We start from the raw sequence: 57,671 nt of genomic DNA, 5'->3' as shown, positions 1-57,671 counted from the left end.
GCCTCCTCGATCTCGCCGGCGCCGAACAGCACCATCGCCAGGGTGTCGGTGATGCTGGGCACGGCCGGGGCGAGACCGTGGGCGCGTCGGGCGAGATCGATCGCACGCGCCGGATCACGTTCGCGCAGCAACCAGGCGAGGTTGTTGAGCGCGACCAGGTTCTCGGGCTGGATCTCGAGCACCTGCTCGAACTGCTCGATCGCCGCCTCGGGCTGATCGAGCTGATCGAGATAGAGCTGGGCGAGCGCGAAACGGGTCTCGACGTCCTCCGGGTTGGCGTCGAGCCATTGCGCCATCTCGGTCGCGGCCGTCTCGGGCTCGCCCGCGGCCAGCTGCGCCTGCGTCAGACGTCGCAGATTGAGCCCCGAGGGGGCCTGCTCGAGCAGCGCGCGAAAGCGCGATCGGGCCTCCTCGACCTCGCCCTGACGCAGCGCCAGGCGACCCTCGAGTGCGAGCACATCGGGATGCTCGGCACCGACGACCTCGCGCAACGCGGCGATGCGCGCGACGGCCTCGTCGACCTTGCCCTGGACGATCGCATACTGCGCCAGACCACTGAGCGCCGGTACCGACTCGGGGTCGAGCGCAAGCGCCGATTCGAGCGCCCGCGCCATCCGTTGCGGTCGCTCCAGTCCGGCCTCGGCGAAGGCAAGCGCGACGAAGGATTTGGCCGTCGGCACCAACTCGGTGAGACGCAGCAGGGTGTCACGCGCGGCCTGGTAGCGCTCGAGCGCAAGCTCGGCCTCGCCGCTCAGGGCGAGCAGGTTGAGGTCTTCGGGATGGTCCGCGCGCACCGGTTCGAGCACCGCGAGCACGCGGGCCGGGGCACCGGCGCGCAGATGGAAGGCGGCGAGATAGAGCCGCGGCTGCAGCGCGCTCTGATTGAGCGCCACCGCGGCCTCGAGATAGTCCTCGGTGGCCGCGCGATCGTCACGCTGCAGCGCCACCTGCGCCAACCCGACCAGCGGCGCGATCGCCTCGGGGTGGGCCTGGTGCGCGGTCTCGTAGAGCGTCTGCGCCGCTGCCGGATCACCGGCCTCGAGCGCCAGCTCGGCCAAGCCGCCGCTCGCCGCGACATTGGTCGGATCGAGTTCGAGCGCACGCCGCCAGGCGCTCGTCGCCTCATCGTCACGCTCCATGCGTCGCAGCACCTGACCGACCAGCACATGGGCACGTGCCGCCTCGGGACGCCGCGCACGCAGCGCCTCGGCCGCCTCCAGCGCGGCGTCGGGGTCGCCGGCGCGCAGCTGACCGAGCACCAGCTGCTCTGCCGCCTCCCACAGCGCGCCGCCCGGCACGAGCGCGGCATCGGCATTGTCGAGCAGACGGTCGAAGGCCGCAGCGGCGGCGCTACGATTGCCCTGCAGCTGCGCCAACCGGCCAGCGATCAACAGCACCTCCGGGTGATCGGCGCCGAGACGCGACGCCAGGACCCGCAGCCAACGCTGGACCGCCTCCTGATCGCGCTCGGCGAGCGCCAGACGCGCCAGCCCTCGCAACGCGGGGACGAAGCCCTCGTCGATCCGTTGCGCCCGCTCCAGCGCCTCGCCGGCGGCCTCGAGATCACCGAGACCGAGACGCGCCGAGGCCAGCGAGACCAACACCCTGGGGTCCTGCGGGGTCAGGCGCTCGAGCCGCTCGAGCGTCGAGGCGGCATCGCCATAGCGTTGCAGCACCAGCTCGGCGTCGGCCGCCAGACCGAGCAGCAGGACATTGTCCGGGAACGCGTCCAATGCTTCGGTGGCGGTACGCAACGCCTGCTCGGGGGCATCGGTGCGCAACTGATAGGCGGCGCGATAGAGCTGCGGCTCGAGCGCCTCGGGATCGGCCGCGCGCGCGCGGCGCAGATAATCGTCGGCACCGCTCAGGTCGTCCTGCGAGACGGCGACCCGGGCCAGCGCGATCAGCAGCGCCACGCTGTCGGGGTGATGCTCGAGCCCGCGTTCGAGTTCGGCGCGCGCGCCATCCACGTCACCACTGCCGAGCCGGATCACCGCCAGCCCGCTGAGCGCGGCGAGGCTGCCGGGATCACGCTCCAGCGCGGCGTTGAACACCTCGACGGCGGCCTCGGACTCCTGGCGACGTAGATGCACCGCGCCGAGCAGCGCCAGCGCGCGCACCGACTCGGGTGCTCGGTCACGGTAGGCGCGCGCGGCCTCGAGCGCGCCGTCGAGGTCGCCGCTACGCAGCTGACCGATGACCAACTGCTCGCTCGCGCCCTCGAAGTCGGGGGCCTGTTCGAGGGCATCCTGCAACGCGCGCAGCCCTTCCTCGGCATCGCCCTGATCGAGCAACGCCACGCCGAGCCGGGCGTTGACGGTCGCCGACTCGGGGATCTCGGCCTTGACCCGACGCAGATAACCGACGCCCTCGTCGCGCTTGCCCTGGCGCATCAGCGCCGAGGCCAGCAGATCCATGGTGGGCAGATCGTCGGGGGCCTGTTCGAGGATGTATCGCGCCTGTCTCTCGGCCTCGGCCACGTCGCCGGCCTGGAGCAACGCGGTCGCCAGCAGGCGACGCGCGGCAAGATCATCGGCACGCTCGGAGACGGCGCGCTGCAGATGGATCAGCGCCAGCTCGGGCTCGCCCAGGGCGAGCCGGGTGGCGCCTGCGAGATAGAGCGCGGGACCGAAATCGGGGCTGTCGCCGAGGGCGGCATCGAGCGACTCGATCGCCCCGGAGAAGTCCTGCCGGCTATAGCGCAACATGCCCTGGGCGTAGTCGACCAGGGCGCTGTCCTTGATCACCCGGCGCAGCCGATCGATATCCTGTTGCGCCTCGTCGAGCTTACCGACCTGGATACGCACATAGGTCCGACCGAGTTGCGCCCTGACCCGCTCGGTGGGTGAATCCATTGCCTTGCCATAGGCCGCCTCGGCAGCGGCAAGGTCGTCCTCGCCTCGCGCGATGTCGCCCAGCAGCGCCCAGGCGCCACCGACAACCGCCTGATCGTCGGCCGCGACCGCCCGCTCGGCCAAGGTACGGGCATCGGTCATCTCCGCGGAATTGAAATGGACTCTGGCCATCGCCAACTGAGCACGGAACGACGTATCATCGGCTTGCAGCGCGGCCACCGCCTCACGCTCGGCGCGCTCGCCGTCACCCTCTCGCAAGGCGGCTTCCGACTTGATGGCCAAGATTTCAGCACGCAGCGCATCGCTGGCTTGCTCAGGGACGGAAAGCGCATCGATACGCGTCATCTCGCCCTGGATCAACCAGGTTCGCGCCAGCCAGGGCTGCAGTGCCAACGGCTCGGCGCCGAGCCGCTGCGCGCGCTCGAACTCCTGCCCGGCGGCAACCGCATCTCCTAGTCTCAGGAAGGCGCGCCCCAGCAGCACCCGCGCCTCGGCGTTCTGCGGCTCGGCCTGCAACAGATTCTTGAAGGCGATGACGGCCGCGCGCCACTCCCCCTCGGCGAGTGCGCTCTGGCCCTGGCTCATCAGCTCGGCGGGATCGCCGGCCGAACGCCCGGCCTCGCAACCGCTCCCCAGCGGCACCAGAACCACTGCAACCAGCCACCACTTGCGCAACACCGTCAAGCTCGTCATCGTTCTCCCCTCAACGACCGATTCAATGGATGGACCGCAGCCGTCCGCCCCATCGTCCGTCATCGCCAAGCGCGTGGACGGACGCAAGAAGACGCGATGGATACCCCGCAAGGCCCGAGCGATCATGCCGGATCGTGGACGCAAACTCAACGCGCCCCCGCCTCCGCCGAGCAACGGGCACGACGACGGCCATCACCGCGCAGCCCCGGCCTCCCGGCACAGTCCGGATGCCAGGCGACGCGGTGGACCGTGGCGACCCCGGGTGATGGGAATGAACTCAGACGCCGCGCATTGCCAACATCGCGCGCATGTAACCTATTGCGCGCGCCCTGAGTCACCATATCCGAGATCGTCATGCCCTTACACAGATTCGAATTCGAGACCGCGTTCAGTCGCAACATCGGCTGGCTGACCCAGCAGGAACAGCAGGACCTGCGCCAGCGGCGCGTAGCCATCGCCGGACTCGGCGGCGTCGGCGGCAGTCATCTGATGACCCTCACCCGGCTCGGGCTGGGTGCCTTCAACATCTCCGACTTCGACACCTTCGGCCTGGTCAACTTCAATCGCCAGGCCGGTGCCTCGCTGCGCTCGATCGATCGCCCCAAGATCGAGGTGGTCTCGGAGATGGCGCGCGACGTCAACCCCGAACTGGAGATCCGGGCCTTTCCCGAGGGGATCAAGGCCGACAACGTCGATGCCTTCCTCGAGGGCGTCGACGTCTATGTCGACGGACTCGACTACTTCGCCGTCGAGGCACGGCGGCTGGTGTTCGCCGCCTGCGCGCGCAAGTCGATCCCGGCGGTCACCGCCGCACCGCTCGGCATGGGCGCGGCGGTGCTGGTGTTCGTGCCCGGCGGGATGGGCTTCGAGGACTATTTCCAGCTCGAGGGCTACAGCGAGGACGAGCAGCTGATCCGTTTCCTCCTCGGGCTGTCGCCGGCGATGCTTCAGCGCAGCTATCTGGTCGCGCCCGAGGCGGTCGACTTCGACCGCCATCTCGGTCCCTCGACACCGATGGCCTGCGAACTCTGCGCCGGGATCGCCGCGACCCAGGTGCTCAAGCTACTCACCGGGCGCGGCCGGGTGATCGCCGCACCGCGGGCATTGCACTTCGACGCCTATCGCAACAAGCTCAGCATCACCTGGCGTCCCGGCGGCAATCGCAACCCGCTGCAGCGCATCGGGCTGGCCATCGCCAGACACCAGCTCAAGCGCATGCGCGAGACGACCTGAACGCCGGACATCACCCTCGACCAAGGACAAGGACCCTGGCATGACAGCCCCACGCCTCCCCGGGGCGCTCGCACTCGCGCTGCTGCTGTTGCTCGGCGCGCTCTCGGGCGCCCTGTTACCCAGACTCCATCTCGACAACGCCCCCGAGGCCTACTTCCCGGGCGACGCCCCGGCGGTACGCTTCGAGTCGGCGCTGCGCGCGGACTTCCCCCCGGATCAGGTGCTGATCGCCCTGTTCGAGGGCGAGGACCTGTTCAGCGACGCCTTCCTCCAGCCCTTCTTCGGGCTGATCGAGGACATCGAGCGCAACCCCAGGGTCGAGCGGGTGCTGGCGGTGGCCGGTGTCGACCACATCAGCGGCACCACCGAGGGCTTCGTCGTCGAGCCACTGCTCGATGCCGAGATCGCCGCTGCACTCACCCCCGCCGAGCGCCGTCAGCGAGTGCTCGACGATCGCCTCGCCGCCTCCTACCTGGTCGCCGACGACGGCCAGGCCATGGCGTTGATCGTGCGCCCGCTCGAACTCAGCGACAGCCTGCAACGTCTCGCGCTCGAACAGGACACCCGAGCGGCCATCGCCGCGGCCGGACTGGACGGGCGGCTGACGGCCATCGCCGGGCAGGTGGCGCTCGACGTCGCGCAGCTGCGCGCGATGATCCACGACACCCTGATCTTCGTGCCGGCAACCATGGGGTTCGGCCTGCTGATCATCTGGCTGATGTTCAGGCGGGTGCTGGCGGTGGCGGTCAGCGCCCTGGTGATCGCGGTGGTGGTCAACCTCACCGTCGCCTTGCTGGTGCTCGCCGGCAAGCCCTACACCCTGGTCTCGGCACTCCTGCCGCCGCTGATGTCGGCGCTGACCATCGCCTCGCTGATCCATTGGCTCAACGCCCTGGCCCAGGCCACGCGTCACGGACTCGCCGGGAGCGCGCGCATCGACTGGGCGCGACACCGGGTCGCCCGCCCCATCCTGTTCACCGCTTTGACCACCGCCGCCGGGCTGGCCTCGCTCGGCTTCAGCCCGATCCAGCCGATCGCCGCCTTCGGCCTGGTCGCGGCGGCGGGGATGCTCGCACAGTGCGCGATCGTGATCGGGTTGGTGCCGCCGATCTTCGCGCGCTGGGACCGTGGCGCGTGGCAAACCCGCCGGACACTGCGACCGCTCGACCACGCGGTCGGACGGCTGCGCCATCTCGGCATGCGTCACGCCGGTTGGGTGCTCGCTGTCACCGCCCTGGTGCTGGCGCTGGGGATGCCGCAGATCTGGCGCATCCACACCGAGACCGACATGCTGCGCTTCTTCACCCCGGCGCACCCCATCACCCAGGCCAACACCCGCATCCAGGAGCGCCTGATCGGCACTACCACCCTGGAGCTGGTGTTCGACGCCGGCGCGCGCGACGCGCTCAAGCGCCCCGAACGCCTGGCGCTGATCGACACCGTGCAAGACTGGCTCGAGGACCAGCCCGAGGTCGGCCACAGCCTGTCGATGATCGATCTGATCGAGGAAATGCACTGGGGCTTCCACGACGAACGGGCCGACTACCGCGCCCTGCCCCGCGACCCCCGGCTGATCGCCCAGTATCTCTTCATCTACGACGGCACCGACCTCTACGAGCTGGTCGATCGCGAGTTCGCCCGCACCCGGCTGACGCTCAACCTCGACATCCGTGGCGCGCGCGCGATCAACGCCTTCATCGCGCGGGTCGAGACACGGCTCGCCGAACTCGACCTGCAGGGCATGGAGGTGCGGGTGGCCGGGTTCGGCCGGCTGTTCGCCGATCAGGAACGGCTGCTCATCGACGGCCAGATCCGCGGACTGGCCGCCGCCGTGGTGCTGATCTCGCTGTTCATGCTGGCGATGTGGCGCCGCCCCGGCGACGCCGCGCTGTGCATGGTGCCGAACCTCGCGCCGATCCTGCTGATCTTCATCGCCATGGGGGTGCTCGGGATCTGGCTCGACATGGCCACCGCGATGATCGCCAGCGTTACCGCCGGCATCGCCATCGACGACACCATCCATCTCTTCCACGCCTACCGTCGCAACCTCGCCGCCCACGGCTCGCGGGTCTGGGCGCTGGCCCGAGCCTATCAGCACAGCGGTCGTGCGGTGGTCGCCACCACGCTGATCCTGTGCGGCCAGTTCCTGCTGCTCGGCAGCTCCGAGTTCGTGCCGACGCGTGAGTTCGGCCTGCTCACCGCCGTCGGTCTGCTCACCGCGTTGATTTTCGATCTGCTGCTCTTCCCGGCCCTGCTGATGGCCGTCGGACGACTGCGCGATCGGCGCGCGCGGGCGGACTGGACAGCCCGGTGAAATCGCACCAGACTTTGCGCAGTGTCAGTGGGGCGCGAACCGGACGCGCGAGCGCCGCCAACGCGCCCCACTGAAAACCCCAAGCGCCGCGCCGGGCCTTGCCGACCGCCGCGCCACCGAGCCTGAAGCGAGGAAGCCCATGTCGAGTCCATCGCCCCGCCCCCAGCGGACGTCACGACGGCTCGTGCCGCCCCGGACCCATCACTGGACGGCGGCGCTCGCGCTGCTGCTCGCCTGCTGCATGCTCACCCCGGCGCAGGCCGACCCCAAGGGAGAGCGCCTCGCCCGGCAGGTCTACGACCGCCCCGACGGGCGCGATCTCACCACCCGCGGCACCATGGTGCTGCAGGAGCGCGGTCGCGCCCCGCGCACCCGCGAGATGTTCATCTATCGTCGCGATCAGGGCGGCGGCGAGGTCTCCACCCTGATCCGCTTCACCGCGCCGGGCGATATCGCCGACACCGGGCTGCTGACCATCGATCATGGCGCAGGCGAGAGCGATCAATGGGTCTATCTGCCCGCGCTCGGCAAGCCCAGGCGCATCCCCGCCGCCCGTCAGGGCGGGCGCTTCGTCGGCTCCGACCTGTTCTACGAGGATCTGCGCGATCGCCGCGTCGCCCTCGACGAACACCGCTGGCTGCGTCAGGAGACCTACGAGGGCGTACGCACCGAAGTGCTCGAAAGCACCCCGGTCGACCCGGGCAACTCGGTCTACGGCAAACGGCTGAGCTGGATCCACCCCGAAGCGCTGGTGGCGCTGCGCATCGACTTCTTCCGCCCCGGTCAGAGCCAGCCCTTCAAGCGCTTCACCGCCCGTCGACTGGAGCGCATCCAGGGCTACTGGACGGTGACCGACAGCCTCATGACCGATCTCGGCAGCGGCCACCAGACGCGGATGACCAGCACCCTCACCCGCTATGACCGAGGACTCGACCCGGTGCTGTTCTCGCGCCGCGCGCTCGAGGATCCGGTGTTCGAGTCCAGGTTCCGGCCATGAGCGCCCGCGTCCTCGCACCACTGCTGCTGGCGCTCGCCACCGTCGGTGTCGAGGCGCAGGAGGTGCTGATCATCGGCGCACCCGAGACGCCGACGGCACTGCCCGAGCCGACGACAACGGCCGGGCAACGGGCGTTGCAACTCGGCATCGATCGGCTGTGGACCGAGTTCGGCGCCTTCACCGAGGGCGAGGCGCGCGCGGCCACCAGCGCCCACTTCACCGGGGTGATCGCCGCTGCATGGCGCCCGACACCGGCCTGGGAGCTGCGCGCGGCGCTACGCCTCGATGCCGACGCCCAATCCGGCGCCGAGCGCTTGCGCGCGCTCGCGCTCGACTACGACGAGAGCTATCTGCGCTACAGCACCCCGCGGCGACGCCTCACCCTCGGCGCGCAGACCGTGCTCTGGGGGCGGGTCGACGAGATCCCGCCGACCGACCGGCTCTCGGTACAGGACATCAGCCGCTTCGCCATCGACGAACTCGACGACCGCCGCCGTGCCGTGCCGCTGCTGCGCTGGGAGGAGTTCGGCACCGACCACAAGCTCGACCTGGTGGTGATCCCAGAATTCCGCCCCGCCGAGCTGCCCGACGACGACAGCGTCTGGTACCCGGTCGACCGTGACCAGGGACGACTGCTGGGCATCCGCTCCGATCCACTGCTCGCGGCCCTGGTGCGCGGCGCCAGCACGGGCGACGATCGCCCCGGCGGCGCCGGCGCCGGTCTGCGCTTCAGCCAGAGTCTGAGCGGTCTCGACTACGCACTCACCGTGCAGCACACCCGTCACTCACTGCCCTACTACGAACTCGACCCGGCGGTGCGGCGTGCGCTCGCCGCCGGCGCCGATGTCGCCAGCGCGCTCGCCGCCGGCGGCGAGCGCCCGACCTTCCTCGGGCGTCACCCCTACACCACCATCCTCGGCGGTGACCTCGGAGTGGTGATCGGCGGCGCCACGCTGCGGCTCGAGGCCGCCTGGCTCAGCGATGTCCCGGTGACTACCCGCGACCTGCGTCTCGACACTGTTGCCGGGCTCGACTGGGTGGCCGGGATCGAGTTCTACCCGGGCGACGCCGACACTCGCATCAACCTGCAGCTGGCCGGGCGTCACCTGCTCGACGCACCACCGGTGATCGACTGGGTCGACACCCTCAGCCTCAACGGCCAGCTCGAGAGCGAGTGGGGACAGGGTCGCTGGCGTGGTCGGCTACGCTTCGCTGCGGGACTCAACCGCCACGACCTCTATCTCAACCCCGAGATCGCCTACATCGCCCGCGAGCCCCACGAGTTCTATCTCGGGGTGCACTACTTCGACGGTGAGGACGGCACCTTCGGCGACTTCTATGCCGACGACACCCTCATCGCCACCGGCTGGCGAGTGCGTTACTGAGCCACTGAGACATCCCGCACAGGAGTGTCGGCAGACTTTACAACCAGCCCCACACATGTCTGCAAGAACTCCAACAAAAAACGTAAGCGACTGAAGTAAAACAATAAAAAAATTTGGCCCGACATCTGCATATAGCTCCATCGAGGGCCGCGTGACTCCGGCAAAGGAAGCTGCCGACGGCGCCCCGACAGCGCGCATACAGCTCAACCTCGCAGGAGTGAAACCATGAAGACCTTGACGATCTCGCTGGCCGCAGCGACCGCCCTGACCGCCAATGTCGCCAGCGCCGGCCTGATGTACATCAACCTCCCGGACAACAGCTACGACGCTGGCCGCTTCATCGGCGCGCCGGACGCGAACACCATGACCGGGACCTTCGACGAGTTCGGCTACAGCCAGCTGCTCGCGACCTCGATCTACGACTTCACCGACGGCTCGGTGGCCGGGTCCTTCTTCGACACCAACGACCCCGCCACGCTCGCCAGCTACGGCATCCCGACCTCCGGGACCGCGCTCGACGGCGTCACCACCGTTGATCTGGTCATGCCGAACTGTCCGCTCGGCCAGTGCGACATCGACGCCCTGAGCCCGTTGGTGCCGCCGCTCGCGACCGACAACGAAGGCTTCCTGCAGACCTGGGATCTGCAGGTCGAGTACACCTTCTTCGGTGACCTCGGCGCCAGCGGTCCCACCTATACCGGCGGCACCTTCGATATCTACTTCAACGACTTCACCGACGACACCAACGACCGTCTGGTGCTGACCGGAGAACTCACCGGCTCGGCGCTCAGCGGCGCCAATCTCGACCTGTTCTTCGACATCACCTTCGCCGAGGACAACTTCCTGTTCATCCAGGACGACAACGGTGTCTTCATCGATGCCTTCGACAAGCTCGCCGCCGGCGGCACCCCGACGCTGGAACTCGACACCAACGTCGATCCGCCGATCCCGACGGCCAACCAGCTGCTGCTCGTCGCCGGTCCCAGTGGCCCGGCCGCCGTCCGCCAGACCAAGCTCGACGGCTCGGTCACCGGCAGCATCCCCGAGCCGGCCACCCTCGGTCTGCTCGGTGCCGGTCTGCTCGGCATCGGCTTCGCCGGCAGCCGCCGTCGCAAGCACGCCTGATCTGCTGACCTCGCGTCAGCCGGCATGATCCGACGGCGGCCTCCGGGCCGCCGTCGGCGTTTGGGGAAGGGCCGCCAGCCGCCAGCCGCCAGTGGGCGTCTATACTCGATGCCTGCGCCCAATGCCCCGCAACCGCAAGGCTGCCAGAGGCGCGAAGCACGCGACCCGTCTTCGGTGTCGGCCTGCCATCAGCTGCGCGACGACGAGACAAACCACCTCCTATCACTGGTGGCTGATCGCTGGTCGCTGATGGCTGATCCCCCCTACATCCCGAGCAGCGCCAAGCCGCGCGGCAGCAACGGCAGCAGCAACGCGGTGAGCACCGCCGAGAGTCCCATCGCCAGGCCAGCCATCGCGCCCTCACGATGACCGAGCTGGAAGGCCCGGGCGGTTCCGATACCGTGTGCAGCGGTCCCCAGCGCCACCCCGATCACCGCCGGATCGCGGATCCCCAACCGGCGCAACACCCCGACGCCGAACAGCACCCCGACCAAGCCGGTGAGTACTACCAGGGCGGCGGTCAGCGCCGGGATACCGCCAAGCTTCTCGGCGATCCCCATGGCCACCGGCGTGGTCACCGACTTGGGCGCCAGCGAGAGCAGCACCATGCGATCGGCACCGAGGGCCGCCGCCAAGCCGACCGCACTGACAACCGCCACCACCGCTCCCACCACCAGGGCCACCGCGATCGGCAGCGCCAGCACATGCAGCTCGGCGCGCAGCCGATAGAGCGGGATGGCCAGCGCTACGGTCGCCGGACCGAGCAGGAAGTGGATGAACTGGGCACCGTCGAAGTACTGCGCATAAGGCGTATCAGTGAGCACCAGCAGCCCGATCAGGATCGCGATGCTCAGCACCACCGGATTGAGCAGCGCCAGCCCCCCACACCAGGCCTGGAGCCTGCGTGCGCCGAGCCACACCAGCAGGGTGAGGGTCAGCCAGAACAACGGACGCGCGGCGAGATAGACCCACAGCGTCTGAAGCGGCATCTCGGTCACGACCGCGCCCTCGCGTCCTGTACTCGACGCACCACCCACAGCGTGCCCTGCATGGCCAGCGCCGTGGCCACCAGGGTGATCAGGGTACCGAGCAACAGCGCCGCGCCCAGCGCCTGCCAATGGCCATACAGCAATTCCCAGTGGACCATCACCCCGACTCCGGCGGGGATGAACAGCAGCGGCAGGTGTGCGAGCAGCCCGTCGGCGGTCTCGGCAACGCGCTCGGCGAGCCCTCCGCGCACCACCAGTAGCATAAACAGCAGCAGCATGCCCAGCACCGGTCCGGGAAGCGGCCATCCGAACAGCAGGACGATGCTCTCGCCCAGCAGCTGACAGGTCAGGATCAGGGTCAGGGCCTCAATCATCTCGATCAGGACTCGCGTTCATGGAGGGTTGATGACAGTCGACATCGAGCCAGTGGCGAAAGCCGCGCTGATGGCATGCCCAACGTCGACGATGGCGAAAAGAGCACGAATTGTTTACGTCGATATGATTGACACCCTGAAAATTAAGCTTTTTATGGCATACCAACCCAAGATCGCAGAAAATTCGCACACAAAAAGACGAAAAAGCACTGAGACAAGGAGCAACTCAACGACTCAGAAACCTCATTGAGGAGCACAGAGTCGAACACTTAAAGTTTACGTCAGATTAATTTACGCTCTTTTAAAACAGCGGCTTGAGACTAGATTGTTTCAAGATCACAAATCACTGAACACTTCCTGTTCTGGAAGGCGCGATTTCGGCAGTCCGGCGTTGAAGTCAGCCTCGGCGCGATAGCCGAGTGCGACCAGCACCACGGCACTCAGCCCACGCGCGCGCAGACCGAGTTCGACATCGAGCACCTCGCGATTGAAACCCTCGATTGGGCAGGCATCGATGCCCAGGGTCGCGGCCCCGAGCAGGAGCGAGCCGAGCGCCAGATAGACCTGCTTCTCGGCCCATTGATCGAGATCGCCGAGTTCATCACGATGCAAGCCGACATAGAACCCCCGGGTGGCCCGCTGACGCGCCTCGGCCTCCTCGGTCGGGAAACGACCATCGGCACGCTCCTGCGCCAACAGGTGCTCGAGATAATCGTCATCGACCGCGGTGCGCGCGCAGAGGACGACCACGTGCGAGGCATCGACAACCTTCGGCGTGTTGTAGGTGTGGCCGGCCTCGGTGGACACGCTCACCCGCGCCTTGCCGGACTCGGTGGCGGCGATGACGAAGTGCCACGGCTGGGCGTTGACCGACGAAGGGGCGTGGCGCAACAGCGTGCGCAGCATCTCGATCTCGGCCTCGGGGATGCGGCGCTCGGGATCGAAGGCCTTGGTGGCGTGACGGGTCTGGGCGTAATGGGCAATGTTCATCGGCATCGAGCACGCGATCAGGGCGTGCCTCCTCGGGAAGGTCAGTCACAGGCACAGCGCTACGGTGCGTACCGAGCGCGTGTGCCACTCAATGGGGTATCCCCGACCGGGGGTCGAGCGAGATCGGGCCGGGCGGTCGAGACAGGGCCGATTGGCAGGCTACCAGATCGAGCAAGCGCGAGGCGATAGGGCGCACTAGCGGCGACGGCGAGTGCCGCGTGCCGCCCAGGACCAGACGGCGGAAGAAGGGGGGACGAGGGCCAGTCGAAGAAAGCTTTTCGTGTACAAAGACTGCTGCATGCCTATGCTTTCAGTCGTCAGCGTCAGCAACACAACTGCAGATACACGAGGATCCACGCATGAAACGGCTCATCGTCTGCTGCGACGGCACCTGGCAACACCTCGAGTCCGACTACCCCACCAATGTCGTCCAGCTCGCCCAGGCAGTGCTCCCCCAGGGCCGCGACCCGGCGACCGAGCAGGTCGTCTATTACGACGAGGGCGTCGGCGCCGAGGGCGGCGTCGGCCTGATCACCCGCGAACTCACCGCCATCATCGGTGGAGTCATCGGGCGCGGCATCGACAAGAACATCATGGACGCCTACCGCTTCCTGGTGCTCAACCATCAACCCGACGACGAGATCTATCTGTTCGGCTTCAGCCGTGGCGCCTACACGGTACGCAGCCTCGCCGGGCTGATCGGCGCCGCCGGCCTGCTGCAGCACCACCAGCTGCGCTATATCCGCGAGGCCTACGAGTTCTATCGTGACCCCGACGCCGACAGCGACGAGGTCGCCCGTTACCGCGCGTTTCGTGATCGTCACGACCCGCAACCGGTAGCGATCCGCCTGCTCGGTTGCTGGGACACGGTCGGCAGCCTCGGCTTCCCCGACATGATCCCCGGACTGACCCTCGACCGCGCGCTCAACCGCCGCTACCGCTTCCACAACAACCGCATCGGCGCGCACGTCGAACAGGTCGCCCATGCCGTCGCGATCGACGAGGCCCGCGCTCCATTCATGGTCACTCTCGCCGATGCCGAGGACCCGATGCGCACCCAGGTGCGCGAGACCTGGTTTCCCGGCGACCACGGCTGTATCGGTGGCGGCAGCTTCGTCAAGCGCGGGCTCTCGAGCATTACCCTGCGCTGGATGCTCGAGCAGGCCGGCGACCTCGGTCTGGAGAGCGACACCCGACACATCGAGATCGATGTCAGCGGCCACTTCAAGCGCAAGGCACCGGTCCTCGAGGGCCTGGCCCCCGAGGATCCCTGCATCTTCGTCGACAACGAGATCCCCTTTCCCTACTCCCCGGGTGAGCGCGACCCGGCGCGCCTGCACCGCGAGACACGTCCCCGACTCCAGGCCCACGCCCCGCATCAGCAGGTGGACCTCCATACCAGCGTCGGCCAGCGCTGGCGCGACTGCCCGTGGTGGCGGCCGCAGCCGCTCGCCCCCTTCGCCGCCACCCTCGATCGCTGGGCCGAGGATCATCCCAACCCGCTCGTCGAACTGCCGGCCGACGGTCGCCTTGCCCCCGGTCAGGACGTCGAGGTCGAGGTCGCCGCCCGCACCCGCGATCTCGTCGAGCAGTCCTGGCGGCTCCACCTCGAGGCCGGCGCGACCTACGCCTTCGCACTCAGCCCGACCCAGGTCTGGCAGGACGGCGAACTGCCACCCTGCTCGGCCGATGGCTGGGACCGGCAGGATCTGCGCGGCCTGCGCCGCCTGCTCCGCCCGGTGATCCACCTGTTCGAGAATCAGCGCCAGAACCCGGAGGCCAACTGGTTCGAGCTGGTCGGCGAGATCCACGAGGCAGACGGCACCCGCCATCGCTTCCGCCTCGGCGCCCATCCAGCCGAGCGCTTCCAACCACCGGCAAGCGGCATGCTGCTGTGCTATGCCAACGATGCGCCGGATCATTACGACAACAACGCGGGACAGATCCGGCTGAGGATCAGTCGGCTGAGCTGAGTCCCGGCACGGGAGTCCTCGACATGGCACTGGACATCTCACCGCTGCTGATCGGTCATCCGGCGTCGCTGCTCGTCCTCGCCGGATTGCTCCTGCTGCTGCTCGCCCTGGTCGGCAGGATCGGTCGCATGCTCGAACTCTCCCGCGTCCGCCAACGATGGGCCTTGCTGATCGGCGCCGGGCTGACCCTGAGCGGATTGCTGCTGTATCCGCCAACGCCCCCGGAACAGCCATCCGACGGCACGCCACTCGGCTCGACCGCCGCACCGACGGTGCCACAGACACCCGAGTGCCGAGCGACGAGCGGCCCGGGCGACACGCCACCGGCCATCGCCATCGACGCGCTACTGGTCGAGGTCAACCGGAACGCCTGGCTGATCGAGGCCGGTCAACCACTGGAGGCCAAGCCAGGCGACTTGCTCGCTATCGAGTCGGTCATCCTCTGCGTCCCCACCACGACGGATGCCCGAGCCGGTAGCGCTCATGTCGAGTTCACCCCGGTCGACACCCAGGGTCGGACGATCACCCCGGCCGTCGCCGCAACCCGCGCTCGCCCCCTGATCCCGGGCCGCCAGACCCTGCCGGGTCCAGGCAAGGAATGGCGGATCGGCGCCGACTGGCGCCACCTCTCGGTCACGCTCGTGCACTACCCGGACGGCGGCGGCACCGCCAACCCGGACTGCGAACAAGGCGCCTGCGAGATCGACGACCGACTGATCCTGCCCTTCGATTGAAACAGCTCACGCTCCACGCAAAACCGACGGCGACCCACCCGAGTCGCCGTCAATCTCGATACACAGCCAACGCCGACAACGATACGTCCCGACAGGTCCAATCGCGCGCCGCGCTCAACTCGCACCGACCTCGACCCACCGGGGCACACCGAAGCGCCAATCGTTGCGGCAAAGACGCCTCCGCACATAGTGCTGCAGCGCCACGCGCACGCCAGGAACACGCAACAGCTCGCCGTTCACGGGAAGAAAGTCCAGCCTGAGCGCTTCCTGAGCGGCCTGCGGCAAATCGGGGTTGATCTCGAAGGTCAGCTCTTGCTGACAATGCCAATCATGATCCTCTTCGCTCGACATCCCCCGCTCATCGCTTGGAGTGGCCTCCATCACTCGGCTCAGGACGAAATCGAGAAACCTGGATGAGTCGTGGCAATACGCCCGGAAGTGATAACGACCGTCGGCGAACACCAGGTGATGCGGTGAGATCAGGCGGGAACGCGTCCTGCTTTTCGACCAGTAGCCGATCTCCACGGCCCTTTCCTGTCGGAGCGCCTCAAGCACGACACGCAGCGCGCCAGGGGCATAGAGAGGACGGACCAGCATGTCGGCATCCTGAAAGGGCAGATCACTCCAGTCCCGCTCCTCATAGAAATAACCGAGATGATTGACGGCACGCTGATAGTCGAGAAATCGCGCGACATCGTCGCGAATGTAGACCGCCTCGAAGCTCTCTGTCGCGACCTGACGACGCAGGCGTCGATCATGGCGCATCTGCCCCGGATGCTCTCGTTGATAGGCCTGGATCGTGCCTTGGGCATTCTGGCGAGCGATACCGAACTCCAGGGCAAGCTCTTTGGCGGTGAACCCTCCGCCCCATAAAAGGCGGGTCTCGATGAAAGCGAAGCGCCTAATGATGTCATGTTTCATGTCAGGCAATGCCTTGCTTATGGTTGATGCTTTTGCTTACACTCAAAGTGTAGCCTCCATCAAGGGATATCGCCATGGACATGCACAGGGTTCGCTTACAGCTTCGACCTGGAGAGCAGGCGGACTACCGTCATCAAGACCTCATCCACGACACCCTAATCAACGCCTGGATCGAGAGCGGCGCCCGGCCGGATCAGGTCATCGGCGCATCGGCCCAACCGTGGACCTTTGCCCCGCTCGGCTTCCACAACCAGCACCAAGGGCGGGCGCACACCCTTGTCGTCTCTACCCCGAGCGCGGAGCTGGCCGCGATCCTGGCCGCATTCGAGATCAGCGCACTGCGCCATGCGCGCACCACAACGGGCGAGTTGCTCGACTTCACCTCGGCAACCCTCGTGCACGAGTCACCACCGATGCTGTCCGAGCAAGCCACGCTAGGTGTTCTCACCCTCTCCCCCATCGTGATCCGGGACCGCTCGGCACCCGGCAAGCGTTGGCATACACGCCTCGACGCCTTCGACCTCTCCGCGGCGGTCAACACACGCCTGAGCCGTATCGCCGGCCGTGAGGTCGCCTTGGAGGTTCATCCCGACAGCCTCTACCTGCGCGCCAACCCTCGGCACTCGGTGCTGGTGAGTACCAAACGCATGCGTAATGGACACTCGGCCTTCGTCATCGGGATGAGCGCACCTCTGGTGCTCGCCGGCAGCCGCGAGGACCTGCTCCTGGCCTGGTATACGGGCCTTGGCGAAAAGACCCGCAACGGATTCGGCTGCATCGGTCTGGCCGAGGACGGGGTGGGACGATGAGCGATTCACTCACCCTGGCCAGCCAAGTGGCCGCAGACGTCTATCAGGCGTTGATGACCGAAGTCGTCGAGCCTTTCGTCTTGAAAGACCGCAAGGGTCACGTGCTCGATCAGAAGAAACAGAGGGATCTGAACGCGGGAAAGATCATCGACACGCGGGTCGTGCACCTCATGTCCATCAGCGGCAAGGGAGGATATGACCCCGACCCCGTCAAGAATGCGCGCTATGCCGAAAGCGCCAACATCACCCTGCTCGATCACTTGCTCTCGGTGACGCGTGGCGCCCTGATCTTCGCCGCACTCGACATCCTGGAGCGTACCCCGGACATCGACCTGGATGAACTGCGTGCAGAGCTGCGTATCCAGGCGGCCATCGCCTTCGTGCATGACATCGACAAGGATCTCTGTCTTCCACGTGGCACGCTGCTGTCACTGGAGGCAATCGCCGAGCGTTGGGCGCAATACGGGCTCGACCAGTTCACCGGCGATGCCCTGACAGCGGACCAGGTGCGATTTCTCATCGAGCATGTAGAAACCACCCAGGCGCATCGCAGCCCGCCGGCGGAGTATCCGCCCCGGCGTTTCTCGAGCTTGATGCGCTATGTCGCGCTGGCCGACAAGCTCGACGGACTCTGGCTCAAGGAAGGCATCGATGCGGTGCTGGAGCGTCTGCGCAAGGACGGCGCGCTCGACAGCGACCTGCTGCGTCACTGGACACTGATCGACCTGTTCGATCCGCACCACCCCTTTCTCGTCGATGAACTGCAGCGCGCCCTGTCCGCCTGCTGTAAACCCGTGCCGCCACTCATCGAGGGGCATCAGGACGGACGGCTGGTCATGCTGGTTCCCGCCGCGCAAGCAAATGAGATCCGCGACACCGCAATCCGCAAGGTGCGACGGTTTCTCGGACGCAAGCTTTTCGGACTCCGCATCAATGTCTCCAATCGCGGTCTGCCTGAAATCCTGGACTCACAGCCGGACCATGAGCAACTGACGGACTTTCTCTCGTCGAAACTGGAAGGGCGCGACCTCGCCGCACTCTTCCGGGTCAAGTCGACCCTCGCCAACGAGGCCATCACCCGAGCACTCGACGAACTCCTTGGCTGCATCGGCCTGGAACCCAACTGGCCGAAGGGACAGGGACAGACCATCACCCCCTACCCCAACCCAGAAGCCTTGTCGGGCAATGCCCAACACGCCCTGAGATCGGCCGCACACCTCGCCCTGCTCCTCAACTACAAGGCGGTGAAACAACTGCCGAGCTATGACGCACGCGAGCAGGCCGTGCTCGATGTCATCGCAGAGGAGCGACCCGCCTGGTTGAGCGCGATCGAGGACGCCGCATCACGACGCACCTTCACCAGCCTCTGGGCGACACAGCGCGCCACCACCAACCCGGATCTGTACGCCGACATTTGGGGGACTGGTGGGTTGCTGCACCACTGGCTGGAAGGCACGGACGACCAGCCCGGCCTGCGTGACAGCATCTTGGCTCAGGGAGAAAGCCGCCTCGATGCAGTGGTGTCGCATTTTGCCGAGCGACTCGACAACAAGCGCATGGCAGCCCCAGCGAACCTGGGTAAACGCTGCCTTATCACCGACATGCCGGTGCGCAAGGATGCGACGTTCAAAGACTCCGACAAGTTGTACGAGGTGAAGAAGTCCGCCTTCTCGGGGCGAGACGGACGGCTCGAGAACATCGACTCGGCCACCGGCGAAACGCACATTGCTCCAGTCTCCTATGCCGAGCATCGACTGCGCAGCGTCGTCCATGCCAATGCCGGTGGCAGGCCGGACGGCATTCCCACCCTGCTGTCCATGTCCTCGACGACCGGCCTGTTCGCCGGGCTCGTGCTCGACAACGAGCGTGACTTCCAGTCGCTGTCGGTCTTCGATCTGGCGCGCGAGCAAGTGGCAAAGGGCAAGGTCTACTCGGGGCTGGACGCCTATCGCCAGCGCTTCCGTGTCGCCCGCTTCGAACGCGTTCCAGTGAAGACAGAGGAGCAGACCGCACTGCTGCACCTCTTGCTGCGCAGTGCGCTGCGGATCGGCCGCCCCCTGCACCTGTTTCGCGGATTGCCAACGAACGAAAAGGCCTTCTTCGCCTATGACGCCATGCCACGCCGACTGGCCGATCTGATCGGCGGTCGTCGACTGCGCATCGAGCAGGTTCCAGCAGCCATCGAACGCCTGGAGACGGCCCAGCTCATTCTGGACACCAATGGGTTGGGATTCGAGGTCTTCGACCGTTACACGCGACCCGCGACACGGTTGGGCGCAATCTGCCTGACCTGGTCGTCTCTACACGAGGCGGCCAGGAGCGGGAAGCCGGATCGCACCCTGCGCTTCAAGCGCGAATTCGAGCAATGTATCGAGGAAAACAGCATGAGCGACACCGAAGCCCCATTGGTCAGGTTGGGACACGCGGCGGCCCGCATCCAGCAACGCCCGCACGGCAGTGCCTCCACGAACGAGGAGATGCTGACCTTCAACCTCTGCCTGAAAACGGCGATCGGTGCTTGGCGTCTGGGGCAACGCGACCCGGAATCACTCGCCATGTCAGTCGCCGGAGAGCTTGAAACCAACCTGGCGCGCAAGAACAAGATCGCCAGCGCCAAGAATCGCCCCGAGGAAACGCTGGCGGACGCCTTTCTGTCCTTCGCGCAACTCTTCGTCGACGACGTCTGGTTCGGGGTCATGCAAGGGCGCCCCCCCGCCCAGAGCAGCCGCCGCATCCTCGGCAGTATCTACCGCATGTCGTTTCTGACCGCGCCACGCCCCAAGTCCGAGGCCACTGACGCACCCGCCGCAGCCAATTCATAAGCAAGGAGCCACCCCATGGAACGCTTGAACGACTATCTCGCCCCCCTGAACGGACTGCTCGAGAAAACCCAAGGTAACAACAGCGCCTATCTGCACCCGAAACGCAAGAACCTCGGGAGCATCTCCCTGGTGCTGATCCGCGAGGCGATCGCGCCGGTGGTCTTCCGCAATGCCGAGCAGGAGATCACCGATATCGAGTTCAACGACGAGACCTACGTCCGCGCGGTGCCGAACAAGTTCAAGTACCCGGAACGGGGGCGCGCACTACAGATCCTGCGCGCGATGGGCGCGGGTGGGCGCTATCCACAGAACCGTACCGTGATCCCCAAGAAGGCCAAGCCCTCCGAGTCCTTCGACCTGAACACCCTGGTGTTCGGCGACTCGGCAAACTCCGACAACAAGGTCCTGCCGGTACGGGCCGCGGTGAACTACTCCGACGGGCTCAGCCTGCGGCCCAAATATCTGTGTGTCGACGAAAGCTTCCACAACCGCGGGATGGAGGATGGCACCCTCTGGGACGCAGAGGACAACAAGAACACCGACAACCTCTTCAGCCGCCACTTCATCCGCCCCGGATCGCTGATGGTCCAGGTGCTTTCGACGCGCGGGAAGATGCTCCCCGCCATCGGACTCAAGCACCTGCTGCTGTCGGTCGGCATGGCCGGGAGCTACGGCGGCCAGACCTCGGTGACCGGCATCAACATCCGCACCCATTGCGTCGGGATCTACGCCGATAAATTCGAGAAGGCCGAGACCTCGCCCTACGAACTGATCAAGCACTTCGATCCGGCCGAGACGACCGACGTCGAGACCGCCGCCGCACGGCTGCACAACCTACTCGCCCCCCTGCACCAAACCGTCATCCCAGGACAGGAGGTCCAGGGATGGGTCGAGCAGCTCGTCGACGACTTCAACCAGCCTGGCGGCCGACTCGAGGCCGAATACAAGGAGGCCGCCACCGAGATCGCGCAGCTCTTCGACGGTTGGTTCGGAAAATGAGCCCGGCCATCGGACTGCGTGCCGAGACCCTGACACCGTTCGCCTATCACTCGCTGGCGGTTCAGGGTGGCACGGCGACCCTACCCGAACTCATCAGCGACAACGCGCTGGCGTTCGGCCTGGCCGGCACACTGGGTTGGATGCGCGCAAGCGGCGCGCTCCCGGAGAAGGACTACCGTCGTGACCTGGGCGTCATGCCCTGGCGGGCGTCGCTGCTGATAGCCGACGATCCACGTTTGCTGCCGCCGCTGGCGCGCCGACTCAACCTGGAGGAGGAAAGCGGTTATCAGAAAAAGCTCCGCGATGTCACCTATAAGGGCAACCTGAAGCAATTCTGGACGACCCAAGAGGTGCCCCCGGGGGCCGTCTTCCGCGGCGCGCTCTTCGGCATCGATCCCTTCGCGGAAACAGGCCAGACATCGCTCGTCATCAGGATCGGTCTGCATCGCAACGGCATGCTGAAACTCACCCGCGACGACAGCATCGAGCAGGTCCGGCTCAACGCCGCGACAGCGGCACTGTTCGGGCGTGAGCTGGCAGTCGAGCGCTTCCTGCTCTACGGCTTGCAGCTCACGGCATGGATGCCGCTCACCCAGGCCGGAGAGGAGGTCGCCCGATGGACGTGATCATCGCCAGGCACTGCGTCGCGGCGGGAGAGGATGGACTCTCACCGCTGCAGCGCGACCTGATCGAGCACCCGGCACGGATACGCATCGCCGAGGCCCCCACGGGGGCCGGAAAGAGCTACGCCTTCCAGCGTGCGCTGCGCGATCGTGGACACCGTATCCTCTTCATCGTACCGACGCGACGACTGGCGCAGAACCTGGCCAACGGGCTGAGCAACGACCTGCAGGATGCCGGTTGGAGCCGACAGAAGGCCGCACAAAGCGTGGCGATCTGGAGCAGCGACCAGACGGCGGTCTTGAGAAGCCAGGGCGTGGCCAGCATCAACGGGGTTCGGCTGCTCCAGATGACGGACCTGGGCAGCTTCGATGGCGGCATGATCGTCGCTACCCCCGAGGTCGTCAGCGGCCTGCTGATCCGCCGCCGGGTGGAGGCTGGACAGGCGGGCGAAGGCGTGTTCGACATGCTGGAGCAGTTCGATCACATCGTCTTCGACGAATTCCACTCGATCGAGGCGCGTGGATTCGGTCTGGCGGCCCTGTTCGCCCGCCTTGCCACGGTTCAACTCGACAACCGGGTAGGGTTCGGGGTGTCGCGAATCAGCTTCCTCTCGGCGACACCACTGGACCTGAAACCAACCCTGGTGGATATCGGCATCCCCGAAGAGGCGATCGCCCTGCTGCGTGAACGGATCGTCCCGGACGGCCGCCCGCTCCACGGCGACGTGCGCCTCTCGCTGGTCGATTCCCCAAGCCTTTACGACCTGGTCCTCGACCACCTGAACGAGGTGGTCGAGGAACTGGCAGCGGGCCGTCAGGTCGTCATCGTCTACAACCGTCTGGTCGACCTGGAGAAGGACCTCCCGGCGCTGTCACGCAAGCTGCCCGAGGCCGGAATCGACCCCGCCCGGGTGCTGGTGATCAACAGTGTGCGTGACAGCACCGCCAAGGGCCGACATCAAGGAGGATTCGCGATCGGTCGTCAACGCGACCCGCTCGCCTATGACCTGATCCTGGCAACCGCCAGCGTCGAGATGGGCGTGACCTTCCGCAATGCCGATTTCATGCTCATGGAGCCGGGCTTCGAGGCAATGAGCTTCCTGCAACGCTACGGCCGCGCAGCCAGGCGCGGCGCGAACGGTCGCGTCATTGTGCGGATCGAAGAGCAGCGAAAACCCTGGCTGCGAGCCGTCGTGGACTGGGTCCGAGAGCGGCCCGGTGAGCGAAGCACGATCGCGGCACTGACCCAAGTGCTCAGCCGATCCGTGCAGGCCGAGTTCTCGCCTCACAATACCGCCAGCACCTTCGGCCAGCTATCCAGTCAGGCGAAGTGGTGTACCGCGCTTTATTGGTCAGTGCTGCTGGAGCACGCAAGCAACCGTCAGCCCCGCCGAGGCCACCTGCTCGCCCACCAACCCAAGGGCGCAGGCGCGTTCTACCGGCTGGAGCAGAGGGTCCGTCAACTGGCCGACGAACCGGGTCTGACCGAGCAGGTCAACCACTGGCTGAAGCTGTTCCATGCCCAGGCATTCGATCTACGCACGATCGAGCCGAAGATCCGAGTGGTCAGCGACACCGGCGAGGCATACGACTATCCCAGAGTCTGGCTGCAACGGGAAACGGAGGTATTCGAGCGCGGCATCGAGACGGGCGACGAAATCCACATCCAGGGCGGCCTCGACGACTACTGGCGCGAGGACAAGGATCGTCACGCCAAACGCGACTGGATCTGCCACTTCCCTCACACCACGCGAACCCTGAGGTTGCCCTGCGATGAGCGCCTGGTCAATCGCTGGTGTGACGAGCTGGAAGACATCGACCCTTATGAATTCGACTGGGAGGATCACCCCCAGGCACTGGAGGCCGTGCAGAAGCTTGTTCGCCTAACCGGACTGGTACCCGGACATGACCCCGAGATTTCACTGGACGCAGTCAGCGGCGTTCTCTGAGCGTGTCGACCGATTGAACCTGCACGGACTGCACTTCCAGCACATCAACCTGTGTCGGCGGCGAGCCTGGATGTACCTGCACCGGATCAACTTCGCCCAGTGGAACTGTCGCGTCGCAACCGGGCTGGCACATCAGGAAACCCGTTACAAACGCGACCGCTCGACGATCGGCCTGTTCGGTCTGGCCCCGGATCGGCTGGACTGGGAGCAGGCCATCGTGTTCGAGAACAAGGGAACCGGTGGAGCCCAAATCGCCGTCGACCGCCAGGTCGGCTACTACGCAGTCATGCTCTCCATCGCCACGGGGCGCGCCTGGACGGCACGGGTACAGGTGCTGACAAACCGACGCTGGCGTGAAGTCGCGCTCGACTCAGCCCTGCTCGATGGGCTCTGGCACGACAGCCTCGCCCTCGAACGGCTCAGCCAGTCGGAGCAGGTTCCCGAGACATCGAAAATCGGCCTGTGCGCCAGTTGTTCATTGGCGCCTTTCTGCGGGTATGACTGATGGAAACGCTCTTCGTCACGCGTGACGCCACACTCAGGCAGCACGAAAACACCTTGTCGATCATGATCGACGGACGCAAGCGCTCACTGCCGATCGAAGCCGTCGGGCATCTGGTCCTACTCGGCGAGAGCCGCCTGAACAGTCGCCTGTTGACGCTGTGCGGCAAGCACGGTGTGCGTCTATCGGTATTCGACTACTACGGTTACTGCAAGGGCAGCTTCGAACCACTCGACCGCAACCCAGCGGGCATGGTCAAGCTCAAGCAGGCAGAGCTGTTACTGGACGAGCGAAAACGTATTGCCGTTGCTCGGGAGGTCGTTCGCGGCGCGGCTCACAACATGCTCGCCAATCTGCGCTACTACCACTACCGAGGAATTAAGGCGCTGGGTGACATCATCACCAAGATGCAACGTCTGATGGACAAGATCGGCACGGCCGACAGCAGCCCCACCTTGATGGGAATCGAGGGCAACCTGCACGAGCTGTACTACAGCGGCTGGCGACACATCGATCCGGCGCTGGACTTCACGCCGCGGGTAAGACGGCCGCCGAACAATCCGGTCAACTGCCTGATCTCCTTCCTCAATCAGCTCACTTATACCGTCACCCGGCACGAGACAAGCAAGACCCATCTCGAGGAGACCTTCAGCGTACTGCACGCTCCAGGCCACGGACGCGCGTCACTGAGCCTGGACCTTTCCGAACCCTTCAAGCCAGTGCTTGCCGATATGCTCATCTTCCGCATGGCACGCCGCAAGATGCTCGGCGACAACTGGTTCTCCATCAACCAGGGAGTCTGCCTGCTGACGGAGACTGGGCGTCGCCATGTCAGCGAACTGTTCGCACAACGCCTTGAAGAGCAATACTCCGGGCACAGCTTCAGGCAGTGGATCTATCGTGAAGCACTTGGACTCGAACGACAGGTCCTCGAGGTTTCCGAGTATGAATCATTCAAGCGGCGGGCTTAATCATGTTCATGCTCGTCACGTATGACGTCGAAGCGAAACGGACCAGAATTTTCAGAAAAATCCTGAAGCGCTATCTCAACCACGAACAATATTCTGTTTTCTCTGGAAACATGACCGAAGCGGAAGCCTTGCGCTTGCGCCAAGAGCTGAGCGCGGCCATGCTCCCAGAGGATAGAATCACCGAAATCACAGCAGAAAACCGCAAGAATGTAGAGGTCACCCACTTGATCAAGGCAAAATCCGGCAAAGGAGCAGTCAGTCGTAAAGCGGACACCAGACACAAGACCGATTACGGCGTCTTGTAGCCCCAGACGTCTATCGCCTGTGAAGTCTCCAACTACAGACTCCGACGCACGGCCATCAGCCTCCACACAAAGAAAGTCAACACAAGCATCATTCAACACTAGAGGAAACACATCAAAATCGAGGGTTACGAATCCCTATAAGGGGTTATGAGATCCGCGTCAAGGCTTAAGCCTGCTGGGGGCCGTTGGTTACGAATCCCTATAAGGGGTTATGAGTTCGAAGTGTTCGCGCAGATCCCCGCGAATGCGGCAAGTTACGAATCCCTATAAGGGGTTATGAGGAGTCGGCGTCGCTGAGATCGCGCAGATAGCGCGGCGTTACGAATCCCTATAAGGGGTTATGAGACCGTCGACTTGGCCCGGCGGCGCTCGGTCTCCAGGTTACGAATCCCTATAAGGGGTTATGAGACTGGGCCAGTAGCGCCACAGCTCGTCGAGCACGACGTTACGAATCCCTATAAGGGGTTATGAGAGAGGAAATAGGCGGAGGCAATGGCGAATTAGTACAGTTACGAATCCCTATAAGGGGTTATGAGAGCATCAGCGAATTCTTCGACGCCCTCCCGCTAATCGTTACGAATCCCTATAAGGGGTTATGAGCCCTTGGGGCATCACGTAGAAACACCGCCCCCCGCCGGTTACGAATCCCTATAAGGGGTTATGAGGCCAAGTCCGAGTTCAGCCGCGCCATGGCCCAGCATGTTACGAATCCCTATAAGGGGTTATGAGGGTGATGGATCCGGTGATGGTACCGGTGGAGATGGCGTTACGAATCCCTATAAGGGGTTATGAGGGCGGCGATACCGGCGGTAGCTCCGGCGGCACTGATGTTACGAATCCCTATAAGGGGTTATGAGCCGGCGGACCGCCGCGCGGTTGCAACGCCGCGGCGGGTTACGAATCCCTATAAGGGGTTATGAGCCGGCGGACCGCCGCGCGGTTGCAACGCCGCGGCGGGTTACGAATCCCTATAAGGGGTTATGAGCCGGCGGACCGCCGCGCGGTTGCAACGCCGCGGCGGGTTACGAATCCCTATAAGGGGTTATGAGGCCACCGGCATAGCCGAGGAGCAAAACATGCTCGCAGTTACGAATCCCTATAAGGGGTTATGAGCGCTCAGCGTAGCGGGCAAAGCGATCATCTGCATCGGTTACGAATCCCTATAAGGGGTTATGAGCCTAGGATTTGAGTTGCGACACACAAATCACGTAGGGTTACGAATCCCTATAAGGGGTTATGAGACTCCATGCGCGGCGCCTTGGGTGGCTCAGGCTCGGGTTACGAATCCCTATAAGGGGTTATGAGTGACCAGATCCGCATTGCCCTGTCACAATGCGGCCCGTTACGAATCCCTATAAGGGGTTATGAGCAGCGCGACAGATAGCCGCCGGATTGCCCTCCACGGGTTACGAATCCCTATAAGGGGTTATGAGAATGGATCCGCTCCATGTGCGGGCCGATGTCACCCGGTTACGAATCCCTATAAGGGGTTATGAGACCGGCGCCTCGGCGCTGGCGGTCAGCGGCACGGGTGTTACGAATCCCTATAAGGGGTTATGAGAATGACGCACGCGCCCGAAGCCCGCGCCGACTCGGCCGCCGAGTTACGAATCCCTATAAGGGGTTATGAGCAGGGCACTCGTGAGGAGCAGCGCGCCCGGGGTCGGGTTACGAATCCCTATAAGGGGTTATGAGACACTCAGACGCCAACTGAGCATCGATCTCCCACTCGTTACGAATCCCTATAAGGGGTTATGAGAGTACATCATCAATCTGCTGCACAAGGGCGAGACGGGTTACGAATCCCTATAAGGGGTTATGAGTCAATAAGTAGTTGCGGCTCACGCCGCTTTGTTGGTAGTTACGAATCCCTATAAGGGGTTATGAGAGCCACGGCGGGCACAGAGAACGCAATGCGACGTCCGTTACGAATCCCTATAAGGGGTTATGAGCCACGCGCCGAGGCTTGACCCAAGCGGCCCCGTCACGTTACGAATCCCTATAAGGGGTTATGAGCCGGCGATGTCGGGCCGGTCCTGCAACTCGAGATAGGTTACGAATCCCTATAAGGGGTTATGAGGCGATTGCCGCGGTCATCAAGGATCTCTTCAAGGCCGTTACGAATCCCTATAAGGGGTTATGAGACCGAGATGGTGATCTCGCGGCCGTGTTGGAGGCCAGTTACGAATCCCTATAAGGGGTTATGAGAGATACCCGATCAGGTCCAGATCCACGTCCTCATCCGTTACGAATCCCTATAAGGGGTTATGAGGCCGCCGACAAACGCACTCATGGCGTCTCATCCGAAGTTACGAATCCCTATAAGGGGTTATGAGAGACCGTGCTCGAGCACATAGGCGGCGATGGCCAGGGTTACGAATCCCTATAAGGGGTTATGAGAGACCGGGCTCATTGCTCTTGACAAACCCGCCGCAGGTTACGAATCCCTATAAGGGGTTATGAGATGCAGGGCTGCAGCATCGCCAACGGAAACACCGAGTTACGAATCCCTATAAGGGGTTATGAGATTTTCCATAGTGTCAGATTCCGCTTTTTTGTTGTGGTTACGAATCCCTATAAGGGGTTATGAGACCTCGCGCGGCTGCATCTGGCGACGCGGCGAAATATGTTACGAATCCCTATAAGGGGTTATGAGGGGAAGTCGCTGGTGGTCTGGAAGGCCCGCCCGACCGTTACGAATCCCTATAAGGGGTTATGAGGCAGCGAAGTACCGGTCCTGCGCCCGCTCCAACGACGTTACGAATCCCTATAAGGGGTTATGAGGAGATCTCCGCGCCCTCTTTCGGTGTGCCGGCGCTCGTTACGAATCCCTATAAGGGGTTATGAGCTGGCCCGAGTCGATGGCCACCACCCCGCAGACCTCGTTACGAATCCCTATAAGGGGTTATGAGTCGCCCACGAACGCCTGCATATAGGATTTGAACTGGGTTACGAATCCCTATAAGGGGTTATGAGTCGCCGTTCAAAGTGCTGACGCCAAACACCCGGCCCGTTACGAATCCCTATAAGGGGTTATGAGCTCATGTCGTCGGACCACCAGCCCCCTCGTCGAGGGGTTACGAATCCCTATAAGGGGTTATGAGCACGCGGACTGTTGCTCGGTGAATGCAGATGCAGCCGTTACGAATCCCTATAAGGGGTTATGAGGCTTTGCAGCAGTACCAGTACGCCGCCGATCAGGCCGTTACGAATCCCTATAAGGGGTTATGAGTCGGTGAGGAGATAAGCGATGAAGAGCGCAATAGACGTTACGAATCCCTATAAGGGGTTATGAGATCTCGATGACCTGATCGGGGATGCCGGGTAGCGCCGTTACGAATCCCTATAAGGGGTTATGAGTCGAGGTCGGCCTCGCGCGTCAGCACGAGCTCGCCGGTTACGAGTCCCTATAAGGGGTTATGAGTCGTCGAGCAGTTCACCACCACACAGCCCGGGGCTCGTTACGAATCCCTATAAGGGGTTATGAGAGCCATGCGGCACACGTGTGGCGCATGTCGTGGATCGTTACGAATCCCTATAAGGGGTTATGAGAAGTCGGACACTCAGACATGCCGACGGATCTATGTAGTTACGAATCCCTATAAGGGGTTATGAGTATGACCCGAAGAAGTACGGGGCGCGGGTATGGCTGGTTACGAATCCCTATAAGGGGTTATGAGAGCGATCGAGGATCGATTGACACGGCGTGCGGCAATGTTACGAATCCCTATAAGGAGTTATGAGCCGCCGCCCTGGGCGGGGAATGCGTAGATCTCCTTGGTTACGAATCCCTATAAGGGGTTATGAGTCGAATGGGATGCCGTGATGCACGCCCAACGGATACGTTACGAATCCCTATGAGGGGTTATGAAGTCGATGAGCTGACGGTTGCCGCGAACGCCGTCCTGGTTACGAATCCCTATAAGGGGTTATGAGCTAGCGCAAGCGCCGCCTAAGCGTGGCGCTCCCAGCGTTACGAATCCCTATAAGGGGTTATGAGACCACCCGCCACCCCGCTGCATCGCTCCTCCAGGCGGGTTACGAATCCCTACAAGGGGTTATGAGTATCGGGAGGTTGAGGGCCTGCTCCACGGCCATCGGGTTACGAATCCCTATAAGGGGTTATGAGGTGCTCACCGAGGCCGGCCACCGCCAGCTGGTGCAGGTTACGAATCTCTATAAGGGGTTATGAGGCTGCCGGGTCTAACACTGGGAGATCCCCAGATCCTGTTACGAATCCCGACAAAGGATTATGAGATAGGTCGCGAGTCTTTTCCATTGCGTGATAGATGCGTTACGAATCCCCTCAAGGGATAACGAGCAGCCTCTAAGCAGATCTTGGGGATGTCTGGCATGGACGACACCCCCTATGAGAGCCGACAGACCTCACCCAGCGGCGTGGCGCTGGAGACGCACCAGATCAACATCTGGTGTTAGGATGGGGTATGGAGCACCATCCCAGGCGGTGCCCGCTCGCGTGTTGACACGGCCCGGATCGGGGCCGCACGCAATGCTGCAACATGGATGTTCAATCAGTGCCCCACGCCGCTCACCGTCTGCCGGACGGCTCGCGATGACGCTCGACGAGTCGGTCTATATCCGTCGTCTCACCACCCTCGGTGACACACAGCCGATCGCCGCCAGCGCCGATATCCGCGCGGCCAATGGCAGCAAGTTGCTGGCCCGTGGCGCGCGGATCAATCGCTCGGTGCTGGAGCGATTGCTGCGCCACAAGCTGCTCGAACCGATCGACCGAACCACTCGCCTCGCCGAGCGGGTCGATCGCACCACCTTGCTCGAGACCATCGCGCGCCTGCTCGATCGGGACCCGACTCTGGCGGCACTGATCGCCTGTCTCGGCGGGCCGCACCACGACCCGCGCCGCACCGCCGCGCGGATCGATCCACCCGGCGTGCTCGGCAACAAGCTCGCCGTTGCCCGTCACCTCAACCCGGCGCTGTTTGAGCATGGGGTCGCCACCCTGCTCGCGGCCGATGCGCTGGCCAGCGCGCGTGCCCTGGAGCCTCGCGACCAGGAGCGTCTGGCGTTGGCCGCGCTCTGTCACGACATCGGCATCCTCCATCTCGAGGCCGCCTCGCTGGCTCCCTCGCAGCCCCTGCACCCCGAGCACTGGAGTCAGTTCTATGCCCACCCACGGATCGGCGCGCTGATCCTCGAGGGCGAGCCACAGACCCGCGGACGGATCGCGCGCGCGGTGCTCGAACACCACGAACGCCTCGACGGCAGCGGCTACCCCCATGGCCGACGCGGCAAGGACCTCAGCCGACTCGGCATCCTGCTCGCCTTCACCGAGTTCATCGTCTCCACCAGTCAGCGGCTGGGGGCGCACGAGCTGCTCACCATCGCCAAGACCCAGGACGCGGGTTTCGATCGCGCCCTGATCGGGCAGCTGATCGAGGGGATGCGCGAACGCGTGGAGTGGCTGCCGGCACCGTCGCCGCGCCTCGAGACCGAACGACTGCTCAGCGCGCTCGATACGCTCTGGGAGGTCATCGAGCCACCGGATGCCGGCGATCGACTGCTCAATCTCGGGTTGGCGGAGATCAGGCTGATGCTGGTGCGCACGGGCCTCGCCCCCGATGCCATGGGGACGGACCCCGAACTACTCGGCGACGATCAGCAGATACGGCTCGAACAGGAGCTGCTGCTGCGCGAGGCGCTGTTCAGGCTGCGACGATTGCGACTGGAAACACTGCGCCGCGCCGACGAGCGATCGAGCCGGCTCGAAGACTGGATCAGGCGCTCTGGGGAACTGCTCACGGCGGTGCGGCAGGCGCTGCAGGAGCAACAGCCATCGGCCACCGCGCTCGCCAACGGCTAGGTGGGATCGCGTCGACGATAGCGCCGCTGCGGCTCGCCGCACCAGGGCCGGGGGTCGTCGAGCCACTTCTGGATGAACGACCAGGCGGAGTGATAGCCCTCGTGCGGCAGGCGGCAGTCGGTGCAGTCCTTGCGCCGATTGCCGTGACGGTCGGTGTAGATCCGATAAGGACCGGGACAGTCGTAGGCGATCAACGGGCAGTAGCAGAACAGACAGTTGAACGTTCGCCGCACCCCGGGATGACAGGGGTAGAAGGGGCAGTCGTGGTTGGTGAAGCCCTTGAAGGACGGGTTGTCGGTCAGCTCCTTGGGTTCGGTCACGATGCCCCTCCGCCTCAGCGCGCCAGTGTCAGCAGGGCGTCGAGATCGAGATTGGCCTCGCAGTGATCGGCCAGGGCATCGAGCGCAGCCTCGATGCGCGCCTCGAAGTCGATCCGCGCCGCCTGGGCGCCGACCTGGTCGAGCCAGTGCGCGCGGAACGTGTCACCACTGAAGATGCCGTGGACATAACCGCCCATCACCCGCCCGTCGGCGCTGATCGCGCCCTCGGCGCGCACCCCGCCCTGGCCATCGTCGAGCATCAGCCAGGGGCGTTCGAGCCCGGCCCCGGCGGTGCGCCCCATGTGCATCTCGTAGCCGGTGAGGCGACAGCCGCTGCGCTGATCGTGGCCATCGATCTCGATCAGTCGCTTGTCGCCGCCGATCTCGGTCTCGATGTCGAGCAGCCCGAGCCCGGGGGTCTCGCCCGGCTCGCCCTCGATGCCCTGGGGGTCGCGCACCACGCGCCCGAGCATCTGGTAGCCGGCGCACAGCCCCACCACCCGGCCGCCACGGCGCACATGGGCGATGATGTCGACGTCCCAGCCCTCGCGGCGCAGACAGTCGAGATCGGCGCGGGTGGCCTTGGAGCCGGGCAGGATCACCACGTCGGTCTCGGCGGGGATCGCCTCGCCCGGCTGGATCCAGCGCAGGTTGACGCTCGGCTCGGCGGCCAGCGGGTCCATGTCGTCGAAGTTGGCCACCCGCGACAACCGCGGGATGGCGACGTTGAGCACGCCGCCGCTGGTCTCGGCCGGGCGTTCGAGCGCCAGCGAGTCCTCGGCGGGCAACCGCCCCGCCCCCTCGAACCAGCGCAGCACGCCCCGGAAGGGCCAGCCGGTGATCTCGGTGATGGTCTCGCAGGCCGGTTCGAACAGCGAGAAGTCGCCACGGAACTTGTTGACGATGTAGCCCACCACCCGCTCGCGGTCGGCCTCATCGAGCAGCAGCCAGGTGCCGACCAGCGAGGCCATGGTGCCACCCTTGTCGAGATCGCCGAGCACCACCACAGGCACCTCGGCGCGCTCGGCGAAGTGCATGTTGGTGATGTCGCAGTCGCGCAGATAGACCTCGGCGCCGCTGCCGGCGCCCTCGACCAGCACCAGGTCGGCCTCGGCGCAGAGCCGCTCGAAGCTGTCGAGCACCGCCGGCATCAGCCCCTGGCGCATCTCGTGATAGACCCGCGCCGGACAGTTGCCGAGCGCGCGCCCGCGCAGCACCACCTGGGAGCCGACGTTGCTCTGCGGCTTGAGCAGCACCGGGTTCATGTGGATCGAGGGCGCCACCCCGCAGGCGCGCGCCTGCAGCGCCTGAGCGCGACCGATCTCGCCGCGCGGCTGCTCGCCGTCGGGGCCGGGGGCGGCATCGGTGTCGGTGGTGACCGCCGCGTTGTTGCTCATGTTCTGCGCCTTGAACGGGCGCACCACCAGGCCGCGGCGGGCATAGGCGCGGCACAGGCCGGCGACCAGCATGCTCTTGCCAACGTCCGAGGCGGTGCCCTGGATCATCAGCGTGCGGGCACGGCGTGGGCCGCTGTCGCGCAGCGGTGGGAGGTCGATCTTGATCGTCGGTGCGGAATCGGTCATGCGATGAATCTCTGAACGACACGGCCCGCGTTCGTCGTGCGACGAAGCGGGCCGATGGTTGCCTATGCGGCGCGAGCGGACGGAACGGCCGCAACCGTCCACCCGCCCGCGTCGACCAAGTCGCGGATCAAGCGTTCTCGTACTGCTTGACCTGCTCCTCGGTCATCTGCTGATCGCCACCGCCACAGGCCTTGGGCCCGGCGCAGGCCTGGGGCGCAGCGCCGGTGGCCGAGACCGCCGGACGCTTGGCCGGCGGCGCCTTCTTCCAGGCATTGTGATCCGGCTCGACGATCTTGGCGCGGCTCTTGTCGTAGTCGAACTTGATCAGCTTCTTGAACATCGGCCCCCAGTAGTTCTGCTTGCCGAGCTGGTAGAAGCGACGCTCCATGGCGCTCTTGAGGAAGGCCTTGATACAGCCGATCAGGTACTTGCGACGGAAGGGGTCGCGCACCCAGGGGTACTGGAAGAACATCCGCTTCATGTAGAAGCGTCGGTAGTTGGCCATGACCCCGTCGAGCAGCTCGGCGCGATCGATGTTGTCGGGCTTCATGATCGGCGAGACGAAGTTGTACTTCGAGTAGTCGAAGACCTCCACCCGGTCGCTCATCTCGGTGAACATGTCGGCGAACGGCCAGGGGGTGTACATCGACCAGTTGGCCATGTCCGCGCCCCAGTCCATGACCATCTGATAGGTCTCTTCCAGGGTCTCGCGGGTCTCGTTCTCGAGACCGACGATGAACTGCGCCTCGGTGACGATGCCGTTTTCCTGGAGCAGCTGGATCGCGCGTTTGTTCTGCGCGACCGTGGTCTCCTTGACGAAACGGTCGAGGTTGAGCTGCGCGGCCGCCTCGGTGCCGAGCGAGACGTGCACCAGACCCGCCTTGCGGTAGAAGGGCAGCAGCTCCTCGTCGCGCATGACGTCGGTCACACGAGTGTTAATACCCCAGTGGATGCCGAGATCGCGGTCGATCAGCTCCTGACAGAAGGCGACGAACTTGTTCTTGTTGATCTGCGGTTCTTCGTCGGCAAGGATGAAGAAGCCGACACCGTGGACCTTGACCAGCTCCTCGATCTCATCGACCACGCGCTTGGGATCGCGCACGCGGTAGTCGCGCCAGAACTTCCACTGCGAGCAGAAGCTGCAGGTGAAGGGACAGCCGCGCGCCATGTTGGGCGTGGCCACCGGCACCCCGAGCGGGATGTAGATGTACTTCTGCCAGTCGAGGATGCCCCAGTCCGGCCAGATCGAGTCGACGTCCTTGATCGAGGGCTCGGCCGGGGTGGCGACCACCTGACCGGCCTCGTCGAGGAAGGCGATACCCTTGACATCGGCGCGATGACCCGGCCAACCGCTCTGATCGATGCTACGCACCAGGTTGAGGGTGACCGCCTCGCCCTCGCCGCGCACGATGGCGTCGATCCAGGGCGCCTCTTCAAGCACCTGCTGGAACATGAAGGTGGCGTGGATGCCGCCGAGCACGGTCAGGGCCTGCGGGCGCTCTTCCTTGGCGACCTGCAGCAGGCGCTGCGCGGCGTAGATCATCGGCGTCATTGCGGTGGTGGCGATGATATCGGGCTCCACCTCGCGGATGGCGGCACGCAGCTGATCGTCGTCGAGCTTGTCCACCATGGCGTCGATGAAGTGGTAGTCCTCGTAGCCACCGGACTTCAGATAGCCAGCCACATAGGCAACCCACGCCGGCGACCAGTTGCCGGCGATATCGGCGGCACCGGCGCTATAGTTGGGGTGGACAAAAAGGATTCGCATTGTCAGCTCCGGGTTATCTCGATCGTCGGACTCAGCTGGGCTCTGCTGAGTGTAGTGAAGCCCCGCCAGACTGCGACAGTTGGCACAGACACCGTCGACCGACGCAGCGCGACGGGGCCGGGGCGAACGGCTCGCTCGAGGGCGTGCGATGACGAACGATCATGACGGGAGTCCTGTGACGGGCGAGCGCTTGGCCAAATTCGAAACAGTCGGTGTAGTAGTAGATGACGCAAGGGCAAGCATCGACCACGATCCGCGAGCATGCGTCAGCCCCTTCGGCGCTGGCAACCACAAAACCCTTGTGGGAAAAATTCTCGCCCGCATCATGTCTGCAAAAAGCCGGTTCTACGTCGGGCAGGCATCTTACCAACGGATCCCAGAATGCGCCACGACCGATACGGCTGACTGTCCGGCGAGGATACTGCTACCATCAGCCACCGCCGACGCGGCTGGCTGGCACCACACCAGATCATGGGGCCAGACAGTCCGTCACTCCGGCCGCGAGGCCTGGTTGGTCGCTGGTTATACACATGAAGACGCTCTATCTCATCGGCATGGGTCCGGGGGACCCGAAATATCTCACCCTGCAGGCGATCGAGACCATGCGGAAGACCGATGTCTTCTTCATGCTCGACAAGGCCGGGCGCGGCAAGGAGGATCTGCTCGCACTGCGCCACCAGATCCTCGACGCGCACTGCGAGCCCGGCAGCTACCGGGTGGTCATCGCCGAGAGCCCCCAGCGCACCATCGAGAACGGCGACTACAAGGAAGGCGTACGCCGCTGGCACCAGCGCAAACGCGAGATCTTCGCCGAGCTGATCGAGCGCGAGCTGGCCGACGGCCAGTCCGGCGCCTTCCTGCTGTGGGGCGATCCCGCGCTCTACGACCAGACCATCACCAACATCACCGAGCTGGTCGCCGAGCAGCCAGAGCAGCTGCGCTTCGAGGTCATCCCCGGGATCACCTCGGTCCAGGTGCTCACCGCCCGGCACAAGATCCCGCTCAACCGCGTCGGCGAGGCGATCACCATCACCACCGGACGCCATGCCGAGCACTGCGACCCGGCCACGCTCGACAACGCCGTGGTGATGCTCGACTACAACGCCTCCTACCAGCGCTTCACCGGCCAGGACATGGATCTCTACTGGGGCGGGCTGGTCGGCACCGCTGACGAGCGCCTGGTCGCCGGACCGCTCGACGAGGTGGTCGACGAGGCGCTGCGCGCCCGCGCCGAACTCAAGGCCGAGAAGGGCTGGCAGATGGACATCTACCTGCTGCGCCGACGGCGCGACGAGCAGCAGGACGAGGACTGACAGGGCCGGCGCGCCCACAGGGGCGCGCCGCTGCAGGATCCCAACCACGACAGGAGGTCGAACCATGTCCGCTCGCACCACGCGCCTCGGCGCACTGCTCATCGCACTGCTGCTCAGCATCCCCGCCAGCGCCCTCGCCACCCCCGATCGTCACGTCTTCTACAACCTCACCAGCGACGAGGCCTGGCGCGCCGGCATGGCGCTCGGCCACGCCACCCGGGCGCTTGAAGCCGGCTACGCCGTCACCGTCTTCCTCAACGTGCGCGGCGTCTATCTCGCCCAGCAGGGCTTCGCCACCGACCGTGCCGGCGGCGCCCCCGACGACCTGCGCGGCCAGCTCGTCGGGCTGATCGACGCCGGCGCCGAGGTGATGCTCTGCGGCATGTGTCTGCGCAAGGCCGGACTGGAGATGGCCGACATGCTTCCCGGGACCGTCAAGGTCGACTGCGCGCGCAGCCTCGCGGCGATGAGCGCCGAGGACACCGTCGTGATCAGCTACTGATCGCGTCCGGCACCAGCGGTGCGGTCTGAAGACGGGACCCGGGTCTCACCCCGGCACGCCAAGGGTTTTACCCCCTTGAATCGGGGTGCGAAAAGCCCGATTCTCGATTGCGAGGGTCGGGCGCGCTGGTCGCCCGGCAACACGACTTACGACCACGCGAGGACAGCCCAATGAGCGAGGCACTTCTGACGACACTCCAGCTGGCGCTCTTCACCGGCGCCCTGGGCGCCATGGCCTGGCAGCTCCAGCATGCCCGGCGCCGTGCCCGCCAGACCGTCCCGGTCAGACGCACCCGCACGCGCATGCGCTGACCCGCGCCCCTCACCGTCATCCCCACCACAACGGCCAACCGCAATGCGGTTGGCCGTTTTTCGTCCAGCCGCCAGCCGCCAGCCGCCAGCCGCCAGCCGCCAGCCGCCAGCCGCCAAGAGATTGAACCGCAAAGCCGCGAAGGGCGCGAAGGGCGCGAAGGCAGGAGAGATTCCAACCTTCAGCCGCCAAGGGATTGAACCGCAAGATACCGTCTTTCCCGTCAACGGCCGACCATGCACACCAGCCGTCCCGACTGGAGGCTGGAGGCTGATCGCTGGAAGCTGATTTGAACCGCAAGATGCCGTCTTTCCCGTCAACGGCCGACCGCACACCAGCTGCCTCGACTGGAGGCTGGAGGCTGATCGCTGGAAGCTGCTTTGAACCGCAAGATACCGTCTTTCCCGTCAACGGCCGACCATGCACACCAGCCGCCTCGACTGGAGGCTGGAGGCTGATTGCTGGAAGCTGCTTTGAACCGCAAGGCCGCAACAGACGCGAAGGCGGGAGGGATTCCAGCCTTCAGCCGTCAGCGACCAGCCACACGCCTCCCCTGCGCTCCGCCCCACAAGCCCGCTGCTCTCAAGCCCGCTGCTCTCAAGCCCCCTTTGGACAAAGGGGGTTGGGGGGATTCGACTGCGATGACAGCTAACGCACCTCGACCGCTCGGGATCACCGACCGGTGACAGAGGGACCCGCTCCGACTGGAGGCTGGAGGCTGGTCGCTGATCGCTGGCCGCTGACGGCTAACCGCTGCCCCGGCAGTCCACGCCCACACCAAAGACCTCAACCTCTTCGCCGGGCACGCTGCGCTTTGCCCGGCTTACGGAAAGGTGCTCTCTCTTACTGGAGGCTGGCCGCTGGCGACCGGTCGCCGTCCCGGCAGCAGTCGTCCGGCTTCGCACCACTGGCCTCCTGACGGCCCGAAGCCCCTGCCGCCGCTGGCTCGACCACCCGCGCCCGCAGCAGTCGCAGCGAGTTGGCGGTCACCAGCACGGTGGCGCCGGTGTCGGCGAGCACCGCCGGCCACAGCCCGGTCACGCCGAGCAGGGTGGTAACCATCAGCCCGAGCTTGAGCCCGATGGCGAGGGCGACGTTCTGGCGGATCACCCGCAGGGTGCGGCGCGACAGCCGCACCATCGCCGCAACATCACCGACCCGACCGTGCAGGCTGGCGGCGTCGGCGGTCTCCAGCGCCACCTCGGTGCCGCCGCCCATGGCGATGCCGATCTCGGCAGCGGCCAGCGCCGGGGCGTCGTTGATGCCGTCGCCGACCTTGGCGACCCGCTCGCCGGACTCCTGCAGCTCGCTCACCAGCCGTTGCTTGTCCTCGGGCAACAACCCGGCGTGGGCGGCGATGCCCAGCGGCCCGGCCAGGGCCGCGACCGCCGGGCGCTGATCGCCACTGAGCACCAGGGCGCCGATCCCCAGCCGGTCGAGCGCCGCGATGCCGGCGGCGGCATCCTCACGCGGGGCGTCGTGCATCGCGATCAGCCCGAGCGCACGCCCGTCCTCGACCACCACCGAGAGGCTGCGCCCCAGCGCCTGCTGCGACTCGGCGGCGACGACCAGCCCGGCAGCATCCTCTGCGATCAGCTCGCGCGCCGCCGTCAGCGAGCCGAGGAAGCAGTCACGCCCACCGATCTCGCCACGCACCCCGCGACCGGGGAGCGCGCGCACGTGCTCGGGGGCGACGGCGGCGATACCCGCTGCCTCGGTGTGGGCGAGGATCGCCCGCGACAACGGGTGCGACGAGCCCTGACTGAGCGCGGCGGCACACTCGAGCAGGCGCGCGCGCTCACCCTCCAGGACGACCACCTCGGTCACCCGCGGCTGGCCCAGGGTCAGGGTGCCGGTCTTGTCGAAGGCCACCCGGGTGATTCGCGCCAGCCCCTCGAGCACTGCCCCGCCCTTCATCAGCAGCCCCTGACGCGCGCCGGCGGCCAGCCCGGCGGCGATCGCAGCCGGGGTCGAGATCACCAAGGCGCAGGGGCAACCGATCAGCAGGATCGCCGCGCCGCGATAGACCCACTCCGACCAGACCGCACCAAGGAACAGCGGCGGCACCACCGCCACCAGAGTGGCGAAGAGCACCACCAGCGGGGTGTAGACGCGGGCGAAACGCTCGATGAAGCGCGCGCTCGGCGCCTTGCGCGCCTGCGCCTCGCGCACCAGCCGGGTGATCCGCGCGATGGTGTTGTCGGCGGCATCGGCGGTGACGCGCAACCGCAACCGACTCTCCAGGTTGACGCTGCCGGCAAACACCGCATCGCCCGGACGCCTGAGCTGGGGCAGGCTCTCGCCGCTGAGCGGCGACTCGTCGACGCCGCCGACACCCTCCAGCACCTCGCCGTCGGCGGGGATGCGCTCGCCCGGGTGGACCTCGATGCGATCATCGACCCGCAGCCGCTCGGCGGCGACCGTCTCCAGCGTACCGTCGGCGCGCAGCCGACGCGCGTTGCGCGGCAGCAGCTCGATCAGGGCACCGATCCCGGCGCGCGAGCGCCGCGCCGCCAGCCCTTCGAGCGACTCACCGACCTGGAACAGGAAGAGCACCGCCGCCGCCTCGGCCTCGGCGCCGACGGCCACCGCGGCGAGCGCCGCCAGACTCATCAGCGTCTCGATCGACAGCGGCGAGCCGAGCCGCGCCGCCGCCCAGGCGCGCCGCGCCACCGGGACCAAGCCGAGCAGCACCGCGGCGAGGAAGATCGGGCGCGCGAAGGCGGGGAACAGGCTCGCCGCGCCATAGGCGGTGAGCATCAGCGCCCCGGTGCCAAGGGTGAGCAGCCCCTGACGGCTGCGCCACCAGGGCGTGGGCCGATCGACGCCCGTCGGCACCGTCTCCGGGGCGGCACAGGCCGCCGCGCCGCAGCCGCAGGCCGGGGCCTCGGTCGGCGCGGTCTCGCGTGGCGTGAAGCCGAGGCGCGACAGGGTCTCGGCGAGTCGCGCCCGCTCGATTCCGGGCGCATGCTCGACCCGCACCTCGGCGGTGGCGAGCGAGACCGTCACCGCGCGCACCTCGGGCAAGCGACCGAGCGCCGTCTCCACCCGGCTCGCGCAGGCCCCGCAATCCATCCCATCGACCCGCAACCGGGTCTCCACGGGCACCGTCAGCGGCACCCCGACAGCTTGGCTAGACATCTTCAGATTCACCTCATCGATACAATCCTGTCGTCATCGATGAGGCTACAATCTCTAGTGACTAGAGCATCAAGTGAGAATCAGAATCATGCTTGGAATCGGTGAGCTTTCCCGCGCGACCGAGGTCAAGGTCCCGACCATCCGTTACTACGAGGAGATCGGGCTGCTGCCCGCCCCTGCGCGCACCGCGAGCAACCGCCGTCGCTACCCGCAAGCGGCGGTGCAACGGCTACGCTTCATCCGTCACGCCCGCGAACTCGGTTTCGACATCCCCGCGATCCGCGCGCTGCTCGCGCTCGAGGGCGACGGCGAGCCGCCCTGTCATCGCGCCGACGCCATCGCCCGCGCCCATCTCGATCAGATCGACCAGCGCATCGCGCGTCTCACCGCGCTGCGCGACGAGATCAGCCAGATGCTCGCGGACTGCGACCGCGCCTGCGACGACCACTGCCGGGTGCTTGAGGTGCTCGCCGATCACAGCCACTGCCGCCACCAGGAACACTGACCCCATGCCGCCACGCGTCCCACTGACCCCACCGGTCGCAACCGACCAACTGCTGCTTCATACCTGTTGCGCGCCCTGCTCGACGGCGATCGTCGAGTGTCTGCTCGACAACGGCATCACTCCGGTGCTCTATTACTTCAACCCCAACATCCACCCCGAGCGCGAGTACCGGCTGCGCAAGGCCGAGACCATCGCCCACGCCGAGCGCTTGGGACTGCGCTTCATCGACGCCGACTACGACCCCGCCGACTGGGTCGCGCGGATGCGCGGACTCGAACAGGAACCCGAGCGCGGCAAGCGCTGCGCACGCTGCTTCGACCAGCGGCTACGCGCCACCGCCGCCGAGGCCGCGGCCCAGGGACTGACCCTCTTCGCCACCACCCTGTCGACCTCGCGCTGGAAGGATCTGGCCCAGATCGACGCCGCCGGCGCGGCGGCCGCCGCAGCCAACCCCGGCGTCCACTACTGGGCGCGCAACTGGCGCAAGCAGGGGCTCACCGAGCGGCGCAACCAGCTGGTGCGCGAGCTCGACTTCTATCAGCAGACCTATTGCGGTTGTCTCTACAGCCTGCGCGACGCGCGGGCGCGCGAGCGCGGACAGCCGCGGACGGCGACCCGGGCCGACACTGACACCTGAGCGAACGACAGCGATCACCGACGGCGCCGCGTCAACCCCGGTAGAGACCGATCATGCCGTGGCAGGATCGGTCATCGCCCGGCCGCCTGGTCGAACGGCAACACGATCACCGTCGCGGTGCGTCCCACCACCAGCCCGTCCTCGGGCAGGGCGTCGAGGCGGATGCGCACCGGCACGCGCTGGGCCAGACGCACCCAGCTGAAGGTGGGATTGACGTCGGGCAGCAGGCTGTCGCCGGCGCCACGGTCGCGGTCCTCGATGCCCATGGCGATGCTCTGGACATGACCGCTCAGGGTGCGCTGCTCGCCCATCAGCCGCACCAGCGCGGGCTGGCCGACCTCGATCTGGCTCAGCTTGGTCTCCTCGAAATAGCCCTCGACCCGGTAGGAACGGGCATCGATCAACGCCAGCACTGGCGTGCCCGCGGTGACATAGTCGCCGGCGCGCAGCGCGAAGTCCGACAGTACCCCATCGGTCGGGGCGCGCACCGTGGTGCGGGCGAGATCGAGCGAGGCCAGATCGCGCGCCACCTCGGCGCGGGTCAGCGCCGCCTCGGCGAGGATCTGGCGCGACAGGCTGTCCTCACGGTCCTCCTTCGAGATGACGTCACCGAGCGCCAGCGCGCGCTCGGCATCGCGCCGCGCCTGCTCCATATCGGTCCGCCGCGCCAGCATCTCGGCGGCGGTCTCGCGCAGCGCCAGCACATAGCGTCGACGATCGATCTGGAACAGCGGATCACCCTCCTCCACCCGCTGGTCGTTGGTGACGAAGACCTCGGTGACCAGCCCGGAGACGTCCGGGGTGATACGCACGATATCCGCGCGCACCCGCCCGTCGGGGGTCCAGGGCTCGACCTGATAGTGGATCCACAGCCGCTGGCCGGCGAAGAGCGCGAGCACGACGGCGGCGAGGGTCAGACCGACCCGGCGGATGCGTTGCCAGGTGGCGGACGGGAACAGAAAGGCTTGAGTCATAGCAACCAGGATGAGGAGAGTTTCACCACCAGGGCCCAGAGGATCACGAACACGGCGACCTCGAACAGGGCCTGGTGCCAGAGATGACGATAGAGACCGAGGTGGATCAGCACCCGGTTGAGGACCAGGGTCAGCGCCAGCGCGATGGCGCTGGTCACCAGCTCCGCGTGCAGATAGACGCCGAACAGGTTGAGTTCACCGCTCATGCCGCGCCCTCCATCACCCGCGCCGGCGGCGCGGCCTCAGGGAAGAGATTGCGCCGCAACCCGACCAGGGCGCAGAGCCCGCGCGCGCCGGTAGTGGCCAGATCGTCCCGCGCCAGCCGCCCGAGCAACCGGTCGAGACGCGCGCACAACGGCGGCCCGGGCGGCTCCGGCGCGCCGAGGGCCCGCGCCTGATAGCAGGCCCCGACCCCATCGAGCAGGCCGTCGAGTTCGACGACCATCGGCTGCGGCAGGCGCCGGCGCAGCGCGCGCAGGGTCGCCAGATCGATGCCGACGCGCAGCTCGCGGAGGATGTCGAGTCCCTCGAGATCGCCGGCGCGGGCGGCGGCGAGCTTGGGACTGAGCAGCCCCACCCGGTCGACCAGCCGCGAGGCGAGATCGACCGCCGAGTCGTCGTCACGCCCCCCGGCGACCCGGGCGAGATCGCCCCAGGTGTGGCGCAACAAGCGACGGGCGCTGACCTCGGCGCTCATCGAGCGCAGGGTGCGGGTGACCAGCACCGCGGCGAAGACGCCGAAGAACTGCGAGAGATTGATGTTGACGAAGCGCGCGAAGTCGGCGGAGAAGTGGTCCTGGATCACGAGTGTATTGACGAGATTGACGATGAGTGACAGCGCCGGGAAGGCCAGACGCGGATCGGGGATCATCGCGCCCACCGCGAGCAGGGTCGGCGCGAGCACCAGCACCAGCATCGGGAAGCCGCTGATCGCCGGCATCAGCACGAACAGATAGAGCGCGCCGAGCACCATCGCCACCAGCAGATAGATGCCGAACTTGCGGATCGCCGGCACCGGGTCGTCCATCGCGGCGAACAGACAGCAGGTGATCGCGGCGGTGATCGCCGCCGACTCCCCTTCCTGCCAACCGCTCCAGATCCACACCACGCAGCACAGCAGCACCGCGCCGAACGCCGCGGCTCCGGAGAGCGCCGCCAGCCCGAGGTCGCGATGCAGTGGGCGACGCTCGCTCGCCTGCCCGGCGCCGAGCAGCCGCGGCGGCGGTCCCTCGGGGTCCTGCAGATAGGCGTGCAGGGCATGGGCGTCGGCCTGCGCGCGCAACAGCTCGATGGCGCGCGTGAGCAGGCTCGAACGGTTGAAGCCGTACCAGTCGCGCACCGACATCGACGTCCGAGCCGCCTCGAGTTCGGCGATCAGCGCCTCGCCGCGGGCGCGCGGCGCGCCGGACTCGATCCACTCGGCCAGCGCCGCGAGCAGGCCGCGCAGCTCGGGGTCGAGTTCGGGCGCGATCGCGCGCAGCGCCGCGAGCCGGTCCGACAGGCTCGCCAGCACCGGCACCAGCACCAGCACCCGGTCGCGTAGCTGACGCACCACGACGGTGGTCTCGCGCAGGAAGGAGGTGTCGAACGGCAGGTGCCTGGCCATCAGCTGGATCTCGCTGACGGCGCCGGCGAGCCGACCACGGTCGCGTTCGAGCTGATCGAGATCGCCGCGCAACAGCGCCAGCGCCCAGCGATCGGCCTCGCCGAGCCAGTGACCGATGCGCCCACGCAACGCCGTACCCACCGGACGCGGGAACACCAGACTATGGACCAGGGCGGCGCAGGCGATGCCGATGAGGATCTCCTCGACCCGCGCCGCGGCGATGTCGAAGATCGCCGTCGGCTGGTTCACCGCCGGGAAGCCGATCATCGCGCAGGTATAGCCGGCGAGCATCAGGATGTAGCTCGGCGGCGAGCGATCGAGCACCGAGAGCGCCAGACAGCCGCCGACCCACAGCGACATCGCCAGCGACAGCAGCAGCGGCGCGTGCACCAGCAGCGGCACCAGCAGCACCGCGCCGACGGCGCCGACGAAGGTGCCGAGGAAACGATAGAGCGCCTTCGAGCGCACCGCCGCGGCCAGCGGACCGCTGACGATATAGACGGTCATGATCGACCAATAGGGACGCTCCAGACCGATGCTCATGGCCAGATAGAGCGCCAGCATCGCCGCGACGAAGGTATTGGCCGAGAACAGCAGCGCACTGCGCGAGAGCTTGGGCATGGGGCTCAGCGCTGGCCCTCGCCACGCGCCACCAGCCCCTGCTCCAGGGCCTCGAACACCCGCAACGCCGCGGCCAGGTCGTCATCGGCGACCGGCCCGAGCAGCGACTCGCGCAAGCATCCGAGTGCGCTCTCGACGCGCTCGGCCAGGGCCTCACCGGCGGCGGTGAGGTGCAGCGTCTTGGCGCGGCGGTCGCTGCCGTCGTCGCGCCGCTCCACCAGCCCGCTCGCGCACAGCTGATCGAGCAGTCGCACCAGCGACGAGCCGCGGATGCCGATCTCCTCGGCGAGCGCGTGCTGGCGCATGCCGCCGCCGTCGCGGGCGATGTGCAGCACCGGCACCGCCTGGGCGTCGGAGATCCCGTAGCGGGCCAGCTCGCGGTTGACCTCCTGACGATAGAGCCGCGACAGCCGCACCAACCGTGTCGTCAGCGCACGCTCCCGTTCCTGTCTGTGCTCGGTCACGACAGCTTCCACAAAATCAATAGATGCCTAAATATTAGTTAGCATGCTAACTATCTGTCAATGGACGCGGCGCATCATCCTGATCGGGCCATCCGCCCAGCCACTGATCCCAGGCGCCCTCTTCCTCTTGCCGTCTGCAGGCACCCCAGCGCGGCGCAACGCCTCGGGTCGACTCCCGGTCCCGGGGCAGCAAACCAGTCGCCCGTGGCGTGACGGGAAAGCCTCAACCCCAGGGCCGGTGATCCGGGTTGTTGCAAAATGGTTTAGGAGCTATACAATTAATCCCATGGACACCCCGGCACACGACTCGATCGACGCACTGATCCGCCACCTGCTGCGACTGCTCAACAAGCTCGACCGTATCGAGAAGCAGCCGATCCAGGTGGAGGACGGGCTCGATCTCAGCACCAAGGAGATCCACACCGTCGAGGCGATCGGCGAGCGCGGGACGATGAACGTCACCGAGGTCGGCACCCATTTCGGCATCACCAAGGGCGCGGCCTCGCAACGGATCAGCCGGCTGGTCGAACGCGGGCTGGTCACCAAGCGGGCGGCCGCGCACAGCAACAAGGAATTCGAGCTGAGCCTGACGGACCTCGGCTGGCGCGCCTTCCGCGCCCACGAGCACTACCACGGCAGGGCCAAGGCCGAGCTGATCGAACGGCTCGCCGCCCTCCCCCGCGAGCAGCTCAACGATGTGACGGTGGTACTCGACATCATGGAAGGCGTGATGAACGAACGGCTGCGCGAGCAGTGATCTTTTTTTTCGCGCAAAAGGTTTAGCTCCTAAACATTTTGCGCCGGAGGACCCCACCATGACGATCATGCGTAAACGGACCGCGGCGGGACTGACCGGGCTCGCGGCGCTGACCGCGCTCGCCCTGCCGCTGTACGGGGACTGGTCGAGCGAGGCGACGACACCGCAACCGGCCGCAACCGAGGTGACGCGTCCGGTACCGACCGCCGTCGTCACCCGCGACACGCCCTGGGTGACACGAGACTTCCCCGGCAGCGTGCGCGCCAACCGGCGCGTGGAGCTCGCCTTCGACCTCGACGGCCTGCTCGTCGAGCTGGACGCGCGCGAGGGCCACGCGGTCGCCGCCGGCACGGTGCTGGCGCGGCTCGACGACCGTGACGCGCGCAATGCGCTGAGCGCCGCCCAGGCGCGCTTCGACGACGCCCGCCGCACCCTCGATCGCGCCCGCGAGCTGCGCGGCCAGCGGATGGTCTCCGAGTCCGAGTACGACAAGGCGCGCGCGACCCTGGACATCGCCCAGGCCGAGCTGCAGGCGCGCGAGAAGGCGGTCACCGACACCGTGCTGCGCGCGCCCTTCGACGGCGTGGTGGCGGCGCGCCACCTGGAGAACCACGAGCGCGTGACCGCCGGCCAGGCGGTGCTCTCGCTGCAGGACGGCTCACGCATCGAGGTGGTGATCCAGGTCCCCGAGCGGCTGATCGCCCAGGGCGGGCTGGAGGCGCTGCACAACCCCCGGGTGCGCTTCGACGTCGAGGGGCGGCGCTGGTTCGCCGCGCGCACCCACGAGTACCGGCTGCAGCCCGACCAGGCCACCCGCACCTACGACCTGACCATCGCCCTGGCCCCGCCCCCGGGGATCAACATCCTGCCGGGGATGAACGCGACCGTACGCACCGACATCGACCAGCCGCCGGTCGCCACCGGGGCGCCCACCGAGGTGATCACCCGGGTCCCGAGCGAGGCGGTGTGGCGCGACGCCGACGGGGCCTGCCACGTCTGGGTCGTCCCCGAGGCCGGCGGCACGCCGCGCCGCGTCCGCGTCGAGCCCGGGCCGCTGCGTGACGGTCAGATGCTGATCCTCTCCGGGCTGCGTCCCGGTCAGCGCGTCGCCGTGGCCGGGTTGCGCGCGCTGCGCGAGGACCTGCCCGTGCGCCCCCGACTGGCCGGCAAACGAGGGCTGGAAGGATGAACCCCGCCGGTATCGCGATCAGGAACGGGGCGGTCACCCAACTGCTCTGCATCCTGCTGTTGATCGGCGGGTTGCTCTCCTACGCCAGTATCGGCCGGCTGGAGGACCCGGAGTTCTCGATCAAGGAGGCGCTGATCGTCACCCACTACCCCGGCGCCACCGCCGAGGAGGTCGAGCAGGAGGTCACCGATCCGCTGGAGACGGCGATCCAGCAGCTCAAGCAGCTCGACGAGGTGCGCTCGATCTCGCGCGCCGGGCTGTCGATCATCTTCGCCGAGATCAAGGAGACCCACGACAAGCACAGCCTGCCCCAGGTCTGGGACGAACTGCGGCGCAAGGTGCGCGACGCCGCCGGCACGCTGCCGCCGGACAGCGGCACGCCGGTGGTCAACGACGACTTCGGTGACGTCTACGGCGTCTTCCTCGCGATCACCGGCGAGGGCTATTCAAAGTCCGAACTCAAGGAGGTGGCCGAGGACCTGCGCAAGTCACTGCTGACCTGTACCGACGTCGGTCGCATCGACTTCTGGGGAATGCCGGACGAGGCCGTCTATATCGAGATCGACCGCGCCCGACTGACCCAGCTCGGGCTGCACCCGCGCACGATCCTCGACGCCATCGCCCAGCAAAACCGCGTGACCAGCGCCGGCGAGGTCAGGGTCGGGAGCAGACAGGTGCGGCTGCGGGTCGACGGCGACTATCGCGACATCGACGAACTCGGCGAGCAGCTCGTCGAGGGCGGCAACGGGCGGCTGTTGCGCATCGGCGACATCGCCACCATCAGCCGCGGCGACATCACCCCCGCCAGCCAGCTGCTGCGGCGCAACGGCGAGGACGGCATCGGGCTCGGCATCTCCACCGTCTCCGGCGGCAACGTCATCGCCATGGGCGAGGCGATCGACCAGCGCATCGCCGAGCTGCGCGCGCGCATCCCCGCGGGCATCGAGATCCACGCCATCGCCCACCAGGGCGACACCGTGCGCGACAAGGTGCAGGGCTTCGTCCACGGGCTGATCTCGGCGGTGGTCATCGTCATCCTGCTGCTGGTGGTCTTCATGGGGCCGCGCGAGGGGTTGATCGTCGGCGCGGTGCTGCTGCTGACGATCATGGCGACGCTGCTGTGCATGCGCGCGCTCGACATCACCCTGCAGCGCATCTCGCTCGGCGCGCTGATCATCGCGCTGGGCATGCTGGTCGACAACGCCATCGTCGTCACCGAGGACATCCTCGAGAAGATGCGCGCGGGCATGGAGCGCACCCGCGCCGCCGAGACCACGGTCAGCGAGCACCAGTGGCCGCTGCTCGGCGCGACCGGGATCGCGATCCTCGCCTTCGCCGCCATCTCGCTGTCCGACGACATGACCGGCGAGTGGCTGGAGAGCCTCTTCCAGGTGATCTGTCTGTCGCTGGGACTGAGCTGGCTGCTGGCGATCACCGTCACGCCCTATCTCTGCGCGCGCTTCCTGCGGGTCGGGCAGGACGGTCGGACGGGCAGCGTCACCGACACCGCCTTCTATCGCCGCTATCGACGTCTGGTCGCCTGGTGTCTGGGGCATCGGCCGATCGCGCTCGGCGTCACCCTCGCGGTACTGGTCGCGGCCATGGCCGGCTTCTCCAAGGTCCAGCAGGACTTCATGCCCGACATGAACCGCGATCAGTTCATGGTGCAGCTGTGGCTGCCCGAGGGCACCCACATCGACCGCACCGCCGCCACCCTCGCCACCATCGAGCGGCACGTCGCCGGGCTCGACGGCGTCACCGCCACCACCGGGTTCGTCGGCGCCGGCTCGCTGCGCTTCCTGCTGACCTACGAGCCGGAGATGACCAACAGCGCCTACGCCATGCTGCTCGTCGACGTCGAGGACTTCCACGCCATCCCCACGCTCGCGCGCACGGTGATGACGCACATCGAGCACCACCACCCCGAGATCACCGTCACCGCCGACGCCTTCAAGCTCGGTCCCGGCGGCGGCGCCGTCGAGGCGCGTCTGATCGGCCCAGAGATCGCGGTGCTGCGCCACCTCGCGCAACAGGTCGAGACCATCATGCGCCGCGACGACAACGCCCGCACCGTGCGCACCGACTGGGGCGAGCCGGTGCCGGTGCAGGTGATGACCATGGCCCGCTCCCAGGCCCAGCGCATCGGCGTCACCCGCCCGGAGATCGCCGAGGCGGTGGCGATGAACTTCTCCGGCGTGCGCGTCGGCACCTATCGTCACGGCGACGACCTGCTGCCGATCCTGGTGCGCGCCCCGGCCGAGGAGCGCACCCGGATCGACACCCTCGGCAACGTCCGGGTGTGGAGCGAGACCAACGACCACTGGGTGCCGCTCGAACAGGTCACCACCACCGCCACCACCGGCTGGGAGGATCCGGTGATCCGCCGCCGCGACCGCGAGCGCACCCTCTCGGTGCTGAGCAAGCCGGTCTCGGGCACCACCGAGGCGCTGTTCCAGCGGCTGCGCCCCCAGATCGAGCAGCTCGACATCCCCGACGGCTACCGACTCGAATGGGGCGGCGAGCACGAGGCGGCGACCGAGGCCAACGCCAAGCTGATGTCCAACTTCCCCATCGCCTTCCTCGCGATGTTCGTGATCTCGGTGATGCTGTTCAACTCGCTCCGCCACGCGACCGTGATCTTCCTCGGCCTGCCGCTGGTGATCGTCGGGGTGGCCCCGGCGATGCTGCTCGCCGGCAAGGCGTTCGGCTTCATGGCGATGCTCGGCTTCCTCAGCCTGTTCGGCATGCTGATGAAGAACGAGATCGTGCTGCTCAACCAGATCGATCTCGAACGCGCCGCCGGCAAGCCGCCCTATCGCGCCGTCCTCGACGCCGCGGTCAGCCGCGTGCGCCCGGTCACCATGGCCGCCTTCACCACCGTACTCGGCATGGCACCGCTGCTGTGGGACGCCTTCTTCTCGCCGATGGCCGTCACCATCATGGGCGGACTGACCATCGCCACGGTACTCACCCTGGTCGTCGTGCCGGTGATCTATGCCAGCGTCTTCCGCATCGATGCCACCACCGACGCGGCCCGCGCGGCGCCACCACCAGGGCCGTCCACCGAACGGTCGGCACGGGTGATCATGGACAGGTCGTGTCCATCCGGGTAGATAATGCGGGTGAAACCACACACCGCGCGGGGTCGGAGCGATCCGGCCCGCGTCACACCCGCACCGCGCCCGTGTCCGTGACGGACACGCCCGGCTCTGCCCGCGAGAGAGCCCGGTCCCGGCGGGTGTCAGCCATGGAGTCGAGTCGTATGCACGGCCGCGCCCGCCCCTCCCCTATCACCCTGCTGCTCGTCTCGGCACTGTCGACCATCCTGGTCGGCTGCTCACCCGAGGCCACCGACCCGAGCACCCCGCTCGAGCCGCGCATCGCCCAGGTCCGCGTGCTCACCCTGGAGCCCCGTCCCTGGCGCCAGCCGATCGACGCCTATGGCGAGATCGAGGCAGTCGAGGACGTCGCCTTCACGGTCGATTTCTCCGCTCAGGTCGAGGCGATCCATTTCGACGAGGGCCAGCGCGTCGAGGCCGGCGCGCTGCTGGTCGAACTCGACGCGCGCAAGCGCGGGCTGCGCCTGCGCCAAGCGACGACTGCGGTGGCACGCACCCGCGCCGGGCTGGAGGAGGCTCACCAGGAACTCGACCGCCGGCGCGGTCTGGCCGGCAGCGGCGCGGTCTCGCGCGAGGCGCTGGAGCGCGCCGAGATCGCGCTGCGGCGCGCCAGCGCCGCCTACGAGGAGATGCTTGCCGCCGAACGATTGGCCGCGCGCGAGGTCGCCGAGAGCCGGGTCCTCAGCCCGGTGGACGGCATCATCGACCGTCGCGCGGTCGAGCCCGGCGAGATGGTGATGCCGGGCCAGCTGCTCGGCAGCGTGCAGACGGCCGATCGGCTGCGGGTGCGCGCCCATGTCGGCGAGCGCGCGGTCAACGCCCTGCGCGTCGGCGCCGAGGCCGAGATCCGTTCGGCCGGAGTGCCGGGACGGCGCTACCGGGGACGGATCGAGTCGGTCGGGATCAAGGCCGATCCCGACACCGGCAACTTCCCGATCAAGATCCTGCTCGACGACACCGACGGCCTGCTGCGCCCAGGCATGACCGCGCGCGTGCGGCTACAGGCGGTGCTCGACCCCGAGGCGCTGTTGATCCCCGACACCGCCCTGGTCGATCGTCATCGTCGGCGAGTGGTCTACGTGGTGCGCGACGGCCGCGCCGTCGAGATCGAACCGATGCTGCGTGCCAGCACCGCCGAGTGGATCCCGGCGCTGGAGGGACTCGCCGCCGGTGACCGACTGGTGGTCGAGGGCATGGCGCAGCTGATCGACGCCAGCCCGGTCGAGATCGTCACGGAGCCGACGCCATGAAGACCCCGCTCGGCTTCTTCGTCGACCGACCGCTGCTGGTCAACCTGCTGCTGGTGCTGATCGTCGCCAGCGGCCTGCTCGCCACCCAGCAGATCCACTACGGCACCATGCCGCGCATCGACCTCGGGCTGGTCAACATCACCACCGAGCGCCCCGGCGCCGGTCCCGAGGACGTCGAGCTGTCGATCACCGTCCCGCTCGAGGACGAGCTGCTCGAGGTCGATGGGCTGAAGAAGATCACCTCCAACAGCATGGAGGGGATCTCGGTGATCACGGTGCGCATCGACCCCGATGCCGGCGACAAGCGTCAGGTGCTCGCCGACATCCAGAAGGCGGTCGATCGCGCCGGCACGCGACTGCCCGCCGACCTGCTCGAACGCCCACTGGTCGAGGAGATGTCGACCCTCGAAGTGCCGGTGATGGAGCTGCATCTCAGCGGCCCGGTGCCCGAATCGGTGCTGCGCGCCAGCGCCCGGCGACTGGCCGACGCCTTGCGCGAGGAGCCGGGTATCGCCTCGGTGGAGAAGGTCGGCTATCGCGAGCGCGAGGTGCGGGTGCTGCTCGACCCCGAGCGGTTGCAGCAGCTGCGGCTCTCGGTCGACGAGATCCGCCAGGCCATCGAGCGGCGCAACGTGCGCGCCTCGGGCGGCTCGCTGACCTCCTTCGTCGCCGAGAAGAAGGTGCTGAGCGTCGGCCAGTTCGACCACCCGCGCCAGGTCGAGACGGTGATCGTGCGCGCGCGCGAGCCCGGCAACAGCGTGCGCGTGCGCGACATCGCCGAGGTGGTGCTCGACTACGAGGACTGGCAGGTGCAGTCGCGCACCGATGGCCGCTTGAGCATCGCCCTGCTCGCGCGCCAGAAGGCCGAGGCCGACGGGCTGGAGACGGCGGCGGTGGTGCGCGCCTTCGTCGAGCGCGAACGCGCCAACCTGGCGCCGGGGGTACGCATCGAGAGGGTCAACGACATCTCGCGCTTCACCTACGACATGCTCGACGTGCTCGGCAGCAACGCCCTGCTCGGCTTCGCACTGGTGATCGGCTGTCTGTGGCTGTTCCTCAGCCTGCCTCTGGCGCTGTGGGTCAGCCTCGGACTGGGTACCGCGCTGTTGCTGACCTTCGCGCTGATGCCGGTGGTCGGACTCGGCATCGACGTAATGACGCTGACCGCGCTGATCCTCATGCTCGGCATGCTGGTCGACGACGGCGTGGTCACCGCCGAGAGCGTGCAGCGACGGCTCGAACAGGGCCTGCCACCACGCCGCGCCGCCATCGAAGGGGCCGGCGCGGTCGCCTCGCCGGTGATCGTCAGCACCCTCACCACAGTGCTGGCCTTCCTGCCGGTGGCCTTTCTCGGCGGCCTGGAGGGCAAGTTCCTCTGGACCCTGCCGGTGATGGTCGCGCTGGTACTCGGCGCCTCGCTCGGCGAGAGCCTGCTGATGCTCCCCGGTCATCTCGCCCACGCCCACGGGCGGCGCGCCACCACCCCGCCCAGGCGCTGGTTCCTGCCGGTGCAGGCGGGGTTCGATCGCTTCGTGTTGCGCGCCGTACGTCACCGTTATCTGACCCTGACGCTGTTCGTCGCCGGGTTCTGCGCGATCCTCGCCTACGGTGCGCTGGTGATGCGCTTCGATCTCTACCCCGAGGTCGACATCGACACCGTTAACTTCAAGGTCGAGCTGCCCGAGGGTGCCTCGTTCGACTACACCATCGACAAGGCCGCCGAGCTGGAGGCGCTGATCCGCGCGCGCGTGCCCGCCGCGGACCTGCTCAACATCATCACCCGCATCGGTCATCACGACACCGACATGTACGGCGCCACCGAGGGACGCAACCCGGCCTGGGCGCTGCTCACCCTCTACATGCGCCCGCAGGGCCAGCGCGAGACCGACTCCAACGAACTGATCACCGGGCTGCGCGCCGAACTCTCCGCCCTGCCCGACTACCGGCGCATCGTCGTCGAGCCGCTGAAGGACACGCCGGTGGCCGGCAAACCGGTCGAGCTGGAGATCATCGGCAACGACCCGGCGCGCTTCACCCTGGCCGACCGGCTCGCCGACTTCCTCGCCACGCAGCCGGGCGTCACCGAGGTCTGGACCAGCTACAAGCCGGGCAAGGACATCGTCGAACTGGACTTCGATCATCAGGCACTGGCCGACCGCGGGCTGAGCGTCGCGGCCATCACCCAGATGGTCGCCGTCGCCTTCGACGGCCTGCTGGTCGACGAGCTGCAACAGGTCGAGGAGCGCGTGCGCTATCGCCTGCAGTTCCGCGCCGAGGACCGTGGCCGGATGGAGACCCTGCGCAATCTGGTACTGATCAACGATCGCGGCCAGCCGGTCTATCTCGGCAGCGTCGCCGAGATCCGAGTACGCCCCGGCGAGGCGGCCATCCGTCACTATCTCGGTCGCCGCACCCTCACCCTCTACGCCGACATCGACCGCGCCCGGGTCTCGGTGCAGCAGGTCAACCAGTCACTCGCCGAACACGTCGAGCAGACCGGCCTGCTGCGCCAGCACCCCCAGTTGCGGCTGTGGTACGGCGGCGAGCTGGAGCAGCAGCGCGAATCGCTCGGCGACATCGGTATCGCCTTCGTCGTCTGCGCGCTGTCGATCCTGGTGGTCCTGGTGCTGCTCTTCGGCTCCTTCACCCAACCACTGCTGATCCTCGCCGCCATCCCCTTCGGTCTGTCCGGGGTGATCGTCGGGCTCGGCCTGCAGGGCGAGCCGCTGAGCCTGATCGCGCTGATCGGCGTGCTTGGCCTGATCGGGGTGTTGGTCAACGACTCGGTGGTGCTGGTCCACGCCCTCAACCGCCAGCGTGCGCGCGCCGACGGCCGGCTCGACGACCAAGGAATCGCCGACGGCACCGCCGCGCGTCTGCGCCCGATCGTCATCACCTCGCTGACCACGGTCGCCGGTCTGATCCCCACCGCCTACGGGCTCGCCGGCTCCAGCCCCTTCATCACCCCGATGGTGCTCGCCATGGCCTGGGGCATCCTCTTCGGCACCCTGATCTCGCTGGTGCTGATCCCCTGTCTGTACGGTATCGAGCAGGACACCCGGCGCTGGATCGGAACCCGGGCCTCGGCCCTGTTCGCACGCGGTGACGATCGGCGACCAGGAGATTGAACCGCCAGGACGCCAACCCTTGATGCCGTAGCGGTTTCCCTCTGGCGGCCAAAGGTTGGCGGCTCAGGCAACACGGTTGCGCGACGTGCCGGCGAGGCAGGCGGAGATGTTGGCGGCGATCTCGTCGACCATGCGCTGGCGCGCCTCGCGACTGGCCCAGGCGATGTGCGGGGTGACGATCAGGTTGGGGATCGTGGGGTCGAGCAGCGGATTGCCCGCACGCGGCGGCTCGGCACTCAGCACGTCGACCCCGGCACCGCCGATGGTGCCGGCGCGCAGCGCCTCGGCCAGCGCCTGCTCGTCGACGATACCGCCCCTGGCGGTGTTGATCAGCAGCGCGTCGCGCCGCATCAGCCCCAGCTCGCGCGCGCCGATCAGCCCGCGCGTCGCTTCGGTGAGCGGACAGTGCAGACTGAGCACGTCGACCCGCGGCAGCAAGGCCTCCAGCATCAGCCGCCCGACACGCAGCGCCCCACCTGGACGCTGCGCGACCAGCACCTTCATGCCGAAGGCCTCGGCCACCCGCGCCACCCCGCCGCCGAGATCACCGAGCCCGACGATCCCCAGGGTGCGCCCGGCGAGTTCGCGGATCGGGTAATCCATCACGCAGAAGCTGTCGTGACGCTGCCAGGCCCCGGCGTCGATCGCGCGCTGATACTCGGGCAGCCGGGTGGTGAGGGCGAGGATCAGCGAGAAGACGTGCTGCACCACCGAGGGCGTCGCGTAACCGGCGACATTGGCCACCGCGATGCCCAGCTCGCGCGCCGCCTCCAGATCGACATTGTTGGTGCCGGTGGCGGCCACGCACACCAGCCGCAGCGACCGCGCCCCGCTCAACGCCTGCCGGTCGAGCACCACCTTGTTGGTCACCACCACCTCGGCATCGGCGATCCGCGCCGCCACCTCGGCGGGCTCGGTATAGGCATGACGCCGCCACCCCTCGCACACCCCCGCCAACGCGGAGAGATCGAGATCGTCCCGATCGATCGTCGCAAGATCGAGCAGAACACCATTCTTCAGGGACATAGCAACACTCTTGGGAGAAAGGACTTGGTGGGATCATACCGAGGGGGTGGGAGGGGCGTCATCCGGCGGGCGGGAAGGCATGTGCGAGCACAAAGCCCTGAGCGGTCGCGCCAGACATCGAGCCATGACCGAGCGCATGGCGCGGACACCACCAGACTCAACCGACCAGCCATGCAAGACAGATCGAAAGCAATGTATGTACAAAGTACATATATTAGCTAGACTTCCCTGCTATGGATGTCCGCTACGAACTCAATGGCCTGTCCTTCGTGTGGGACGCGCGCAAGGCATCGATCAATCCGCTGCGCCACGACGGGATCACCTTCGAGCAGGCGGCCACGGTATTCTTCGACCCGCTGTTCCGTCTGGTGGACGCAAGCCGGCACGACGAGGCCCGTGACGCTGTGATCGGCTACGACGCCACGGCACGGCTCCTGTTCGTGGTACACATCGAACGATCGGACGAGGTGATTCGCCTCATCTCCGCCCGTCGGGCCACCCAAGAGGAGAGACGCACCCATGAGCATTCCTGACCGCATCAAGAGCCGTCTGCGCAAGGACCGCCCGATGACCAGCATCACCTTGCGCATCCCCGTCGACGTGGTCGAATCGCTCAAGGAGATCGCGCCACTGCGCGGATTCTCCGGCTATCAGGCGCTGCTCAAGCTCTACGTCAGCGAGGGGCTACGGCGCGACGAGGCACGCTACGCCACGGACCAGACCGCACGATTGATCGCGGCCCTGAAGAAGCGCGGCGTATCGGAGACGGTGCTGGCCGAGGCGGCAATGGAGGCCGAGCGCGCGGCGCATTGAGGACCGATGGGCTCACGCGCTCTGCTCATCCCGACTCCAACCTGTTCGGGTCATGAACTCTGAACTCGGGCGCAGCGGAAGCCAAGATAGTCGCCGCGGCCGTCGGGCCTGTACCCGTCGCGGTAGGCGGAACGACAGATCCGCGCCTCGTCTTCCCAGGAGCCCCCGCGGATCACTCGCTTCGCGCCAACCTCTGTCGAACCTTCAGGATCGACCGCCATAGTCGGCTCATAATGACGTAGACCATCGGCACACCATTCCCAGACATTACCGAGCATGTCGGTTAGACCCCAGGGATTCGGCTGCTTCCTACCCACTGGATGGGTGCCGGAGCGGGGATTCGGATACTGCATATCGGACCAGGAAGATGAGTCGAAACCCTCTTCCAACTCGAAATCGACGCCGCTGTTGCCGCCGTACCAGGCGATTGAGTCCAGCGCCGGGGCATTGTTCTTGCCAAGGATCTCGATGGGGCCGGTGTAGAGCGCGGTCTCGGTGCCGGCCCGGCAGGCATGCTCCCACTGGGCCTCGGTCGGGAGACTCAGCCCGAGGTCGGGAACCCGCGCATTGATCCGGTCGATGAAGGTCTGTACATCGTCCCAGCTCACCTGCTCGACGGGGCGATCCGGGCTCTTGAAGCGGCTGGGGTTCTCGTCCATCACCGCCTCCCACAGCGCCTGGGTGCAGGGTGTATCGAACAGCCAGAAGCCGCGCGAGATGATGACCGCATGCCGTGGATGCTCCTGCTCGAACCAAGCATGCTCCGCATCATCCTCGGCCAACCCCTGGGTCTCCTCCTCCGGCGAGCCCATCCAGAACCGCCCCGGCGGAATCCACCGCAGCCGCTGCGTGACCGCATCCAGGGTGAAGGCGACGAAGACGCCGTAACGGTCCTCGCCCCACTCGCTCGCCCACGCGGGCGGGCAGCCGTTGATCAGCGGATGCCAGGACGGATCGATTGAGAGGACGCTGACCATCTGAACCCTGTCACCTGATTTCGCCAGCCGGAGCCACACCGGCACGGCGAAGCAAAAATGAGCTGCCGCGCGCGCCCCGCCACCCGACGAATGACGACCGCCTCGCGGACAATACCTTGACCCCCTTTGCCGTCATGGCGCCCGCCGTGACTCAACGGCCCTTTTCAGCGTTGACGATCGAGATCGGGTCGACCCACCGGCGAGCCTTCGCCGGGCGACTGCACCGGCGACCGGCACACCGGGGGTCATTGGGTTGCGGCATCG

General features: G+C 66.5%; 44 protein-coding genes and 1 CRISPR repeat array (2 of these 45 only partly in view). Of the genes, 28 read left to right on the top strand and 16 right to left on the bottom strand.

Annotated elements, in window-relative coordinates; translation table 11 throughout:
- Positions 1-3,548: the 5' portion of an XrtA/PEP-CTERM system TPR-repeat protein PrsT gene (gene prsT / locus MARPU_RS06005; protein ID WP_005220835.1), read on the bottom strand. It extends 196 nt beyond the left edge of the window; the window shows 3,548 of its 3,744 coding nt (coding positions 1-3,548); its start codon is at positions 3,546-3,548; its stop codon lies beyond the left edge, outside the window.
- Between the two features lie 354 nt (positions 3,549-3,902).
- Here prsT and MARPU_RS06000 point away from each other — a divergent pair, with 354 nt between their 5' ends.
- The 5 genes from MARPU_RS06000 to MARPU_RS05980 all read left to right on the top strand — a co-directional run bounded on the left by MARPU_RS06000 (position 3,903) and on the right by MARPU_RS05980 (position 10,602).
- Positions 3,903-4,781, top strand: coding sequence for a ThiF family adenylyltransferase (locus MARPU_RS06000; protein WP_005220834.1), 879 nt, complete (start codon positions 3,903-3,905; stop codon positions 4,779-4,781).
- Positions 4,782-4,821: 40 nt separating this feature from the next.
- Complete coding sequence (locus MARPU_RS05995; protein ID WP_005220833.1) at positions 4,822-7,095, top strand: efflux RND transporter permease subunit; 2,274 nt, start codon at positions 4,822-4,824, stop codon at positions 7,093-7,095.
- Positions 7,096-7,279: 184 nt separating this feature from the next.
- Complete coding sequence (locus MARPU_RS05990; protein ID WP_025275146.1) at positions 7,280-8,092, top strand: outer membrane lipoprotein-sorting protein; 813 nt, start codon at positions 7,280-7,282, stop codon at positions 8,090-8,092.
- Positions 8,089-9,477, top strand: coding sequence for a hypothetical protein (locus MARPU_RS05985; protein WP_005220830.1), 1,389 nt, complete (start codon positions 8,089-8,091; stop codon positions 9,475-9,477). Before MARPU_RS05990 ends, MARPU_RS05985 begins: the two co-directional genes overlap by 4 nt.
- A gap of 225 nt (positions 9,478-9,702) precedes the next feature.
- Complete coding sequence (locus MARPU_RS05980; protein WP_005220829.1) at positions 9,703-10,602, top strand: PEP-CTERM sorting domain-containing protein; 900 nt, start codon at positions 9,703-9,705, stop codon at positions 10,600-10,602.
- A 263-nt stretch (positions 10,603-10,865) separates the two neighbouring features.
- Here MARPU_RS05980 and MARPU_RS05975 read toward each other — a convergent pair whose 3' ends face one another.
- From MARPU_RS05975 to nfsB, 3 genes are all read right to left on the bottom strand, one after another.
- On the bottom strand, positions 10,866-11,600 hold the full coding sequence (locus MARPU_RS05975; RefSeq protein ID WP_005220827.1) for an LrgB family protein: 735 nt from the start codon (positions 11,598-11,600) through the stop codon (positions 10,866-10,868).
- Positions 11,597-11,965 (bottom strand): CidA/LrgA family protein, encoded by a 369-nt coding sequence (locus MARPU_RS05970; RefSeq protein ID WP_005220826.1) that lies wholly within the window; start codon positions 11,963-11,965, stop codon positions 11,597-11,599. Before MARPU_RS05970 ends, MARPU_RS05975 begins: the two co-directional genes overlap by 4 nt.
- 336 nt (positions 11,966-12,301) lie before the next feature.
- Positions 12,302-12,961 carry an oxygen-insensitive NAD(P)H nitroreductase gene (gene nfsB / locus MARPU_RS05965; RefSeq protein WP_005220825.1) on the bottom strand — a complete coding sequence of 220 codons (660 nt, stop codon included), beginning with the start codon at positions 12,959-12,961 and terminating at the stop codon, positions 12,302-12,304.
- A gap of 353 nt (positions 12,962-13,314) precedes the next feature.
- On the opposite strand from nfsB, the gene MARPU_RS05960 reads away from it, so the two are divergent.
- Complete coding sequence (locus MARPU_RS05960) at positions 13,315-14,928, top strand: DUF2235 domain-containing protein (RefSeq protein ID WP_005220823.1); 1,614 nt, start codon at positions 13,315-13,317, stop codon at positions 14,926-14,928.
- Positions 14,929-14,951: 23 nt separating this feature from the next.
- On the top strand, positions 14,952-15,662 hold the full coding sequence (locus MARPU_RS05955) for a hypothetical protein (RefSeq protein ID WP_005220821.1): 711 nt from the start codon (positions 14,952-14,954) through the stop codon (positions 15,660-15,662).
- 114 nt (positions 15,663-15,776) lie between these two features.
- On the opposite strand, the gene MARPU_RS05950 is transcribed toward MARPU_RS05955, so the two are convergent.
- Positions 15,777-16,583: a WYL domain-containing protein gene (locus tag MARPU_RS05950; RefSeq protein WP_005220819.1), complete on the bottom strand. Its 807-nt coding sequence runs from the start codon at positions 16,581-16,583 to the stop codon at positions 15,777-15,779.
- Between the two features lie 74 nt (positions 16,584-16,657).
- Here MARPU_RS05950 and MARPU_RS05945 point away from each other — a divergent pair, with 74 nt between their 5' ends.
- The 9 genes from MARPU_RS05945 to MARPU_RS05905 all read left to right on the top strand — a co-directional run bounded on the left by MARPU_RS05945 (position 16,658) and on the right by MARPU_RS05905 (position 31,405).
- Positions 16,658-17,392 (top strand): CRISPR-associated endoribonuclease Cas6, encoded by a 735-nt coding sequence (locus tag MARPU_RS05945; RefSeq protein ID WP_005220817.1) that lies wholly within the window; start codon positions 16,658-16,660, stop codon positions 17,390-17,392.
- Entirely contained in the window at positions 17,389-20,214 is a 2,826-nt protein-coding gene (locus MARPU_RS05940) for a hypothetical protein (protein WP_005220815.1), read from the top strand. The genes MARPU_RS05945 and MARPU_RS05940 overlap by 4 nt, the downstream gene beginning before the upstream one ends.
- A gap of 15 nt (positions 20,215-20,229) precedes the next feature.
- Complete coding sequence (locus MARPU_RS05935) at positions 20,230-21,213, top strand: hypothetical protein (protein WP_005220813.1); 984 nt, start codon at positions 20,230-20,232, stop codon at positions 21,211-21,213.
- Positions 21,210-21,839: a hypothetical protein gene (locus tag MARPU_RS05930; protein WP_005220812.1), complete on the top strand. Its 630-nt coding sequence runs from the start codon at positions 21,210-21,212 to the stop codon at positions 21,837-21,839. The genes MARPU_RS05935 and MARPU_RS05930 overlap by 4 nt, the downstream gene beginning before the upstream one ends.
- Positions 21,830-23,785, top strand: a complete 1,956-nt coding sequence (locus tag MARPU_RS05925; protein ID WP_005220810.1) for a DEAD/DEAH box helicase — start codon at positions 21,830-21,832, stop codon at positions 23,783-23,785. The genes MARPU_RS05930 and MARPU_RS05925 overlap by 10 nt, the downstream gene beginning before the upstream one ends.
- Before the next feature lie 13 nt (positions 23,786-23,798).
- Complete coding sequence (locus MARPU_RS05920; RefSeq protein WP_232229504.1) at positions 23,799-24,290, top strand: CRISPR-associated protein Cas4; 492 nt, start codon at positions 23,799-23,801, stop codon at positions 24,288-24,290.
- Positions 24,290-25,258, top strand: coding sequence for a CRISPR-associated endonuclease Cas1 (gene cas1 / locus MARPU_RS05915; protein WP_005220807.1), 969 nt, complete (start codon positions 24,290-24,292; stop codon positions 25,256-25,258). Before MARPU_RS05920 ends, cas1 begins: the two co-directional genes overlap by 1 nt.
- 2 nt (positions 25,259-25,260) lie before the next feature.
- Entirely contained in the window at positions 25,261-25,563 is a 303-nt protein-coding gene (gene cas2 / locus MARPU_RS05910; RefSeq protein ID WP_005220805.1) for a CRISPR-associated endonuclease Cas2, read from the top strand.
- 124 nt (positions 25,564-25,687) lie between these two features.
- Positions 25,688-29,820: a CRISPR direct-repeat array (repeat unit 28 nt; unit sequence GTTACGAATCCCTATAAGGGGTTATGAG).
- Positions 29,821-30,136: 316 nt separating this feature from the next.
- Entirely contained in the window at positions 30,137-31,405 is a 1,269-nt protein-coding gene (locus MARPU_RS05905) for an HD-GYP domain-containing protein (RefSeq protein ID WP_005220798.1), read from the top strand.
- On the opposite strand, the gene MARPU_RS05900 is transcribed toward MARPU_RS05905, so the two are convergent.
- The 3 genes from MARPU_RS05900 to bchE form a co-directional block, all read right to left on the bottom strand.
- A complete protein-coding gene (locus MARPU_RS05900; protein ID WP_005220797.1) occupies positions 31,402-31,725 on the bottom strand; it encodes a cysteine-rich small domain-containing protein in 324 nt (107 codons plus the stop codon). The two genes, MARPU_RS05905 and MARPU_RS05900, sit on opposite strands and share 4 nt — an antisense overlap.
- Before the next feature lie 14 nt (positions 31,726-31,739).
- Positions 31,740-33,308: a cobyric acid synthase gene (locus tag MARPU_RS05895; protein WP_005220794.1), complete on the bottom strand. Its 1,569-nt coding sequence runs from the start codon at positions 33,306-33,308 to the stop codon at positions 31,740-31,742.
- A gap of 127 nt (positions 33,309-33,435) precedes the next feature.
- Complete coding sequence (gene bchE / locus MARPU_RS05890) at positions 33,436-35,076, bottom strand: magnesium-protoporphyrin IX monomethyl ester anaerobic oxidative cyclase (protein WP_005220792.1); 1,641 nt, start codon at positions 35,074-35,076, stop codon at positions 33,436-33,438.
- Positions 35,077-35,606: 530 nt separating this feature from the next.
- On the opposite strand from bchE, the gene cobF reads away from it, so the two are divergent.
- The 3 genes from cobF to MARPU_RS17520 all read left to right on the top strand — a co-directional run bounded on the left by cobF (position 35,607) and on the right by MARPU_RS17520 (position 37,202).
- A complete protein-coding gene (gene cobF / locus MARPU_RS05885; protein ID WP_005220790.1) occupies positions 35,607-36,389 on the top strand; it encodes a precorrin-6A synthase (deacetylating) in 783 nt (260 codons plus the stop codon).
- 64 nt (positions 36,390-36,453) lie between these two features.
- Complete coding sequence (locus MARPU_RS05880; RefSeq protein WP_005220788.1) at positions 36,454-36,891, top strand: DsrE family protein; 438 nt, start codon at positions 36,454-36,456, stop codon at positions 36,889-36,891.
- Between the two features lie 170 nt (positions 36,892-37,061).
- Positions 37,062-37,202 carry a hypothetical protein gene (locus MARPU_RS17520; RefSeq protein WP_005220786.1) on the top strand — a complete coding sequence of 47 codons (141 nt, stop codon included), beginning with the start codon at positions 37,062-37,064 and terminating at the stop codon, positions 37,200-37,202.
- An 841-nt stretch (positions 37,203-38,043) separates the two neighbouring features.
- On the opposite strand, the gene MARPU_RS05875 is transcribed toward MARPU_RS17520, so the two are convergent.
- Entirely contained in the window at positions 38,044-40,341 is a 2,298-nt protein-coding gene (locus tag MARPU_RS05875) for a heavy metal translocating P-type ATPase (RefSeq protein WP_005220784.1), read from the bottom strand.
- 88 nt (positions 40,342-40,429) lie between these two features.
- On the opposite strand from MARPU_RS05875, the gene MARPU_RS05870 reads away from it, so the two are divergent.
- Together MARPU_RS05870 and MARPU_RS05865 are read left to right on the top strand one after the other, a co-directional pair.
- Entirely contained in the window at positions 40,430-40,846 is a 417-nt protein-coding gene (locus MARPU_RS05870) for a MerR family transcriptional regulator (RefSeq protein WP_005220782.1), read from the top strand.
- 4 nt (positions 40,847-40,850) lie between these two features.
- Entirely contained in the window at positions 40,851-41,483 is a 633-nt protein-coding gene (locus tag MARPU_RS05865; protein ID WP_005220780.1) for an epoxyqueuosine reductase QueH, read from the top strand.
- 71 nt (positions 41,484-41,554) lie between these two features.
- On the opposite strand, the gene MARPU_RS05860 is transcribed toward MARPU_RS05865, so the two are convergent.
- The 4 genes from MARPU_RS05860 to MARPU_RS05845 are packed head-to-tail and all read right to left on the bottom strand — an operon-like array spanning position 41,555 to position 45,148.
- Positions 41,555-42,457, bottom strand: coding sequence for an efflux RND transporter periplasmic adaptor subunit (locus tag MARPU_RS05860; RefSeq protein ID WP_005220777.1), 903 nt, complete (start codon positions 42,455-42,457; stop codon positions 41,555-41,557).
- On the bottom strand, positions 42,454-42,663 hold the full coding sequence (locus MARPU_RS05855; protein ID WP_005220775.1) for a DUF1656 domain-containing protein: 210 nt from the start codon (positions 42,661-42,663) through the stop codon (positions 42,454-42,456). Before MARPU_RS05855 ends, MARPU_RS05860 begins: the two co-directional genes overlap by 4 nt.
- On the bottom strand, positions 42,660-44,684 hold the full coding sequence (locus MARPU_RS05850) for an FUSC family protein (protein WP_005220767.1): 2,025 nt from the start codon (positions 44,682-44,684) through the stop codon (positions 42,660-42,662). Before MARPU_RS05850 ends, MARPU_RS05855 begins: the two co-directional genes overlap by 4 nt.
- A gap of 5 nt (positions 44,685-44,689) precedes the next feature.
- Positions 44,690-45,148 carry a MarR family winged helix-turn-helix transcriptional regulator gene (locus MARPU_RS05845; RefSeq protein ID WP_005220765.1) on the bottom strand — a complete coding sequence of 153 codons (459 nt, stop codon included), beginning with the start codon at positions 45,146-45,148 and terminating at the stop codon, positions 44,690-44,692.
- 286 nt (positions 45,149-45,434) lie between these two features.
- Between MARPU_RS05845 and MARPU_RS05840 the strand changes: the two genes are divergently transcribed.
- The 5 genes from MARPU_RS05840 (at position 45,435) to MARPU_RS05820 (ending at position 54,591) form a co-directional block, all read left to right on the top strand.
- Entirely contained in the window at positions 45,435-45,905 is a 471-nt protein-coding gene (locus tag MARPU_RS05840; protein ID WP_005220763.1) for a MarR family winged helix-turn-helix transcriptional regulator, read from the top strand.
- A gap of 58 nt (positions 45,906-45,963) precedes the next feature.
- Positions 45,964-47,094: an efflux RND transporter periplasmic adaptor subunit gene (locus MARPU_RS05835; protein ID WP_005220761.1), complete on the top strand. Its 1,131-nt coding sequence runs from the start codon at positions 45,964-45,966 to the stop codon at positions 47,092-47,094.
- Complete coding sequence (locus tag MARPU_RS05830; RefSeq protein WP_005220760.1) at positions 47,091-50,207, top strand: efflux RND transporter permease subunit; 3,117 nt, start codon at positions 47,091-47,093, stop codon at positions 50,205-50,207. Before MARPU_RS05835 ends, MARPU_RS05830 begins: the two co-directional genes overlap by 4 nt.
- A gap of 149 nt (positions 50,208-50,356) precedes the next feature.
- The gene (locus tag MARPU_RS05825) at positions 50,357-51,463 is read left to right on the top strand and encodes an efflux RND transporter periplasmic adaptor subunit (RefSeq protein ID WP_005220759.1); all 1,107 of its coding nucleotides are present in this window, start codon (positions 50,357-50,359) and stop codon (positions 51,461-51,463) included.
- Complete coding sequence (locus MARPU_RS05820; protein WP_005220757.1) at positions 51,460-54,591, top strand: efflux RND transporter permease subunit; 3,132 nt, start codon at positions 51,460-51,462, stop codon at positions 54,589-54,591. Before MARPU_RS05825 ends, MARPU_RS05820 begins: the two co-directional genes overlap by 4 nt.
- A gap of 63 nt (positions 54,592-54,654) precedes the next feature.
- On the opposite strand, the gene MARPU_RS05815 is transcribed toward MARPU_RS05820, so the two are convergent.
- The gene (locus tag MARPU_RS05815) at positions 54,655-55,617 is read right to left on the bottom strand and encodes a 2-hydroxyacid dehydrogenase (protein ID WP_005220756.1); all 963 of its coding nucleotides are present in this window, start codon (positions 55,615-55,617) and stop codon (positions 54,655-54,657) included.
- 233 nt (positions 55,618-55,850) lie between these two features.
- On the opposite strand from MARPU_RS05815, the gene MARPU_RS05810 reads away from it, so the two are divergent.
- Together MARPU_RS05810 and MARPU_RS05805 are read left to right on the top strand one after the other, a co-directional pair.
- Entirely contained in the window at positions 55,851-56,150 is a 300-nt protein-coding gene (locus MARPU_RS05810) for a BrnT family toxin (RefSeq protein ID WP_005220755.1), read from the top strand.
- The gene (locus MARPU_RS05805; RefSeq protein ID WP_005220754.1) at positions 56,137-56,430 is read left to right on the top strand and encodes a hypothetical protein; all 294 of its coding nucleotides are present in this window, start codon (positions 56,137-56,139) and stop codon (positions 56,428-56,430) included. Before MARPU_RS05810 ends, MARPU_RS05805 begins: the two co-directional genes overlap by 14 nt.
- A 50-nt stretch (positions 56,431-56,480) precedes the next feature.
- Here MARPU_RS05805 and MARPU_RS05800 read toward each other — a convergent pair whose 3' ends face one another.
- Positions 56,481-57,407, bottom strand: coding sequence for a formylglycine-generating enzyme family protein (locus tag MARPU_RS05800; protein ID WP_005220752.1), 927 nt, complete (start codon positions 57,405-57,407; stop codon positions 56,481-56,483).
- A 132-nt stretch (positions 57,408-57,539) separates the two neighbouring features.
- Positions 57,540-57,671, bottom strand: the 3' portion of a protein-coding gene (locus tag MARPU_RS17515; RefSeq protein WP_005220750.1) for a hypothetical protein. It continues 252 nt past the right edge of the window; only the last 132 of its 384 coding nucleotides appear in the window; its start codon lies off the right edge, out of view — the gene reads right to left on this strand; it ends in the stop codon at positions 57,540-57,542.

The organism is Marichromatium purpuratum 984, assembly GCF_000224005.2.
Classification (GTDB): Bacteria; Pseudomonadota; Gammaproteobacteria; order Chromatiales; family Chromatiaceae; genus Marichromatium; species Marichromatium purpuratum.
This window is presented reverse-complemented; position numbering and strand designations above follow the sequence as displayed.

Excerpts from the sequence above, each read along its gene's own strand:
- MARPU_RS06000 (WP_005220834.1), top strand. The coding sequence starts at position 3,903 with ATGCCCTTACACAGATTCGAATTCGAGACCGCGTTCAGTCGCAACATC.
- MARPU_RS05995 (WP_005220833.1), top strand. The coding sequence starts at position 4,822 with ATGACAGCCCCACGCCTCCCCGGGGCGCTCGCACTCGCGCTGCTGCTG.
- MARPU_RS05985 (WP_005220830.1), top strand. The coding sequence starts at position 8,089 with ATGAGCGCCCGCGTCCTCGCACCACTGCTGCTGGCGCTCGCCACCGTC.
- MARPU_RS05980 (WP_005220829.1), top strand. The coding sequence starts at position 9,703 with ATGAAGACCTTGACGATCTCGCTGGCCGCAGCGACCGCCCTGACCGCC.
- MARPU_RS05970 (WP_005220826.1), bottom strand. The coding sequence starts at position 11,965 with ATGATTGAGGCCCTGACCCTGATCCTGACCTGTCAGCTGCTGGGCGAG.
- nfsB (WP_005220825.1), bottom strand. The coding sequence starts at position 12,961 with ATGCCGATGAACATTGCCCATTACGCCCAGACCCGTCACGCCACCAAG.
- MARPU_RS05960 (WP_005220823.1), top strand. The coding sequence starts at position 13,315 with ATGAAACGGCTCATCGTCTGCTGCGACGGCACCTGGCAACACCTCGAG.
- MARPU_RS05955 (WP_005220821.1), top strand. The coding sequence starts at position 14,952 with ATGGCACTGGACATCTCACCGCTGCTGATCGGTCATCCGGCGTCGCTG.
- MARPU_RS05950 (WP_005220819.1), bottom strand. The coding sequence starts at position 16,583 with ATGAAACATGACATCATTAGGCGCTTCGCTTTCATCGAGACCCGCCTT.
- MARPU_RS05945 (WP_005220817.1), top strand. The coding sequence starts at position 16,658 with ATGGACATGCACAGGGTTCGCTTACAGCTTCGACCTGGAGAGCAGGCG.
- MARPU_RS05940 (WP_005220815.1), top strand. The coding sequence starts at position 17,389 with ATGAGCGATTCACTCACCCTGGCCAGCCAAGTGGCCGCAGACGTCTAT.
- MARPU_RS05935 (WP_005220813.1), top strand. The coding sequence starts at position 20,230 with ATGGAACGCTTGAACGACTATCTCGCCCCCCTGAACGGACTGCTCGAG.
- MARPU_RS05930 (WP_005220812.1), top strand. The coding sequence starts at position 21,210 with ATGAGCCCGGCCATCGGACTGCGTGCCGAGACCCTGACACCGTTCGCC.
- MARPU_RS05925 (WP_005220810.1), top strand. The coding sequence starts at position 21,830 with ATGGACGTGATCATCGCCAGGCACTGCGTCGCGGCGGGAGAGGATGGA.
- cas1 (WP_005220807.1), top strand. The coding sequence starts at position 24,290 with ATGGAAACGCTCTTCGTCACGCGTGACGCCACACTCAGGCAGCACGAA.
- cas2 (WP_005220805.1), top strand. The coding sequence starts at position 25,261 with ATGTTCATGCTCGTCACGTATGACGTCGAAGCGAAACGGACCAGAATT.
- MARPU_RS05905 (WP_005220798.1), top strand. The coding sequence starts at position 30,137 with ATGACGCTCGACGAGTCGGTCTATATCCGTCGTCTCACCACCCTCGGT.
- MARPU_RS05895 (WP_005220794.1), bottom strand. The coding sequence starts at position 33,308 with ATGACCGATTCCGCACCGACGATCAAGATCGACCTCCCACCGCTGCGC.
- bchE (WP_005220792.1), bottom strand. The coding sequence starts at position 35,076 with ATGCGAATCCTTTTTGTCCACCCCAACTATAGCGCCGGTGCCGCCGAT.
- cobF (WP_005220790.1), top strand. The coding sequence starts at position 35,607 with ATGAAGACGCTCTATCTCATCGGCATGGGTCCGGGGGACCCGAAATAT.
- MARPU_RS05880 (WP_005220788.1), top strand. The coding sequence starts at position 36,454 with ATGTCCGCTCGCACCACGCGCCTCGGCGCACTGCTCATCGCACTGCTG.
- MARPU_RS17520 (WP_005220786.1), top strand. The coding sequence starts at position 37,062 with ATGAGCGAGGCACTTCTGACGACACTCCAGCTGGCGCTCTTCACCGGC.
- MARPU_RS05875 (WP_005220784.1), bottom strand. The coding sequence starts at position 40,341 with ATGTCTAGCCAAGCTGTCGGGGTGCCGCTGACGGTGCCCGTGGAGACC.
- MARPU_RS05870 (WP_005220782.1), top strand. The coding sequence starts at position 40,430 with ATGCTTGGAATCGGTGAGCTTTCCCGCGCGACCGAGGTCAAGGTCCCG.
- MARPU_RS05865 (WP_005220780.1), top strand. The coding sequence starts at position 40,851 with ATGCCGCCACGCGTCCCACTGACCCCACCGGTCGCAACCGACCAACTG.
- MARPU_RS05860 (WP_005220777.1), bottom strand. The coding sequence starts at position 42,457 with ATGACTCAAGCCTTTCTGTTCCCGTCCGCCACCTGGCAACGCATCCGC.
- MARPU_RS05855 (WP_005220775.1), bottom strand. The coding sequence starts at position 42,663 with ATGAGCGGTGAACTCAACCTGTTCGGCGTCTATCTGCACGCGGAGCTG.
- MARPU_RS05850 (WP_005220767.1), bottom strand. The coding sequence starts at position 44,684 with ATGCCCAAGCTCTCGCGCAGTGCGCTGCTGTTCTCGGCCAATACCTTC.
- MARPU_RS05840 (WP_005220763.1), top strand. The coding sequence starts at position 45,435 with ATGGACACCCCGGCACACGACTCGATCGACGCACTGATCCGCCACCTG.
- MARPU_RS05835 (WP_005220761.1), top strand. The coding sequence starts at position 45,964 with ATGACGATCATGCGTAAACGGACCGCGGCGGGACTGACCGGGCTCGCG.
- MARPU_RS05830 (WP_005220760.1), top strand. The coding sequence starts at position 47,091 with ATGAACCCCGCCGGTATCGCGATCAGGAACGGGGCGGTCACCCAACTG.
- MARPU_RS05825 (WP_005220759.1), top strand. The coding sequence starts at position 50,357 with ATGCACGGCCGCGCCCGCCCCTCCCCTATCACCCTGCTGCTCGTCTCG.
- MARPU_RS05820 (WP_005220757.1), top strand. The coding sequence starts at position 51,460 with ATGAAGACCCCGCTCGGCTTCTTCGTCGACCGACCGCTGCTGGTCAAC.
- MARPU_RS05815 (WP_005220756.1), bottom strand. The coding sequence starts at position 55,617 with ATGTCCCTGAAGAATGGTGTTCTGCTCGATCTTGCGACGATCGATCGG.
- MARPU_RS05810 (WP_005220755.1), top strand. The coding sequence starts at position 55,851 with ATGGATGTCCGCTACGAACTCAATGGCCTGTCCTTCGTGTGGGACGCG.
- MARPU_RS05805 (WP_005220754.1), top strand. The coding sequence starts at position 56,137 with ATGAGCATTCCTGACCGCATCAAGAGCCGTCTGCGCAAGGACCGCCCG.
- MARPU_RS05800 (WP_005220752.1), bottom strand. The coding sequence starts at position 57,407 with ATGGTCAGCGTCCTCTCAATCGATCCGTCCTGGCATCCGCTGATCAAC.